Here is a 56,022-nt window from a genome sequence, read left to right on the forward strand (position 1 = left end):
GCCTCGTCGCAGAAGGTGGAGGAGATCACCGGCATCATCGAGGGCATTGCGTTCCAGACCAACATCCTCGCGCTCAATGCGGCGGTGGAGGCGGCGCGCGCGGGCGAGCAGGGCCGCGGCTTCGCGGTCGTGGCGAGCGAGGTGCGCAGCCTCGCGCAGCGCTCCGGCACGGCCGCCAAGGAGATCAAGGAGCTGATCGCGGCCTCGGCGGCGACCGTCGGCGCAGGCGCGCGCCTCGTGGAAGACGCGCGCCGTACCATGGACGAGGCGCGCAGTGCGGTGGCGCGCGTGAGCGGGATCATGAGCGAGATCGAGACCGCAACGCACGAACAGAGCGATGGCATCGAGCAGGTGAACCGCGCGATTGCGCAGATCGACGAGGTCACGCAGCGCAACGCGGCGCTCGTGGAGGAAGCGGCGGCGGCCGCGCAGTCGCTCGAATCGCAGGCCGATTTGCTGCGCGAGGCCGTGGCGGTGTTCAATCTGGGCGGCGCGGGACAGGCCGGTGCGCGAGCGGCGCATGCCGCTCCCGCGGACGCGCGCGCAGCCCGCGGGGGCGCGCCGGCGCTGGCCTGAGCCTGCCGTGACGGGTTGTCCTTGCCGTTGCAGGGACAACTTCCGGCCGTTTTAACCTGAGGTTGTCTCCCGCGCGCAATTCGCGGTTGAGTTCCCCATCGTTCCCGGCGAGACTGGCGGCATAGACAGCCAGGGTCCGGCCGTCAGCGAAAGAGAACAACGGAACGCCGAGTTTTCCGGACTGCGAACGAAAGGGCTGCGAGTGCTCGCCGATCTGATGGCGGAGCGCGAGTTGCCGATTAACGGCGACGCCTTTGCGCCGGGCCGCTGATCTGGTGTACCGATTTACCAGCGAGGCTTGACTGCAGCGTGCGGTGCCGAAGTCGTTGATCGCGTAGTGGCGTGTGGTGCGGTTGTGATTGGCACGCACCAAAAGACGCGCACCAAAAGAAAATGACGCAGACCCGCGAGGGAATGCGTCATTCACAGGATGCTGCAAGGTACAGCTTCTTTACTGCGTGTTCGCTTCTATGTTCTGCTTCTATGTTCGTTGGTAGGCTCGATTGGATTCGAACCAACGACCCCCACCATGTCAAGGTGGTGCTCTAACCAACTGAGCTACGAGCCTGTCGAGGCGCGAATTATAGAGACACTCGCGCGCGCATGCAAGCGCTTTTCTCGAATCGGGCGAAACGCCGTGTTTCCGGGCGTTCGTCTATGCGAACTCGCGCGCCAGGTTACGCAGGTTTTGCGCGGGATCGGCGAGCGTTTCGCGGGCGATGCGCGCGCGTTTGCCGATCAACGCCTTGGCGCTGCGCATGTCGCGCCCCTGATTCACGGTGATCGCGCCGACCAGCGCGCCTTCGCCGTCGAGGCCGAATAGCACGCAGGGCGGCGCTTCCAGCGAACCGCGTACGAGCCATTCAGGCGCAGCCATGTCGCCCGCGAACTGGATGTTGAGGCCGCATTGGTCGGTCCAGAACCAGGCCGCTTCCCAGGCTTCGGTTTCGACGCCGAGCATCGCGCGCGCGGCCGTCTGCGCCTGACGATTCGCGTTCTCCCACGTTTCGCGGCGCTGGTGGCGGCCGCTCGCTTCGTCCCACTGGCTCGCGGCGTCGCCGGCTGCGTAGATGTGCATGTGCGAGGTGCGGCACTGCGCGTCGATCGCGATGCCGTTGTCGACGCGCAGTCCCGCCGCCTGGGCGAGCGTGGTTTCCGGTTCGACGCCGATGCCGTAGATCACCGCATCGCCAGTAATGCGCGTGCCGTCTTCGAGCGTCAGTACGAGTTCGCTGTTTTCGCGAGCGGCCGACGCGAGCGGCGAGCCCAGATGCAGTCTCACGCCCCGCGCGCGATGCACGTTGCACAGATGCCCGGCGAGCAGCGGCGGAGCACAACGCGCCATCGCCCGCGGGGCCTGTTCGATCACGGTGACTTGCGCGCCGAGATCGACCGCACTCGAAGCCAGTTCGAGACCGATCACACCCGCGCCCACCAGCAATACGCGTTTGCTGGGTTCAAGCACAGGCAGAAGGCGTTGCGCGTCCTCTAGCGTGCGCAGCGTGTAGACACGCTCGCCCAGCGCGTCGAGCATCGGCAGGCGCCGCACGCGCGCGCCCGTGGCGAGCAGCAGTGCGTCGAAGGCGATCGATTCGCCGTTCGCGAGCACGACGACACGCGCCTGTGCGTCGAGCGCGGTCACGGCCACGCCGAGCTTCAACTCGATGTTGTGCTCCGCGTAGTAGCCTTCGCCGTGAATCGCGCAGCGCGCGGTTTGCGGTTGCAGCAGCAGGTCCTTCGAAAGCGGCGGCCGTTCATACGGCGCGTGCGTTTCCTCGCCGATCAGCACGACGCGGCCCGCATAGCCTTGCTGGCGCAATTCGGCGGCGGCGAGCGCGCCCGCCTGGCCCGCACCGACGATGACGATAGTCGAGGCGTTCATGATCCGTTTCCCCTCACAGATGCAGGCCGCCCGCCGCGTGACGGATGCCGCGAATGCCGAGGCCGGCGTCTGCATTGATCATCACGCCGCTGAGCACGCGGTTGTTCGCGCGTGAGGCGAGCATCACGTAAGGCCCGGTGAAATCCGCAGGCTGCGGGAAGAACTGTAGCGGCAGGATGCCGGCAATCGCTTCGGGCGAGCGCGAATCCATGATGCGCAGGTCTTGCTGGCCGAGCGAAGCGGGGCCGCGCAAATCGCTCGCCATGCCGCACGGGCCGACGCCGTTCACGCGCACCTTCGGTGCGAGTTCATAGGCCAGCTGGCGGATGATGCCCACGGCCGCGTGCTTGCTCGCCGTGTACAAGGGGCCGCCGCCACCCGGATAGAACGAGGCGTTCGAGAGCGTGAAGATCATGCTGCCTTCGCTCGCGACGAGCGCGCGCGCCGCCGCTTTCGCGCCGAGCAGATAGCCCTTCACGTTGATCGAGAAAAGCTCTTCATAACCGTTCTCGAGTTGTTCGGGCGAAAGATCGACGAGGCTCGAAGCGTGGTCCCAGATCGCCGCGTTGCCGATGAAGACGTCTAGCTTGCCGAACGCATCGACGGCGGCGCTCACGGCGCGCTCGTTGTCGGCGTACGAGGTGACGTCGCCGTGCACGGCAACGACACGATGCATGCCGCGTTGTGTGCCGAAGCGTTCGCGCAACGCCGCGACTTTACCGGCCGAGCGTTCGAGCACGGCCACGCGCGCGCCTTCGTCGAGAAAGCGTTCGACGAGCGCGAGGCCGAGTCCCGAGCCGCCGCCCGTAATCAACGCAACTTCGTTATCGAGCCAGCCCATTACGCGGCCTCCGGGACGTCGACAAACACCGCGCCGTCGACGAGCGTGACAGGGAACGTCTTGAGCGCTTCGGTCGCAGGCTGGCACAGCGCCGCCCCTGTCTTCAGGCAGAAACGTGCGGCATGCAGCGGACATTCGACGGTGCCATCGTCTTCGACGTACCCTTCGGACATCGAAGCGTTGCCGTGCGAGCAGCGGTCGTTCAGCGCGAAAAGCTCGCCGTTGACCTTGAATACGGCGATCGCGGCGGACGGGCCGTCCACCTTGATCGCTTCGCCGTCGGACAACGCGTTGTCCTGGCAGACAAAAATACGGGCCATGATCAGAAAAGCACACTCAGGTTATGGGAAGTGAGCACCGCCTGGTCCAGCGTGATCTCACGGTTACACACCTGCCAGCCTTGCGCGCCCTCCACGCGGCGCACGCGGTCGATGCGGCGGCCCACATAGAACGTCTCGTCGCGTTCCTTCTGCGAACGGTAGAGCGCGTAGTTCACCTGTGCTTCGTACTCGCCGGGCGTTTCGGTGGTGAACGCCCGCAGATTCGTCACGAGATGGCGCGTGCGCGAAGGCGGTTCTTCCGCCCACGCCATGCCGGTTTCGAGGCGCGCCACGCGGCGTTCGAGCTGGAAATGCGTGTCGTTGAAGATCCACGTGGTGGGTGGCTGCACGCCGCGCCGACGGTCGCGCGTTTGCGCGTTGACGGTCGTGCGCATGGTGTAGCGGATGTCCTTCGACATGAGGTCGAGCCATGCGCGAAAGCGCCAGCCGTCGAGCAGCGCCGCTTCGTCAAAGAGGAACTGCCCGATTTCGTGATGCAGTTCGAGACCCACGCGCGTGGGCGTGAAAACCGGTTCGGCGGCTTCGCTCATTTGAGCACCTCCGCTTCGTAGCGCGCGGTACGCTCGTTCACTTCGTCCCACGTTTCGGCAATCAGCAGGTCTGCCCAGCGTCGGTACATGCCGCGCGCAGCGGTCTCCGAGAAAATGTAGTTCGTCATGCCAGGTATGCCGTCTTCGCGCATGCGCTCGTTGCCGAGACCCATTTCGAGACAAAGTTTCGTTTTTCGCGCGCGGCTGCCGCGCAACACTTTCTGCACTTCGGCCCAGTTTTCCGAGTCGTCCTGTTCGAGAAATCCTGCGGGTCCGAACGCGCGCGTCGCGCTGCGCTCGAACGCGGCCTTGACCTCGTCGGAAGCGGCTTTGTCGGCGATACAGAACGCCCACACCTCCACCTGGTTCGGCCCGCGCGGATGCCAGACGCGCAGCGTGGCCGTGCCGTTGAGCCAGGAAAGCGTGGGGAACATGTTGTTGTGGCCCGCGAGACGCATCGCGCGCACCTTGCCGAGGCGCGCTTCGGCTTCGCCATAGGTGTCGCGGAAGTACTGCGAGACTTCGCCGTCCACCCACACGTTCGCGTCGGGCTGCTCCGTGAAGAAGAAGCCGCTGCCATGGCCCGCCTGGCCATACTGCAGCGCGCCCTTCGCGGTCTCCCATACAGGGCGCGCCGTTTGACCCGCGCCCAGCGCCTTGTCGGCTGTGCCTTCCTTCGCGCCGAGCACTTCGATGGCCGACGCGTGCGTGAAGAGCGCGTGATACTGATCGCTCGCGAACTGCTCCGCCGGGAATTTCCAGTTGCAGTCGATCACCCACTTGTGCACGCCGCCCACGATCTCGGTGCCGCCTTCGCGGCGGTCGAGCACGCCGTCCAGATACCAGGCGATGTCGCCCATATAGGCTTCGAGGTCGGGCGCGTTCGCGTCCCAGTTGCCGAACACGAGGCCCTTGTACACGGCCACGCGCGTGACTTCCTGCAAGCCCCATTGCTCCTTGCACAGGCCCTGCGGATAGGCGCGCGGTTCGAGCGGCACGTCGATGAGCGCGCCGTCCACGCCATACGACCAGCCGTGATACGGGCACGTGAACGCGCGCGTGTTGCCGCAATCGGCGTGGCTCACGCGCATCGAGCGATGGCGGCACTGGTTGAGGAAGGCCTTGATCGAGCCGTCCTTCTGGCGCACCACGACGATGGGGTCTTCGCCCATGTAGGTATTGAAAAAGTCGCCGGCTTTCGGTATTTGACTGACGTGAGCGAGAAAGAGCCAGCAGCGGCCGAAAATACGCTCGAGTTCGAGCGCGTAGATGTCGGGGTCGGTATAGATCGACGACGTGACGCGGCCATTCTGCGCGTCGACGAGTGCATCGATGTCGATGATTGCGGACATGCGAGTCTCCTCCGTGGGAGCATTCCCCTTTTGGCGGAGAACGCAGACGGATGATCGTTGCTCGCTTTGCCGTTGTGAAATATTTTGTTTGTTGCCACTAAGACTTCGAAACGATAATTCGAGCATGGAACTGAGACACCTGCGCTACTTCATTGCCGTTGCCGACGAGCTGAGCTTCACGCGCGCGGCGCAGCGCCTGCATACGGCGCAGCCATCGCTGAGCCAGCAGATCCGCAATCTCGAAGACGAAGTGGGCACGCCGCTCTTCGAGCGCACGCGCCGCAAGGTGGAATTGACCGACGCCGGCAAGGTGTTCCTCGCCGAGGCGCGCCTCGTGGTGGCCCAGGCCGATCGCGCGGTGGCGCGTGCACGCCAGGTGGGGCAGGGGCGCGCGACGGTGACGATCGGCTTCGTGCCTGCCGCGGAGATCCGGGTTTTCCCGATGATCTTGCCGCGTTTGCGTTTGCGCTTTCCCGAGGTGAATGTCGAGTTGCGCAGCCTGCCGACGGCCGAGCAGGAAGAGGCGCTGCTGCGCGGCGATATCGACGTGGCGTTCATGCGCCGGCCCGTCGTCTCGCCTGAATTGCGCAGCGAAGTCGTGCTCACCGAGCCGCTCGTGGTGGTGCTGCCGGGCACTCATCCGCTCGCGAAGCAAAAGCGCATCGCACCGGCGCAACTGAGCGGCGAGCCGTTCATCAGCACGCATCCGCAGTTCTCGGGGCAGGTGCACAGCGTCGTCGAGGCGTATTGCGAGGCGCACGGCATTCAGCGCAAGGTGGCGCAGGTCGCGACCAATATTCTGCTCAATCTGAATCTGGTGGGGATGGGGCTCGGCTACGCGCTCCTGCCCGCGTATGTCTCGTCGCTCACGAGCAGGGCGATCTGCACGCGCGCGCTCGAAGGCGAGCCGCCCACCATCGACTTGCTGATGGTGTCGCGCAAAGAGCCGCATTCAGCGGAGCTCGAAGCGTTGTTCGAACTCGTGCGCGAGAGCGAGGCTTAACGCTTGGTGTTTTCCTCCTGCGCCTCCAGCGCCGCCACCATTTCCTGCGCGGCGCGCTGCAACTCGGGCACGAAGCGGCGCACCGCCTCCGCCGGATGGATGGCCTGCTCCAGGTAGATCACGTTCAGGCTCGCGAGCACGCGCCCGTGGGCCTCGATGGCCGTTGCGAGCGCACCGATCTTGCGCTGGTCCGCCCAGTCGCCGTGGTTCGAGCCGAAGCCGTCTGCGCGGGTCTGGCGCACGAGATTGCGGATATAGGCCTTGTCGCCAGCCAGCTTTTGCTGCTGCTCGCCACCCGCCCCCGCGCGCAATAGTTCGAGGATGTCTTCGCGCTCCGCCTCGGGGCACATCGCGAAGTACACGCGGCCGGCCGCCGTGAGCAGGATCGGCAGGCGGCGGCCCACCATCGCGCGGTGAAACGAAAGCGGGCTGAAGCGGTGCGTGGTCTCGCGTATCACCATGGAGTCGCCATCGGGCGTCGTGAGGTCCGATGGCCATACGGTGCGCTGGAGCATTTGCGCCATGATCGGCGGCGCGATGGTCGCGATCAGCTCGTCGTCGGTGAAGCCTTCGCTCAGGCCGCGCACGTTCATCGTCAGACGAAAGCTGTCGTCGGAAGCGCTGCGGCGCACGAACTTCTCCTCGACCAGGGTTTCCAGCAGGCGCCTCACGGTCGTGCGGTGCAGACCCGTCGCCTCGCTCAGCTGCTGGCTCGTGGCGCGCCCGTTCTCCATGGCGTTGAGCGCCTGGAGCACCTGCAGGCCGCGCGCCAGCCCCCGCACGTTTGCATACTTCGTCATCAAAAACGCCTTAAAAATCAACTGTGTGCATTCTATGCACATTTCTCTAAAAATGTTGAGCGCGCATCGGGCGGAACCTAGACTCGCTTCCATTCACCGGACTGTGACAAAACGTCCAACCGGGTGATCCGTTTTCAGGCACCCCCTGTCAGCATCCGCAGCGGCTCCCTAAGCCGCGCGAGAAGGAGACACATGAACACCCCCCTCGCCCAGGTGGCGGATATCGTCCGCCCTCGCCAGATTGCCACCGACGTCGCCATCATCGGCGCGGGTCCGGTCGGCCTCATGATCGCCAACATTCTCGGCCTGCAGGGCGTGCGCGTCACGCTCGTCGAGAAGCTCGACCAGATCATCGACTATCCGCGCGCCATTGGTCTGGATGACGAAGCATTGCGGGTGTTTCAGTCGATCGGCCTTGCCGATGCGCTGCTGCCGCACACCACGCCCGACCACTGGATGCGTTTCGTCACGAAAGACGGCCATTGTTTCGCGTCGATCGAGCCGCGCACCGACGAATTCGGCTGGCCGCGCCGCAATGCCTTCATTCAGCCGCTCGCCGACCGCGTGCTGTATGAAGGGCTCGCGCGCTTCGAGCATGTGGACGTGCTGTTCGGCCACACGGTCGACGCATTCGAGCAGGACACGCAGGGCGTGACGATCGACGTGAGCGACGTGAACGGCGAGCGCCGCACGATCCGCGCAGCGTACCTGGTGGGCGCGGACGGCGGCAACAGCTTCGTGCGCCGCGCGCTGAACGTGCCGTTCGAAGGCCGCACGAAGCCGAATCAATGGATCGTGGTGGACGTGCGCAACGACCCCATCGGCTCGCCGCATATTTATATGCATTGCGATCATCAGCGCCCGTATGTGTCGGCTGCGCTGCCGCACGGTATTCGCCGCTTCGAATTCATGGTGATGCCGGGCGAAACGGAGGAAGAACTCTCGAAGCCCGGGAACATGGCCGCGCTCATCCGCAAGGTGGTGGCGGACCCCGACAAGGTCGACTACATCCGCAAGCGTGTGTACACGCACAACGCGCGCCTCGCCGAAACGTTCCGCGTGGACCGCGTGCTGCTCGCGGGCGACGCCGCGCACATCATGCCCGTGTGGCAGGGCCAGGGCTACAACAGCGGCATTCGCGACGCGAACAACCTGGGCTGGAAGCTCGCGATGGTCGCGAAGGGCGAGGCCGACGGCCGCCTGCTCGACAGCTATACCGTGGAGCGCCGCGCGCACGCGCGCTCGATGATCCACCTCTCCGAAGTGGCGGGCGATATTTTCGCGCCCACCACGCGCCTTGGCGCGCGCTTTCGCGACACGTTCGTGCGTTACATGAACGTGTTTCCCTCGGTCAAGCGTTACTTCGTGGAAATGCGCTTCAAGCCGATGCCGCGCTATGAAGCGGGCGTCGTGCTGCTGCCGCCGCCGCAAAAGACGGGCGGCTGGTTTGCCAGCCTGCTGGAACGCTCCGGCAACTCCGCGCCGGGCCGCCTGCTCGGCCTGATGAGCCAGAAGCGCGACTCGCTGATCGGCCGCCTCGCGTACGGCCGCGATCCGCTCGCCGCCTCGCCCGTGGGCCGCATGTTCATCCAGCCGCGCGTGCGGCTTGCCGATGGCCGCGTGGTGCGCCTCGACGACGCGATCGGCAACGGCTTCGCGGTACTGGCCTGGGGCGCGGACCCGACCTTCGGCCTCACGCCGCAAGCCCGCGCGCTGTGGGAGCGCCTTGGTGCGCGCTTCGTCTTCGCGAAGCCCGACGTGCAGCTCGAATACGCCGACGACGTGCCCGAGGGCGTGCTCGCGCTCGGCGACGTGCAGGGCCGCCTGAAGGAGTGGTTCAGCCGCCTGCCCGAATCCGTCGTGCTGCTGCGCCCGGACCGCTTCGTCGCGGGCGTGTGCACGCCGCAACAGGTATCGGACGCGATCGTCGAACTCGCGGGCAAGCTCGGCATGACCGAAGCCGCCTTGCATGGGGCGAGCGCCGCTGCCCCGCAAAACCGTCCCGTGCGCGGCGTGGCCGTTGCGCGTACCGCAGGAGCCTGAGCATGCCGATTCACCTCGAATGTCTGTCGCATACGCCATTGCATGGCTATTTCGATCCGCGGCCTGACGTGGTGGCGGAAGTCGAACGTATAGGCCGCGCCGCGCGCGAACGCGTGGAGGCTTTCAACCCCGACGTGATCGTCGCGTTCGCACCCGACCACTTCAACGGCTTCTTCTATGACGTGATGCCGCCGTTCTGCATCGGCGCGCGCGCGGAAGCGATCGGCGACTTCAAGAGCCTGGCCGGCACGCTGCCGGTTCCTGAAGCACTTGCGCACAGGCTCGCCGAAAACGTGCTCGACACCGATATCGACGTGGCGCTTTCGTACCGCATGCAGGTCGATCACGGCTGCGCGCAGGCGCTGGAAGTGCTCACGGGCGGTCTCGACCGTTACCCGGTGATTCCGGTGTTCATCAATTCCGTGGCGCCGCCCATGGCGACGCTGCGCCGCGCGCGTCTGCTCGGCGATGCCATCGGGCGCTTCTTCTCGCGCAGCGGCAAGCGCGTGCTCGTGGTGGGTTCGGGCGGTATTTCGCATGAGCCGCCGGTGCCGGAACTGGCCGGCGCGGCGCCCGAAGTGGCCGAACGCCTGATCGCGGGCCGCAACCCCACGCCCGATTCGCGCGCCGCGCGCCAGGCGCGCACCGTGGCCGCGGCGAAGTCGTTCACCGCGGGCGACAGTCCGTTGCATCCGCTCAATCCCGAATGGGACCGCGCGTTCCTCGCGCGCCTTGCGTCGGGCGAGCTGACTTCCGTGGACGGTATGACGAACGCGGCCATCACGCGCGACGGCGGCAAATCGGCCCACGAAATCCGCACATGGGTGGCGGCGTTCGGCGCGTTGGCTGCTTACGGCCCGTATTGCGCTTCGCTCGATTACTACCGCGAAATTCCCGAGTGGATTGCGGGTTTCGCCGCCATGCACGCCACGCCCGACGCGGCTTGATAGAACAGTACGGACTCCGGAGAATCCACATGTCAGATCCAAAACTCGTCGCGGCGCTGGCCGCGCGCCTGCGCGAAGCCGAAGCGTCGCGCAACGTGATCGAACCGGTGCGCGGCGAGATCGCTATTGACGATATCGCCACCGCTTACGCCGTTCAGCAAGCCAACGTCGATCTGCGCGTGGCGAAGGGCGAGCGCATCGTGGGCCGCAAGATCGGTCTCACGTCGCTTGCGGTGCAAAAGCAGCTGGGCGTCGACCAGCCCGACTTCGGCGCGCTGTTCGCCTCGATGGCCTGCGGCGACAGCGAGGCGATTGTGCTCTCGCAACTGATCCAGCCGAAGGTGGAAGCGGAAATCGCGCTCGTGCTGGAGCACGACCTCACGTTCGAAAAGCACACCTTCGTCGATATCCTGCGCGCGAGCGCCTATGCGCTCGCGGCGATCGAAGTGGTCGACAGCCGCATCCGGAACTGGGACATCCGCTTCGTCGACACCGTGGCCGACAACGCGTCGAGCGCGCGCTTCGTGGTGGGCAGCCGCCCGGTGCCGTTCTCGCAGATCGACTTGACCGCCTGCGCGATGGAACTCTCGCGTGACGGCGAAGTGCTCTCGCGCGGCAACGGCGCCGCTTGCCTCGGCAACCCGCTCAACGCCGCCGTGTGGCTTGCAGACCGCATGGTGCGGCTCGGCACGCCGCTGCGTGCGGGCGACGTGGTGCTCACGGGTGCGCTCGGGCCCATGGTCGCCGTGAAGGAACCCGGCACGTACACCGCGCAGATCGAAGGCCTCGGCAGCGTTCGCGCGACTTTTTCCGCCTGACACAGGAATTCATATGGCTTCCGAAAAACTCAAGGCCGCGATCATCGGCTCCGGCAACATAGGCACGGATCTGATGATCAAGATCATGCGCAACAGCAAGCATCTGGAAATGGCGGCGATGGTCGGCATCGACCCGAATTCCGATGGCCTCGCGCGCGCCGCGCGCCTCGGCGTCGCGACCACGCACGAAGGCGTGGTTGGTCTCACGCGCCTGCCCGTGTTCAACGATATCGACTTCGTGTTCGATGCGACTTCCGCTGGCGCTCACGTGAAGAACGATGCGCTGCTGCGCACGTTCAAGCCGTCGATCCGCGTGATCGACCTCACGCCCGCCGCGATCGGTCCGTACTGCGTGCCGGTCGTGAACCTCGACGCCCACATCCAGGCGCCTAACGTCAACATGGTGACGTGCGGCGGCCAGGCCACCATACCGATGGTCGCGGCTGTGTCGCGCGTCGCGAAGGTCCACTACGCGGAAATCGTCGCGTCGATCAGCAGCAAGTCGGCAGGTCCGGGCACGCGCGCCAACATCGACGAGTTCACCGAAACGACTTCGAAGGCCATCGAAGTGGTGGGCGGCGCGGCGAAAGGCAAAGCCATCATCGTGCTGAATCCGGCTGAGCCGCCGGTCATGATGCGCGACACGGTGTATACGCTTTCTGAGGCGGCCGACCGCGTGAAGGTCGAGCAGTCCATCGAAGAGATGGTCGCGAAGGTGCACGCCTACGTGCCGGGCTATCGCCTGAAGCAAAAGGTGCAGTTCGACGAGATTCCGGCCAGTGCCCCCCAGAATATCCCGGGCCTCGGCAAGTTCAGCGGCCTGAAGACCTCGGTGTTCCTCGAAGTGGAAGGCGCCGCGCACTATCTGCCCGCTTACGCAGGCAATCTCGACATCATGACTTCCGCTGCGCTCGCCACCGCCGAACGCATGGCGCAGACGCTTCTGAGCGTGCAGGGAGCTTAAGACCATGAGCAAGAAACTCTACATTTCCGACGTGACGCTGCGCGACGGCAGCCACGCCATCCGCCACCAATACTCGATCCAGAACGTGCAGGACATCGCCCGTGCGCTGGACAAGGCAAAAGTCGACAGCATCGAGGTCGCTCACGGCGACGGCCTGCAGGGCTCGAGCTTCAACTACGGCTTCGGCGCGCACAGCGACCTCGAATGGATCGAAGCCGTGGCCGACGTGGTTACGCATGCGCAGATCGCCACGCTGCTCCTGCCCGGCATCGGCACGATTCACGACCTGAAGGCCGCGTACAACGCCGGCGCACGTGTGGTGCGTATCGCCACGCATTGCACCGAAGCCGACATTTCGAAGCAGCACATCGAATACGCACGCGAACTGGGCATGGACACGGTGGGCTTCCTGATGATGAGCCACATGACCACGCCGGAAAATCTCGCCATCGAAGCGAAGAAGATGGAAAGCTACGGCGCGACCTGCATTTATGTGGTCGATTCGGGCGGCGCACTGACGATGAACGACGTGCGCGACCGCTTCCGTGCCGTCAAACAGGTGCTCAAGCCCGAAACGCAAACGGGCATGCACGCGCACCACAATCTCTCGCTGGGCGTGGCGAATTCGATCGTGGCGGTGGAAGAAGGGTGCGACCGCATCGATGCGTCGCTCGCGGGCATGGGTGCGGGCGCGGGCAATGCGCCGCTCGAAGTATTCATCGGCGCGGCGGAACGCATGGGCTGGAACCATGGCGCCGACCTCTACACGCTGATGGACGCCGCCGACGACATCGTGCGCCCGTTGCAGGACAGGCCGGTTCGCGTGGACCGCGAAACGCTCGCGCTCGGCTATGCGGGCGTGTACTCGAGCTTCCTGCGCCACTCGGAAGTGGCCGCGAAGAAGTACGGCCTCAAGACGGTGGACATTCTCGTCGAACTGGGCAAGCGCCGGATGGTGGGCGGCCAGGAAGACATGATCGTCGACGTGGCGCTCGATCTGAAAAAGCGCCAGCAAGCATTGCAATCCTGATCAAGTGCGCCGCGCATCGCCTTTGGGCGGTGCGCGGCGTTGCTGCATATAGCCGCCGGAAAGAGCGGCTCGCAAATACACATGGAGACTTTTTATGACGTCGCGAAACAGTAGTGCTGGAGGAGGTGGAACGAGCAGCAAGGCAACCATCGCCCTGTGTCTGGCGATTGCGCTGCTCGAAGGGCTGGACCTGCAATCGGCGGGCGTAGCGGGGCCGCGCATGGCGAAGGAGTTTCATCTTGCCGTCGCGCAAATGGGCTGGGCGTTCAGCGCCGGCGCAATCGGCCTGTTGCCGGGCGCGGCACTGGGCGGCCGGCTTGCCGACCGCTTCGGCCGCAAACGCGTGCTCATGTGGTCGGTGGCGCTGTTCGGGCTGTTTTCGCTTGCCACGACCATGGTGTGGAATTTCGAAAGCCTGCTCGTCGCGCGTCTGCTTACGGGTCTCGGCCTTGGCGCGGCCATGCCGAACCTGATCGCGCTGTGCTCGGAGGCAGCGGGTGAGCAGCAGCGCAGCACGGCCGTCGGAGCGATGTACTGCGGCATGCCGTTCGGCGCGGCGATTGCCGCCGTCATCGGCATGCTCGGCACGGGGGAGCCAAGCTGGCGCCACGTGTTCTACGTCGGCGGTCTCGGCCCGATCGTGATGGTGCCGCTGCTTGGCCTGTTCCTGCGCGAGTCGCAGCAGTTCGTCGCCGCGCAGGCTTCGAAGGCCGCGAAGGAAGGCGCGCCAACTGTGACGCAGGCGCTCTGGCGAGCGGGCCGAGCGCGTACCACGATTGCGCTGTGGATCAGCTACCTCGGCACCTTGATCGTGCTGTACTTCCTGATGAACTGGCTGCCCTCGATGGTGCTCGCACGCGGCCTCACGCGCGTGCAGTCGAACCTCGTGCTGATGCTGTTCAACATCGGCGGCGGCATCGGTGCCGTTGCGATCGCAACGATCATGGATCGCTTTGGCCGCCGCGGCACGGTGATCGGCATGTACGTGGGCATCGTGGCGGCGCTCACCGTGCTCGCAAGCGCGGGCGGCGCAAGCTCGACGGCCGTGGGCGGCCTGCTGTGCGGCTTCTTTATCGTGGGCGGCCAGTCCGTGCTTTACGCACTCGCGGGCCATGCGTACCCCACGGAAGTGCGCGGCACGGGGGTGGGCGCGGCAGTGGCCGTGGGGCGTCTGGGTTCGATTCTCGGGCCGCTCGTGGCGGGCCAGCTGTTCGCGCTCGGCCAAAGCCCGTCGATGCTGGTGGGCTCGAGCATTCCGCTCGTCGTGATCGCGGCGCTCGCCGCGCTCAGCGTGGTGGGTGCATTCAGGCAGCGCCGCACGTTGGGCGCACAGGGCGCATGAATGTAAAGGGGAGAAGGCATGCGCCTTCTCCGGCATGGGTTATTACGTTTTAAAGGATGATAATCATGACGGGTACGGCACAGGCAATCACCGAAGCCTCGACGAGCAAATTCGCACGCGTGAAGGACGGCGAGGTCGAGTTCCAGATTCACTACAACGACGCAGGCGCCGGCGCCGAAACCGTCGTGATGCTGCACGGCTCGGGTCCGGGCGCGAGCGGCTGGGCCAACTTCAACCGCAACGTCGAACCGCTCGTCGCGGCGGGCTACCGGGTGATCCTGATGGACTGCCCGGGCTGGAGCAAGAGCGACCCGGTCGTCTGCACGAGCTCGCGCTCGGACCTGAACGGCCGCGTGCTCAAGGGCCTGCTCGATGTGCTCGACATCGAGCGCGTGCATATTCTCGGCAATTCGATGGGCGGTCATAGCGCCGTCGCGTTCGCACTGGCGAATCCGCAACGCGTGGGCAAGCTCGTGCTGATGGGCGGCGGCACCGGCGGCCCGAGCAGTTTCGTGCCGATGCCCACCGAAGGCATCAAGCTGCTGCAAGGTCTCTATCGCGATCCGACCATCGAGAACCTCAAGCGCATGATGAACGTGTTCGTGTACGACGCGAGCGCGCTCACCGACGAGCTGATGCAAACGCGGCTCGACAACATGCTCGCGCGCCGCGACCACCTGGAAAACTTCGTGAAGAGCCTCGCTGCCTTCCCGAAGCAGTTCAGCGACTATGGTCCGCGACTTGGCGAAATCGCCGCGCCCACGCTCGTGATCTGGGGCCGCGACGACCGCTTCGTGCCGATGGATGTCGGCCTGCGTCTGCTGGCCGGCATGCAGAACGCGCAACTGCACGTGTTCAACCGATGCGGCCACTGGGCGCAATGGGAGCATGCGGAAGCCTTTAACCGCATGGTGATCGACTTCCTGACGCACTAAGACACGAAAGCCCTTGCGGTAACGAAGCGGCGCACCTCGCGGTGTGCCGCTTTTTTATTTGGGCGAGCGCATGGCGTCGGCATTTGTGTGACGAAACCATGAGCCGATGCACCGTCGACCGGACCACCTAAAGACAAACCCGTATTAGCGTAAGGCGAAATGATTCGCCATTGACAAATCAAACCTGCCGCACCTATGATCGGCGTCACTGCCTGGACAGACGCGCGAACCGCACGCGCCCAGGCGAGCCGCGCAAGGCGCGCAAGACGCCGCGCATCGACGGTCTGCCTGGGCCCGCCCGGGTGTACCGGAGTCATGTTTGGAGACAGGCAGATGCCCCAATCGATCGCCCCGGACCGCCGGTCCGAAGCCGCGCGCGCGTACGCTGCGTCCGCGCAGAATCCCTCGCAGCAAGACGATGCGCTCTATCGGAAAGTTTCCGCGCGCGTCATTCCGTTCCTGTTCGTTTGCTACGTCGTCTCGTTTCTCGACCGCATCAACATCGGCTTCGCGCAGTTGCAGATGAAGCACGACCTGGGCTTCAGCGACGCGATGTACGGCCTCGGCGCCGCCGTGTTCTACGTGGGCTACGTGCTGTGCGAAGTGCCGAGCAACATGCTGCTGGCGCGCTTCGGCGCGCGCCGCACGTTCATGCGCATCATGCTGCTGTGGGGCATTGCCTCGACCTGCATGATGTTCGTGTCGAGCCCCACGCAGTTCTATGCGCTGCGCTTTTTGCTGGGCGTATTCGAGGCGGGTTTCTTTCCGGGTATCGTGCTCTATCTCACGTACTGGTATCCGGCACGGCGCCGCGCAGCCGTGTTCTCGATCTTCTTCGCGGGCGTGGCGGTGGCGGGCGTGCTCGGCGGCCTCATCTCGGGCTGGATCATGCGCGACATGGCCGGCGTGGCGGGACTCGCCGGCTGGCGCTGGATGTTCCTGATCGAAGGGCTGCCGGCCGTGCTGCTCGGCCTCATGGCCGCGTTCTGGCTCGTGGACGGCCCCGAGAAGGCGCGCTGGCTGACCGATGCGGAAAAGGCCCACCTCCTCGCGCAACGCGACGGCGAAGGCGATCACCCGCATTCCACGCGTTCGTTTGGGGCGGCGCTGCGCAACCCGCGCGTCTATCTGTTCGCGTTCATCTACTTCTCGCTGACCTGTGCGTCGCTCACGCTGAACTTCTGGATGCCGCTCATGATCCGCGACTTCGGCGTGCATGACGTGCTGGCGATCAGCCTCTACACCGTCATTCCGAATGCGGTGGGCGCGGTGGGCCTGATGTGGATCGCGCGCCGCTCGGACCGGCGAGGCGAACGGCGCTGGCATTTCGCCGCGTGCACGATAGGCGGCGGCGTTGCATTGGCGCTGCTCACGCTGCATCTCGCGAGCTTCGCCGCGATGATGGCGATTCTTTCGATCGCAGCGGTGCTGATCTTCGCCGCGTTGCCGATCTTCTGGGCGGTGCCTTCGGCGTATCTCTCGGGCAAGGCCGCCGCTGCGGGCATCGCGCTCATCAGCAGTATCGGCATCACGAGCGGCATTGTGAGCCCGTGGGCAATCGGGATCATCAAGACGCATACGGGCAGCATGGATAACGCGCTGTATCTGCTCGCGGCGTTGCTGGTGGCGAGCGGTGCGGCGTTGGTGGCGGGCGTGCCGGCCGCGAAGGCCGCGAAGGCCGTGAAAGCCGGCCGCTGAGCGCACCTCGCACACGCTCGACGTCACGGCTGCGCCGCAAGCTCCTTCAGCAGCCAGTCACGAAACGCCACCAGCACGGGATGGCGCTGAACCCGCTGCGGGTAGACGAGGTAATACGAACGCGAGCTCGGTACCGCTTCGAACGGGCTGAGAAGCCGGCTTTCCTTCAATTCGTCTTCCACCAGCATGCGCGGCACGAGGCCGATGCCGATACCGGCCACGACTGCCTGAATCAAATGCGAAGTCAGTTCGAAACTCGGGCCAGGCCGCAGCGCGTCGTGAGGCAAGCCGAAATGCGCGCACCATTCGCGCCATGCGTCGGGAAAGCTGCGCACGCGCAGCAGCGTGAGCCCTTCGAGGGATTCGATGGTCGGCGCAGCGGCCCTGCGCCTCGCTTTTCGCGCGAGCGGTAACGCGGCAGGGTTGCCGACCAGCACCAGCTCTTCCGCGTAGAGCCGGTGTGCCGTCACCCCCGGCCAGCGGCCGTCGCCCACCACGATGGCCGCGTCGAGGGCCTGGGTCGCAAAATCGGCGGCCTCGATGCGCGAGTCGAGATCGATCTGCAGATCCGGGTGCGCCTGATAGAAGCGGTGCAGGCGCGGCAGCAGCCACTTGGCGCCGAACGTCGGCAGGGTCGCGACGCGCAACTGCGTTTTCGGCGCGTTGGACGTGAGTGCCTGCAGCGTCGCGCTGCGGATCAGCGTGAGCGCGTGCGAGATCTCGGCCATGTAGGCGCGGCCGATATCCGTCGGGATGATGCGCTTGCCTTCGCGCGTGAAGAGCGCAAGCTCGAGCATCGCTTCGAGCGCCTGCACCTGGCGGCTCACGGCGCTCTGCGTGAGCGACAGCTCCTCGGCGGCACGCGTGAAGCTCTCATGCCGCGCGGACGCTTCGAACGCGAGCAGCAGCGACATGGAAGGCGTGAGCTTGCGGAAATTCATTCATAAACCTCATGATCGACCCAACGAATATACGTTTGCCCGGTGTCGGACGGAAAAGCGACAATCGTTTCCCAGAAAGGGAATAGTGCGCCCCTGGCGAGACTCCGAGAACGTTATGACCATTGCCCCGCTTACCATCGGCGAATTCAGCAACCCGCTGATCCGTCAATTTTTGCATGAATTGGCGGCGTCGGGCTTCGAAGGCGAGGTGGATGCGACTCACGCGACGCGCACGGTGCTGGCCACGGACAATTCGATCTACCAGCGCTATCCGCAAGCGGCGGTGTTTCCGCGTCATGCGCACGACGTCGCCCGCCTCGCGCGCCTGCTCGGGCGCGAGACGTTTCGCGGCGTGGCGGTCGCGGCGCGCGGCGGCGGCACGGGCACGAACGGGCAGTCGCTGACCGAAGGCATCGTGGTCGACATGTCGCGCCATATGAACCGGATTCTCGAAATCGATCCCGTTGCCCGCACGGCCAGAGTGGAGGCCGGTGTCGTCAAGGATCAGCTCAATGCCGAACTGAAGCGGCACGGACTCTTCTTCGCGCCGGAACTGTCGACTTCGAATCGCGCGACCATCGGCGGCATGATCAGCACGGATGCGAGCGGGCAGGGCAGTTGCACCTATGGGAAAACGCGCGACCACGTGCTCGCGCTGGAAACGGTCCTGGTCGGCGGTGAGCGGCTGTCGGGCGCACCGGTCGAAGATGACGCGCTCATGGCGCTCTGTGCGCGCGAGGACAAGGTCGGCGCAGTGTTTCGCACCGCGCGCGACATCGGCGAGCGCGAAGCCGGTCTGATACGCGAGCGCTTTCCCGCGCTGAACCGCTGTTTGACGGGTTACGACCTCGCTCATCTGCGCGACGGCGAGGGGCGCTTCGACATCAATAGCGTGCTGTGCGGCTCGGAAGGCACGCTCGGCTTTATTGTCGAGGCGACGCTGAACGTGCTGCCGGTTCCGAAGCACGCCGCGCTCGTCAATATCCGCTACGAGAGTTTCATGGATGCCCTGCGCGATGCGCGCGCATTGATGGCTCATCGTCCTCTCTCGATTGAAACCGTGGACTCCACGGTGCTGCGGCTCGCGCGCGAGGACAGCGTCTGGCAAAGCGTGGCGGAATATTTCCCCGACGACGAAGGCGTCGAAGGCGGTGCGAGCGGCATCAACATGGTCGAATTCAGCGGCGATGACGCGCACGAACTGCGTGCGCGCGTGGCGGCGTTTGCCGGGCATCTCGGCGCCGACGCGAGCGTCAGGCGCCTGGGACATACGATCGCCGACGGCGAGGCGGCGATCCATCGCGTCTACGCGATGCGCAAGCGTGCGGTGGGCCTGCTGGGCAACGCACGCGGCGCGAGCCGCCCGCAGCCCTTCGTGGAAGACACGGCCGTGCCGCCCGAAAATCTCGCCGACTATATTGCGGAGTTCCGGGCGCTGCTCGATGGTTTCGGTCTGCGCTACGGGATGTTCGGCCATGTCGATGCCGGCGTGCTGCACGTGCGCCCCGCGCTCGACATGCGCAATCCCGACGAGGCCGCACTCGTGCGCCCCATTTCGGACGCCGTGACCGCCTTGACGATGAAGTATGGCGGCCTGCTGTGGGGAGAGCATGGCAAGGGCGTGCGCTCGGAGTACGTGCCCGCGTATTTCGGGCCTTTGTATCCCGCGCTGCAGCGGCTCAAGGCGGCATTCGATCCGCACAACCAGCTCAATCCCGGCAAGATCGCCACGCCGGCGGGGGCGAGTGCGGCGCTGTTGAAGATCGACGCGACGACGCTGCGCGGCGAACTGGACCGACGCATGGACGAGCGCGTCTGGCAGGCCAATGCCGACGCCGTTCACTGCAACGGCAACGGCGCCTGCTACAACTTCGACCCGAACGACGCCATGTGTCCGTCGTGGAAAGCCACGCGCGAGCGCGTGCATTCGCCGAAGGGCCGGGCTTCGCTGATGCGCGAATGGTTGCGCAGGCAACAGGATGCCGGTGCGGATCTCACGGCTGCGCCAGCCGCGGCGGCGTTGCCGGTGCGCATGTTCAACAGCATGCGCAAACGCCAGGGCGAACAAGACTTCTCGCATGAGGTGTATGACGCCATGGCGGGTTGCCTGTCGTGCAAGTCATGCGTGGGGCAGTGCCCCGTGAAGGTGAGCGTGCCCGAGTTTCGCGCACGTTTTCTGGAGTGGTATCACACGCGCTATTTGCGGCCGCTGCGCGACTATTTGATCGGCGCGCTCGAATTCACGGTACCGCGCGTCGCCGCGGTGCCTGGCGCGGGAAGCGTGTACAACGCAGTGATGGGCGCGGGTCCCGTCAAGTCGTTGCTTGCGCGCTATGCAGGACTTGTCGATTGCCCGTTGTTGAGCCGTGAGTCATGGCGTGACATACTGCGCCGCTCGGGAGCGCAGGCCGCAACGCCCGAACGCCTCTCGATGCTCAGCGTTGCCGAGCGCCGGCAAAGCGTGATCGTGGTGCAGGACGCGTTCACGCGCTATTTTGAAACGCCGGTGGCCGCCGCGTTTCTGGAACTCGCCGCGCGGCTTGGGTTCCAGGTATTCGTCGCGCCTTATCTGCCGAACGGCAAGCCGCTGCACGTGCAGGGGTTTCTGCCGCAGTTTCGCCGGGCCGCGCGGCGCAATGCGGCACAACTGGCTGCGCTTGCCAGATCGGGTGTGCCGCTCGTCGGCATCGATCCGGCCATGACGCTCGTGTACCGCCAGGAGTACCGCAAGGTGGAAGGCGTCGAAACCGTGCCCGACATTCAGTTGCCGCAGGAATGGCTGATCGGCGCACTGCGCACGCGCGCATCGTCGTCGCGCGCGTCCGGCTCGTTCAGACTGCTGCCGCATTGCACCGAGCGCACCAACGCGAACGCCGCCACGCTCTTGTGGAAAGACGTCTTCGCGGCGGCGGGCCTCACGCTCGCGACGCCGGCCAGCGGCTGCTGCGGCATGTCGGGCACCTACGGCCACGAGGCGCGCAATCGCGCGACCTCGGAGACGATCTTCGAGCAATCGTGGGCGCGACATGTCGATGCGGCATCGACGTCGACGCGGGGGGCGGACGAACTGCTCGCCACGGGCTATTCATGCCGCTGCCAGGTGAAGCGCTTGCGCGGGCGCCACTTGCGCCACCCCGTTCAAGCGCTGCTGGACGCCCTGCGCTGACCGGGATCAGTAGTCCCAACGGCCCTGGTCGTGCCATTCGCGTTCGCGCCACTGCCGCTCGCGCCATTCATGCTCACGACGTTCGTGCTCGCGCCATTCGTGTTCCCGCCAGCGCCGCGCGCGCCAGTCGTCGTCGCCTCTCCAGTCGGTCTGGACGGGAACCGGCGCATAGGCCGCGCCTGGCACGCCAACGCCCACGGCCACATCCACGTGGGCCAATGCGGCGGTCGAAGCCGCCAACGCCGTTGCGGCCAGGACCAGGCCGAGAATCGTCCTCTTCATCTCGCAACTCCTTCGCACGCTGTGTGCGTTCTCGATAAGCACGGTTCCGAGTGTAGGCGCCGCCCCCGGACACAGGTGCAACGGTGCTGCGAGATTGGTAACAACGCGTTAAGTACGCGCCGCGCTGCGCCGTGAAAATCCCATTGCGATTTGATCAGTAGACCGATTTATTCGGCATGCATGGAGCATGCTGAACTTCGACCCCTGGGGTGAGGTGGAGCGCTGGTGATTGACATTGGCGGAATCCGGGTACACTTGAAGGCGAACCGCGGTTCGGGTTCTGCCTGTGTCGTGCCCGCTCTCCAGCCAGCTTTTTGTGCCCGATGCCAAAACGAATCCTGCTAGTCGACGACAACCGGGACATCGCAGATGCGCTCGCGGCGCTCGTCGAGTTCGAAGGTCATCAAGCCCGATGCGCCGCCGATGGACAAGAGGCCCTGCTCGTCGCCGGGTCGTTCCTTCCCGAGCTTGCCTTTGTGGACTGGACGCTGCCGGACATGAGCGGCGGCGATCTGGTGGGCCAGCTTCGGCTCAACCCCGCTCTGTCGAGTACCCGGTACGTTCTGCTATCGGGGCACATCGACCCGGATATCACGGCCAGGGCGGCAGCCGCCGGTTTCGACAAATGTCTGATGAAGCCGGTGCGGCTCGAAGACCTGCTGGCCTGCCTGTGACGCCGCTCCGACCGGCTGCCGCTTCGGTGCCGGTTGCCCTGAGCGGCGATCCAGGCGGCACCTGCCCCAATGCGGAACAAAAATTGCGCGCTCCGTTTCGCTCGTGTGCAGCCGTGCAGCCACCCGTCTCCACGAACAGGGTCGTACCGATATCCAGCAGCGTCTCCCTCGGAGCAAAGCCGCCTCATGAACAAGGAAGTTCCACCGCCGATCGAGCACCCCTCGACCCGCTGGCCGGGCGAAATGGCGGAGCGCATCGCCGCATTCGACTGGAGCGACACGGCGCTCGGCCCGCGCGAATCGTGGTCGGCGAGCCTCGTCGCCGCGATCAATATGCTCCTCGCCTCGCCTTCTCCGCTCGCCATGCTTTGGGGCCGCGAAGGCACGATGGTCTACAACGACGCCTACGCGGTTTTCGCGGGCGGCCGGCATCCGTTCCTGTTGGGCAAACCGGTCGAAACCGGCTGGCCAGAGGTGGCGGCGTTCAACCGCAAGGTCGTCGACACGTGCCTTGCGGGCGGAACGCTGGCCTTTCAGGACAAGCATCTCGTGCTGTATCGCGAAGGTCACGCCGAAGACGTCTGGATGGATCTGAGCTACAGCCCGGTTTTCGAAGGCGACGAGCGGCCGGCGGGCGTCCTCGCCATCGTGTTCGAAACGACCGCGAAGATACTGGCGGAAAAGCAGCGCAAGGTGGCCGAAGACGCGCTGCTGCAACTGACCCAGACACTGGAGCAGCGCGTCGCCGAGGAAGTGGGGGCGCGCGTGGCGATGGAGGAGCGGCTGCGTCAGGCGCAAAAGCTGGAGGCGATCGGCAGTCTTACGGGCGGCGTGGCGCACGACTTCAACAACGTTTTGCAGGTCATCTCCGCCAACCTGCAGCTCATCGAGCTTTCGACGAAAGGCAACGCCGCGCTCGAGCGGCACGTGGCTGCGGTCAGCAACGCAGTGTCGCGCGGCGCGAAACTCGCCTCGCAACTGCTGGCCTTTGCACGAAGGCAACCGCTCGCGCCGGCCGTTCTGAATCCATTCCGGCTGGTCGAAGGCATAGCCGAGATGCTTCATCGCACGTTGCCGGAGACGATCGAACTCGCCATCGTGCCGGCGCAGGAGACCTGGAATATCTGTGCAGACCGAAGTCAGCTGGAAAGCGCGCTGTTGAATCTGGTCATCAACTCGCGCGACGCGATAAACGGACCCGGACGCATCCACGTGTGTCTTGCGAACATCGATGCAGGCAACGACGAACTGGCGCGCCGCGATGGCGTGCCAGCGGGCGAATATGTGCGCCTGCAGGTTTCGGACTCGGGCAGCGGCATGCCCGACCACGTGAAAGCGCGCGTGTTCGAACCGTTCTTCACCACCAAGGCCGAGGGCCAGGGAACGGGACTGGGCCTGAGCATGGTGCACGGGTTCGTTGCGCAGAGTTCGGGCCACGTTTTCATTGAAAGCGCACAAGGCCAGGGCACGACCGTCAGCCTCTATTTCCCGCGCAGCCTCGAGGCGGAATACGACGCTTACAAGCCGACCGTCGCACGACAGGAGCGAGGCGGCGAGACCATTCTCGTTGTCGAAGACGATGCCGACGTTCGCATTGCCGCGATCGAAATGCTGGCCCAGCTCGGCTACAAGGTGCTCTCCGCGCAAGACGGCGAAGGCGCGCTCAAGCTGATCCAGAGCGGCCAGCGTTTCGACCTTCTGTTCACGGATGTCGTGACGCCGGGCACGGTGAGAAGCAGCGAACTGGCTCGTATCGCGAGCGGAGCGCCCTACTATGCCCAGGTCCTCTTCGCCTCCGGTTATACGCGCGACGTCATTTTCCACGACGGCAAGCTCGACGAAGGCGTCGCGCTCATCAGCAAGCCTTATCGATACGACGACCTTGCCGTTGCGGTGCGTAATGCCCTCAACAAGACCGGCTGACGCAGCAATCGATGCGTCAGGTCTTCAGCCCGATTTGTGCGCGTCCGAGCGCGGTCAGGTCGTCTGCCGTTGCGCGCCCGACGAAATCGACTTCGAAATGATCCGTGGGGAAATCCGGCGGACTCTTGCCTGCGAGGAAGTCCGGTAGTTGCCGCGCGAGATACGCCTCGTTCCTGGCGCAGGACGGCGCCGAAGCGATGTACATCACGTTGCTGTAGCCCTTGCCGCGATGCGCGTCCTCCACGGCATGAATGACGTCGCTATGCCAGAAGACGGTGTCGCCCGGCTGCATCAGGGGAATCGACGAAAGCGCGTGGAAAAGTGGCGCGTGGTACTCCGGCCTGATCGAGAGCGCGCGGCCCGGCATCGCGCCGCACAGGTCGTCGTCTGCCATGTCGTCCTGCAGCGCCCGCAACAGGATGTAGACCATCGCGTTCGCGATGGGCACGAGTTGCAGCGTGCCGTCGCCGGGGCCTTGCTGCGTGAGCGCGGTCCAGCCCTGAAACGTGCGGAACATCGAGCAGACGGCCGGTGACGGAATCTCTTCGACCTCGGTGCGCCATGCCGCATCGAACGCATCGTAGTCGCGCCAGTTTCCGGAGAAGACGTGGCGGTAGACCTTGCGGAAGTTCGCCTCGATCCAGCGCTCGACCGAACCGCCGTCGCAATGCGCGGAAAGACCCAGCGATTCGGAGCCGGGCGGCCGGCGGCGCAGCCGGTCTGCATAAACCGGCACGTGATTCGGGTCGAAATGCACGCGGCCTTCGCTCTCGCTGCGCCACAGGCGGTTCAGAAACACGCGTGCCTGCGTGAGTTCCGGCGACTGGCGCGCCAGCACTTGCGGCTTCGACCAGTAGACACCGTAGATCTGCGGCTTGTTAGAGGCCAGCTGGCCGAAGTATTCGTCTTCGGCGCGATGAAGCAGCTTGCGCTCGAGATCGTTGCGCTCGACATAGTCCGCGATGTCGTTGTCCCACTGCTCTACGCGCGAGCGGTCGAATACCTTGCGGATGACACAGGCGCCGCGCGCCTTCACGAGCGCGATCTGCTCGGCGCTCACCCGGTTGCCGACGATGTCCGCGAAGGCGATTTCGGGGATGACCGGCTCACCCCGGTCGCGAAGCCGGGCAATGCGGTGCGCCTCTTCGTGCATGGCCGCTTCGACCTCGGCGAACACGGCCCGGTAGTTGGGCAAGTTCTCCCGCAGTTCCCGTTTCGCCTTGCGGATAGCCGCGGGCAGGTCGTCGATATGCAAAGCCATGTCGTTGTCTCCACCTGGTGATTTCGAATGATGCGAGCGTACGCCGGCGCAGCCTTCGCCAGTGATACTATCGGGCCAATCTTTTTGTAGTTTCGGCCATGAAAGCAGCGTACGCGCACGTCGACTTCGGCAGCAGTTGTTCGGTGCGGGTTTACCACCGGCGCTTGCCGCGCATTCCGTTCGAGTGGCATCACCACCCGGAATACGAACTCACGCTGACGATGAACAGCCAGGGCAAGCGTTATATCGGCGACTCAGTCACCGTTTATGGCGCCGACGATCTCGTCCTCGTGCCGCCGGACATGCCGCACACCTGGTCGTCCAATCGCTCGATCGACCCGGCGGACTCGCAGGTTGCCATCGTCGTCTGGTTCGAAGGCAACTGGGTGCAGCGTCTCGCCGACGTTTGTCCGGAGTATGCGAACCTGCGCAACCTGCTGCGCCGCGCGGCCTGCGGCCTGGTCTTCGAGGAAGGCGCCGGCATGCAGATGCGCGGCTATCTGGATCGTCTTTTGGCGGCCGACCCGCGTGCGCGCCTCGCTGCCGTGCTGGAGATCCTCGCCTGGCTGACCGATTGGCCGGCCACCCAGCTGGCGACGCCCAGCGCATTCGAGGGGCGCGTGGGTGCATCGTCGGGCTATGAGCCCGAGCAGCTGAACCGGGTGCTTGCGCTGATCGAAACGCAGTTCTCGCAGCCCTTGCGGCTTTCGACGCTAGCCAAAGCCGCGGGTCTGTCTGAACGCACGCTGACGAGACATTTCGTGCAGCACACGGGCGAAAGCGCGGGGCAGTACATTGCGCGGGTTCGGATCGGCCATGCCTGCCGGCTGTTGACCGGCACGCCGATGCCCATCTCCGTGATCGCCGCCCGCTCGGGGTTCCCCAATACCGCGAATTTCAACCGGCAGTTCAAGGCTGCAAAAGCGTTGACGCCCGTGGCCTACCGGCAGCAATTCAAGGGCGCAAAGCTTGACGAGGACCATGCTGCGCCGTCCCTTACCGAGCGCTCGCCTTCTCTCGAGCCGGCGCGGCGGATGGCGGGCGGCAAGCCCCGGCTGCGGCGAGCCTGAGGTCCTGAACGCGGGATTGCGTCCTCGCGCACGGACCCAGGCTGACCGTAAGCCAGTTGCAATGACCCGCCATGCCTCACCGCCTCAGCGATTTCCCTGGAGTGCTGTCATTGGCGCCAGGAATGTGTTGATATAGCGAAAAATCGCACGGTCGGACTGAAAATTCACGCTCGATAAGCAATGCCCAAACAAAGGAGACAGTCCATGAGGATGTTGCGCTCGTTGCTGGCTGGTGCAGTTGTATCGTCGGCGTTGGCAGGCGGGGCCGCGCAAGCGCAGACGGTCAAGATCGCCTTCATCGATCCGCTGTCCGGCTTGATGGCGTCGCTCGGAACGAATCAGCTGCACAGCTGGCAATACACGGCCGAATATGCCAACGAGCATAACTGGGCAAACGGCACGAAGTTCGAGGTGGTCGGATTCGACAACAAGCTGTTGCCGCAGGAAAGCCTGACCCTGCTGAACCAGGCCGCCGACCAGGGCATTCGCTATATCGTGCAGGGCAACGGCTCGTCGGTCGGCCTCGCGCTGGAAGACGCGGTCGCCAGGTACAACTCGCGCAACCCGGGCAAGGAAATCGTCTACCTGAACTACGCCGCGGTGGACCCGGCCATGACCAACGCCCGGTGCGACTACTGGCACTTCCGCTTCGACGCCAACGCCGACATGAAGATGGATGCGCTCACCACGTTCCTCGCGCGCGACAAGGACATCAGGAAGGTCTACCTCATCAATCAGGACTACTCGTTTGGCCATGACGTTTCGCGCGTGGCGCGCGAGGACCTGAAGAGCAAGCGCCCGGATATCGTGATCGTCGGCGACGATTTTCATCCGCTCGCGCGCGTGAAGGACTTTTCGCCTTACGCCACCAAGATCAAGGCGTCCGGCGCCGACACGGTGATCACGGGCAACTGGGGCAGCGACCTCGCCTTGCTCGTGAAGGCGAGCAAGGACGCGGGCGTGACGGCCAACTTCTACACCTATTACGCGGGCACGACCGGCGTGCCGACGGCCATGGGCGCGTCCGGCGCCGACCATGTGAAGTATGTGGGCGTGTTCGGCCCGAACACGGCGAACAACCCGCCGGTGGTTGGGCAGATCATCGAGGGCTACAAGAAGAAGTACAACGACGACTATTATCTGGCGACGGCCTATGCCGCCATCGCAATGCTCAGCCGTGCGATGAACGCGGCGAAGTCGACCGATCCCGTCAAGGTGGCGAGGGCCATGGAAGGCATGACGGTCGACGGCATGAACGGTCCGGTGACGATGCGCGCTGCCGATCACCAGGCCCAGCAGTCGCTCGTGATCGCGACATGGACCCGGGCGGACGGCAAAACGGTAAAGTACGACCAGGAGAACACCGGCTATGGCTGGCGCACCGACGTCCAGCTTGGGCCGACCGCGGCAACGCAGCCGACCACTTGCCAGATGAAGCGCCCGGGCTGAACGTGCTCTCGCTGCGACACTTCACAAGGATCATCGGGCAGTGGAATTCCTGACCATCTCTCTGTTGAACGGCATCGGCTACGGACTGCTGCTGTTCATGCTTTCCTCGGGCCTCACCTTGATTTTCAGCATGATGGGCGTGCTCAATTTCGCGCACGCCAGCTTTTACATGCTCGGGGCCTACTTCGCCTACACCATCGCCAGCAAGATCGGCTTCTGGCCGGCGCTCGTGGCGGCGCCGGTGCTCGTGGCGTGTGTCGGCGCGCTCGTCGAGCGTTTCGGCTTGCGTACCGTGCACAGGTTCGGGCATGTGGCGGAATTGCTGTTCACCTTCGGCCTCTCGTATCTGATCGTGGAGGGCGTCAAGCTGGTCTGGGGTCTGGCCGCGGTGCCTTACGCGATTCCGCCCGAACTGAACGGGGCGCTGTTCAAGGTGTACACCTCGGAATTTCCGAAGTATCGCGCCTTCATGATGCTCATCTCGATCGCCATGCTCGCCGCGCTGTATCTGGTGCTGACGCGCACGCGCATCGGCCTTGTCATTCAGGCGTCGCTCACGCACCCGGAAATGGTCGAGGCGCTCGGGCACAACGTGCAGCGCGTGTTCATGCTGGTGTTCGGCGGCGGCGCCGCGCTGGCGGGCCTCGCTGGCGTGATTGGCGGCAATGCGTTCGTCACGTCGCCTTCGATGGCCGAGTCGGTGGGCACCATCGTGTTCGTGATCGCCGTGGTGGGCGGCATGGGCTCGCTGCCGGGCGCATTCATCGCGTCGCTGCTGATCGGCGTCATGCAGACCTTCGCCGTCACGATCGATGCCTCGCTCTCCGATCTGTTCTCACTCGTCGGCGTGCGGGTCACGGACACTACGGCGCTCTCTTCGCTGTGGCGCATGCCCGTCTCGCAGGTCGCGCCGATTCTGCCTTATCTGCTCATGGTGCTCATGATGATCCTGCGGCCGCGCGGATTGCTCGGCAAGCGGGAGGGCTGAACGATGAAACCGCTCATTCAGGCCAATGCCGGTTCGGCCATGCAGCGCCACGGATGGCTGCAGTCCACGCATGCGCTGCGCTGGATCGTCTGGGGCGCCACGGGGCTCGTGATGCTGGTGCTGCCGCTCGTGTTTTCCAGCGGCTTCGCGATCGCGCTGCTTTCGCAGATGGGCATCATGATCATTTTCGCGCTCTCGTACAACATGCTGCTCGGCCAGACCGGCATGCTCTCGTTCGGGCACGCGGTGTACTCCGGGCTCGGCGCATTCGTGGCGGCTCATGTGCTCAACCGGATCGGCGCGGGCCATTTCCCGCTGCCCGTTTCGCTGCTGCCGCTGGTGGGCGGGCTAGGCGGCATGCTGTTCGGCGTGCTGTTCGGCTACGTGACCACGCGCAAGTCGGGCACCACCTTCGCGATGATCACGCTCGGCATCGGCGAAATGGTGGCGGCGAGTTCGCTGATGTTTCCCGGCTTTTTCGGCGGCGAAGGCGGGGTGCCGACCAATCGTACGGTCGGCCATGCGGTGCTTGGCATCACTTACGGCCCGGCGATCCAGGTGTACTACCTGATCGCCGTGTGGTGCCTCGTGTCGATGATCGCCATGTACGCGTGGACGCAGACCCCGCTCGGCCGCATCGCCAATGCCGTGCGCGACAATCCCGAGCGCGCGGAATTCGTCGGGTACAACACGCAGCGCGTGCGCTTTTTCGTGATGGTCCTCGCGGCGTTCTTCGCCGGCATTGCGGGCGGCCTCTCTGTGATCGACTTCGAGATCGTGACCGCGGAGAACGTCGGCGCCGCGCAGTCCGGCGGCGTGCTGCTCGCGACGTTCATCGGCGGCGGGGCGTTCTTCTTCGGGCCGGTCATCGGTTCGATCCTGTTCGTGCTGTTCGCGGTCGCGTTGTCCAATCTCACGCCGGCATGGTTGCTGTACCTCGGCCTGTTCTTCGTGCTCGTGGTGATGTACGTGCCGGGCGGCGTGTCGAGCCTGCTGATGAAGCAGGTCCCGCTCATCGCGGCGCGCAAGCTGCACCGCATGTTGCCTTCCTATGCGGCGGCGCTGGGCGCCGCGCTGATCTTGCTTGCAGCGCTCGTGCTGACGGTCGAACTCGTCTACAAGGTGCAGATCGATAGTGACAATGGCACGGCCATGGCGTTCTTCGGCCTGAACTTCGATGCCGCGTCGTGGAAGCCCTGGGCCGTCGCCGCCGTGCTGTGGGGGCTGGGCGCGCAGGCGGGACGCCTCGCCGCCGCGCGCTTGCGCGCGGCCTGGGACGGCGTGCAACGGGAAATCGCAGGGAGCAACGCATGACGGCCGCACTGGAGTTGCGTGACGTGCGCAAGCATTTCGGGCGCACGGAGATCATTCGCGGTGTCGACCTGACGATCGCGAAGGGCGAACGTCACGCGCTGATCGGTCCTAACGGCGCGGGCAAATCGACCACGTTCAACCTGATTTCGGGGCGCATGGCGCCCAGTTCAGGCACGGTCAAACTCGACGGCGTCGAGATCGGCGGGCTGCCGCCGTACAAGATCAACCGCATGGGGCTCTCGCGCAGCTTTCAGGTGACGAACATTTTTCATCGCCTTTCGGTGTTCGAGAATTTGCGCTGCTCCGTGTTGTGGTCGCTCGGCTACCGCTATTCGTTCTGGCATCGTCTCGAGCAGTTGCGCGACGCTCGCGCACGCGCCGAAGAAGTGCTCGAACTGATCGGCCTGCAGGGCCGCCACGACACGCTTGCAGGTCTGCTGACTTACGCCGAGCAGCGCGCGCTCGAAATCGGCATCACGATCGCGGGCGGCGCCGAAGTGATCCTGCTCGACGAACCCACGGCGGGCATGAGCCGCCCGGAGTCGGATCGCGCGGTGGAACTGATTCGCCGCGTCACCGCCGGCAAGACGCTGGTGATGGTCGAGCACGACATGAGCGTCGTGTTCGGCCTCGCCGACCGCATCTCGGTGCTCGTGTACGGCGAGGTGATCGCCACGGACACGCCGCAAGCCATCCGTAACAACCGCCGCGTGAAGGAAGCCTATCTGGGCACCACGCTGGACGAACCCGCAGGTGCACACTGATGGCGACCGCCAATCCCATGCTCGAGGTGCGCGATCTGCACGCGTACTACGGCAAGAGCCATATCCTGCACGGCGTCGAGATGCAGGTGGGCGAAGGCGAGATCGTCGCCTTGCTCGGGCGCAACGGCGTGGGCCGCTCGACGCTCGCCAAAGCCATCATGGGGCTCGTGCGGTGCGAGGGGCAGATTCTGCTGCGCGGCGAGGAGGTGCGCGGCCTGCGCACGTTCGAGGTCGCGCACCGGGGCATCGGTTACGTGCCGGAGAACCGCGATATCTTCCCGACGCTCACCGTGCGGCAGAACCTGATGCTCGGCGAAAAGCGCAAGCGGTTGGGCGACAAGCCGCGCCAGAACGCGCGCTGGCAGTTCGACGACATGTACCGCATGTTCCCGCGCCTGAAGGAGCGCGAGGAGACGCCGGCGGGCCTGCTGTCGGGCGGCGAGCAGCAGATGCTGACGCTGTGCCGCACGCTCATGGGCGACCCCGACCTCATCGTCATCGACGAGCCGACCGAAGGGCTCGCGCCGCTTGTCGTCGCGCAGGTGGGCGAGTACCTGAAGACGCTGAAGGCGCGCGGCATTTCGGTGTTGCTCGTCGAGCAGAAGCAGGCCATCGCGCTCGATATCTCGCAGCGCGTGTACGTCATGGGGCACGGCCAGATCGTGTTCGAGGGGACGCCGCAGCAGTTGAAGGCCGATGCGCGCGTCCGCCGGGAATGGCTGGAAGTGTAGGGCGCACTTCGAACGTTCGCTCCCCTCGGGAGACATGCCGCCTGGCGTGCGGGCAGGTTACCCGGCGAGTAGTCGGGCTGCTGGCCGGCAGCCCCGAAAAGATCTTCGGGTTGACCGTTCATACGCTGACGTATGTTGTCGTTAGCACGGGCGGCCGATTTATCTCGTTATTGCGAGCGTGGCCGCGCGGTCCTATCGTTGCGCAGAAGAGTGAGCCGGCGAGGTGGCAGTCGATGAGTGCAATCGATGATGAGTGCGGGCAAAGCGCCCGGCGCGCGCGGGCGGCGCAGACAGCACGGCTTGCGGCGGCGCTTGTTTGCGTGGGCGTTTTCGCGGGCTTTTGGGCGGCTGCCGCGCCCGCGCAATCGCAAACCGGCGCCTCTGCGCCCGCCTCGAAGGCCGGGAACGCTGCGGATGTCGAGCGCAAGAACTGGTACAACGACCCGTTCTTCGCGTTGTCGAACGCGATTGGCGCCTGCCCGCCGCCGCTCGGCCCGCGGATGACGAAAACCGAAGCCGACGACGACGCGCATTATCGCGTGGAGCGAGGCACGACCTGCTGGCTCGCGCACAAGTGCTCGAGGCCGAACTCGTATCTTTACGATGCGGACATTGCAGCGGCGATTCGCCAGCAACTGCAAGGCGATGCCCTGTTTGCGGGCACGAGCATCTGGATCACGGTGCAGCGGCGTTTCGTCTACGCGGAAGGGTGCGTGGGGCCAGGCTTCGACAGTGCGGCGCTCGAGCGCAGACTCGCCGCGATTCCCGACGTCGAGCAGGTCTTCGTACGCGTGAGCTCGGACCCGCAAGGCGCGCTGCCGTACAAGACGCTCTCGACCGCGCCCTGAGCACGCGCACGCAACGCTCGCAGCGATGCATCGCACATGGCTCGCGGCATGGCACAATCGCAACGTCGAAAAACTAGAAGCCCGTAGGGGTGCTCCAAATGACTCGTCCTGGTTCGCCGTTGTTCCGTTTGCGCAGGCTGCCGTTCGCGGCGTGCGCGTTGACCTTGATCGCTGGCCTTGCTGCGTGCAGTAGCGGGCCGCCGCTGTTCCTGTCGGACGGCCGTCCGACGATCCAGGTGCAATGCCCGGCCTCGGGCGATCGCGATTCCTGCGCCCAGCAGGCGCGCGCCCGTTGCGCCGGCGCGGGTTACGACACTGTCGCGACATCGACCGAAAGCGGCAACTACACGCTCGTGTTCGCCTGCCGCAAGGCCCAATAAGTCTGTCGCGCGCCGCTCAGCCTTCGGCTGCGGCGCCCGTGCCGCGCGCCGGCAGATTCAGCAAAAGGCGCAGCAGGTCGGGCTGGCGGCGCGTCGCCGTCTTCTGAAAGATCGATTGCAATTGCTTGCGCACGGTGTCGTGCTGCACGCCGACGTGCGCGGCGATTTCCTTTTGCGTGAGACCTTCCGCGAGCAGCAGCGCAATGCGGCATTCGGCCGGCGAGAGATCGAAGGCCGTGGCGAGCACCCGCTCGTCGACCAGCGGCGCGGAGCGCGGGTGATAGAAGGTCAGCGCCGCGAAGGCGTGCAATTCCGAAGCCGAGGCGTCGTCGGCCGTCACCACGTTGTAGAACGCGTAGAGCACCTCCTGCTGGCTCGCCGGAGCCTGCGCGCGGGCCCGCCCGCCAAGGGTCCGGCCGTGCGGGTCCGTTGCGGCGGCCGCGTCGGGTGCGCGGAGCGCGGGCGTGCCGTCGGCGGCGCCTACGATACGCAACGCGCGAAAGCGCGCTGCCGCCGCCCGCGCGCCGCTCATGCGGTTGCGCAGGCGCACCTCGCTCACGGCGATGTCCTCGAGCAGGCGCGCGTGATGGGGCGCAGCGAGCGTGATCCGCCGTCCGCGCACCCGCACGAGCGAGGTCGCCTTCAGGAGCCGCTGTGCGGCCTCGTTGCTATGGAGCACTTCGCCCAGCGCACTCACGAGCATGGCTGGCGGACGTGAGCGGTTTGCAAGCGTGTCGGCGTTCAAGGCAAAGCGGCGCAGGTACAGGCGCACCGCGCGCACGAGGTGCGGCGTGAGCCGTTCGAGCAGTGCGCGGTGTTCGCCCGGGAGCGGCCCGTCCTCGGCGTGGGTGCGGCACGCAAGCATGACGGCGAGCCCGTTCTGTTCGATCAGCTTGCACAGCGCCGCGCAGCGATGGCCTTCCTCGAACGGGCAGAGTTCGAAGCCGGCTGCGCAGTCGGGTTCGGCGCCGCAATGCAGCCACTTGCCCGGCGGGTAAGCGCGCAGCCATGCCAGGCGCGTATCGTCGCGGTACAGCGGCCGAATGCGCTCCAGCGGTTCCGCGCCGGCAAGCGCGAAACCGTCGCTCCAGGAAAACAGATCGCGCTGCCGGTCAAAGGCATACAGATGAATCGACGCCACTCCAGTCGCTTCGCGTAATAGCGCGCAAAAATCCTTCCAGGCGCAAGGATTATCGAGTGTGTCGTAAACAAGATGCAGCAGGCGATCATATTGTGATTCGTTTGTTTTCACGCCATTCTCGTTGTTCGTATTGTGAAAAACCGTCGGCGGCAAAATGCGCGCCGCATAGCGTTCCACAATTGAGGAATATACAGACGCAATAGCCCCCGTTAATCTGCCTTCCGATATGGATGTGGATACAACCGTCAGCGTGGAGGAGCGGCCGTTGAAATTCCGTGCGGTATCCAACGGATAGCCGGCCGCGCTGGCCTTATTCTGGTCTGACAGTACGAACAAAACCAGTCGATCCGCTGCGGCGCGCATTTAGCACGGTCAGCCGGTGCGATTACCAGACTGACCGATTATCCGCAGCATGCGGAAAATCGGCGATGCGACGAAAGTGAGTGCGCGCTATTTGTGCGCGCTCGATAAAACTTGTCATTACCGGGGACAGCGATGAATCATCACCAACTCGAAAAGGACATTGAGCATCTCGAGCACATCATCGGGCGGCTCTCGGGGCGCGACCGTATTCCGCTTTCTTATTGGCGCGGCCGGCTCGAATCGGTTTCCAGCGAGAACCTCGTGCCTTCGCAGGTGCAGCGCGTGAAGCGGCTCAACGAAGCGCTGCGTGCGCTCGAAAGCCGTCTGTCGCACGAATCGCTGCAGCAGCGCGAACGGTAACGCCAACGTTTGCGCCAGCATAGTAAAAAAGCGCGCCTTCATCGTCGCACGGGCTCCAAACCGGTCACAATGAGACTCTCTTGACCGAACTGGAGATGACGTTTCATGCCGAGCTACAAGCAACTGACCGCCCAGCTGGAGAAGCTTCACAAGGAAGTGGCTGCGGCGCGTGAAAAGGAAATTGACCAGGCGATCGCCGAGATCAGGGAAAAGATCGCGGAGTACGACATCACTGCGGAAGAACTGGGCTTCACGACCCGACGCGCAGGCCCCGCGCGCAAGAAGGCGCTGCCGGCCCGCTACATGAACCCGAAAACCGGCGAGACCTGGAGCGGCCGTGGCCGCACGCCGGGCTGGCTGGCGGGCAAGAATCGCGAACGCTTCCTCATCAAGGAATAACGGGCCAATTCCCCCCAGGCCGTTGCAGCGGGGGCGCGCAGCACCCGACGTGACGGCCGGCCGCTTCGCTTCAAGTCTCCCGGAAAAGCTCACCTCACGCCCTGCGCGGCGCGCACCAGCATGCCGCGACGAGCAGGACCAGGGCGCTCACGGAGCGGGGCCACGCCTGTGACGAAAGGACATTGCCGCGAAAACGGGGGGCATCGCGAGCGCGCGGCGGGGGCATGACGGCGTCGGCGGTGCGCTCGCATCGAGGTCCCGTAAAAGCTCACCTTTGCCAAAGCGGCGCCAGCCCGCACGTCCAACCCGTTCGAACCCCATCAAACCTTTAGTCGGCGGGACGAATGCCGTGTATCATTCGGTCCCGGCGCCTTTTCGCTTTTTTGCGCGGACATCCGCGGGACATTCCCGATCGTTCGTGCTATTTGCCGTGCGCCGCGGTCCGCGCGCTGCCGCCGCACGCACCGTAAGCGTTGCCCGAAAACGCGCCCGCCAGCGCCGCCGCGCTCGCCGCAACCTCCGCTGCGCGGCCCGGTTGCCCGAATTCATCCGTGATACCCGCTCTATCCATGTCAGTAGCCGAACTCAGACGCCGCCGCACGTTCGCGGTCATTTCTCACCCGGACGCGGGCAAGACCACGCTCACCGAAAAACTGCTGCTGTTTTCGGGCGCGATCCAGATCGCCGGTACCGTGAAGGGCAAGAAGAGCGGCCGCTTCGCGACCTCCGACTGGATGGAGATCGAAAAGCAGCGCGGCATTTCGGTCGCCAGCTCGGTCATGCAGTTCGAGTACGGCGACGCCGTCATCAACCTGCTCGACACGCCGGGTCACGAGGACTTCTCGGAAGACACCTACCGCGTGCTCACGGCAGTCGACGCGGCCGTGATGGTGATCGACGGCGCGAACGGCGTGGAAGCGCAAACGCTCAAGCTGCTCGAAGTCTGCCGCAGCCGCAAGACGCCCATTCTCACGTTCATCAACAAGCTCGACCGCGAAGTGCGCGAGCCGCTCGACCTGCTCGACGAAATCGAGCAGCACCTGGGTGTGGCCGCCGTGCCGTTCACCTGGCCCATCGGCATGGGCAAGGAGTTCCAGGGCGTGTACGACATCCAGCGCGACCAGGTGCGCGTGTTCCGCGCGGGCCAGGAGTCGCTTGGCGGTGCGGTGGAAACGCTGCAGAACATCAGCGAAGAAGAAGGCGAAGCCCGCTTCGGCTATCACTGGAAGCGCACCAAGGAAGAAGTCGAGCTGATCACGGGCGCGACGCCCACGTTCGATCGCGACGCCTTCCTCGCGGGCGAGCAGTCGCCGGTGCTGTTCGGCTCGGCGATCAACAACTTCGGCGTGAAGGAAATTCTCGACGCGCTGGTCGATCTCGCGCCGCCGCCGTCGCCGCGCATGGCCGTGCAGCGTCCGGTCTCGCCTGAAGAAAGCAAGTTCACGGGCGTCGTATTCAAGGTGCAGGCCAACATGGACCTCGCGCACCGCGACCGCGTGGCGTTCATCCGCGTGTGCTCGGGCCATTTCGAGCGCGGCATGCAGTTGAAGGTCACGCGCAACAACAAGACCTTCCGCGCGAACAACGTGGTGAGCTTCCTGTCGCAGCGCCGCGAGACCGTGGCCGAGGCGTACCCGGGCGACATCATCGGTATTCCTAACCACGGTACGCTGAGCCTCGGCGACACGCTCACCGAAGGCGAAGACCTGCAATTCACGGGTCTGCCGTTCTTCGCGCCGGAAATCTTCCAGACCGTCGAAGTGGTCGATCCGATGCGCGCGAAGCAATTGGGCGAAGCGCTCAAGCAGCTCGGCGAAGAGGGCGCGATCCAGGTGTTCCGCCCGATCCACGGCGGCGCGACGATTCTGGGCGCGGTCGGTCAGCTGCAGTTCGAAGTGGTGTCGCACCGCCTCGCCGCCGAGTACAAGGTTGCCGTGCGCCTGATGCCGGCGCGCTATCGCCTGTCGCGCTGGGTGACCTGCGACGATCCCGCCGAGCTGCGCCGCTTCACCGATTCGTACGAGGCCCGCATGGCCTACGACGCGTCGAACGCGCCGACCTATCTCGCCTCGCACGTCTCCGAAATCGAAGTCGCGCAAAAGGCCTGGCCGAAGATCGTGTTCAACGAGCTGCGCGAGCATTCTGGCGCGCCGTTCCGCAAGTCGATGTAACACGCGGCGTTCACGAACCAGGCGACGTTCCTTCTCGCGCATCGTGGCGCCGCACGCCCAGGGCGGCGTGCGGCGCCATGCCGCCGCGTCCGCGTCCGCCCGCGCCGGGCGAAATACGCGCAGCGCCTGCGCGCTTGCCCTATCCTCTTCTCGTAACGGTAAAAGACGACAAACCGGCGTTCGCATCTACGGCAAGCGCCTGTCCGACCGACGAGGAGTGCCTGTGACCGTACGCAATCTCGATGCAGTGTTCCAGCCGAAATCCGTGGCCGTGATCGGCGCTTCGCAGCGTCCCGGCAGCATCGGCAGCATGGTGTGGCGGCGGCTGATCGAAGGCGGCTTCACGAGCCCGCTGTGGGCCGTCAACCCGCGTCATGCGGGCGACTTCGAAGCCTTCGACGGCCGGCCCGTGCTCGCCGACGCGGGCGATCTGCCCGAAGCGCCCGGCGTCGCGATCATCTGCACGCGGCCCGCCACGTGGCCCGCGCTCGTGCATCGCCTCGGCGGCATGGGCACGCGCGCGGCGATCATCGTCGGCGAGGTGCGCGACGAGGCCGATCAGGCCGACCTGCGCCATGCGCTCGCGGCGGCGCGCCCGCATCTGCTGCGCATCGTCGGCCCCGGCAGTCTCGGCGCGCTCACGCCCGCGCTCAACGCGCAGCTCGGCGCGGCGGCGTCGATTGCGCGCAAGGGCGGCGTGGCCTGGGTGTCGCAGTCCAACGCGCTCACCAACGCGGTGCTGCGCTGGGCCGCGCCGCGCGGCCTCGGCTTCTCGCACGTGATCGCGCTCGGCGACGAAGCCGACGTCGACGTGGGCGACGTGCTCGACTATCTCGCGAGCGACCCCGGCACGCGGGCCATCCTGCTCGAAGTGGACACGATCCGCGCGGCGCGCAAGTTCATGTCGGCGGCGCGCGCGGCGGCGCGCAACAAGCCCGTGCTCGCGTTGCGCAGCGGCCGCGACGACAAGGGCGACGCGCTCTACACGGCGGCGTTCCGGCGCGCGGGCCTCGTGCGCGTCGACACGCTCGACGACCTGCTCGACGAAATCGAAACGCTCGGCGTGGGCCGCGTGGCTGCGAGCGACAGCGCCACGCTCATCACGAGCGACCGCGGCGTGGCAACGCTTGCGCGCGACGCCTTCATGAAAGCCGGCGACACGCTCGCACGCTGGAACGACGAAGCGATTGCGGCCGTCCAGGCCGCGCTGCCGCACGCGCAGGCCGGCAATCCGCTCGTGCTCGGCGACACCGCCAGGCCCGAGCACTTCGGCCTCGCGCTGCAAACGCTGGCCACGCATCGCTCGAGCGGCACGGCGTTCGTCGTGCACGCGCCCACCCACAGTGCGCCGGTCGATGCGGTGGCGCGCACGCTGATCGAGCAACAGCGTTTCGCGTATCGCGGCATGCTCGCGTGCTTCTTCGGCGGCGTGGACGAAACCATGCGCGACGAACTGCACGCGCATGGCATTCCGGTGCACACCACGCCGCGGCGGCTCGCGCGCGCGTTTGCCCGTCTCGTCGATTACCGGCTGGGCCGCGAGCTGTTGATGCAGACGCCGGAGACCATGCCCGCCCAGGGCCCGGCCGCGATCGAGGCCGCGCAGGGCGAAGCGCGCGCGGCGCTGGCGGCCGGACGCACGGAACTGAAAGGGGAGGAGGCGGGCAGATTGCTGGCCTTGTTCGGGCTCGCCACGCAGGCGCAGGACGAACCAGGCGTCAAGCCGGTGGTGGACGTGTCGGTCGAGTTTCGCGACGACGACAACTTCGGCCCGGTGTTCCGTTTCGCCGCGCCTTCGCCGGACGATTTTTCGCCGCCGCTGCGCGTGTACAGCCTGCCGCCGCTGAACCCGGTGCTCTCGCGCGACATCGTTGCGCACTCGCCCTATGCGCGCTACACGGCGCCCGAGCCGACGCTGGCCGCGCTCACCGAGCTGTCGCAGTTCGTGTGCGAGGTGCGGGAAATCGTGGGCTTGCGGCTGACGCTGCGCGTGCTGCCCGAGGCGGTCGTGGTCGTCGCGCCCTGTCTGCAGCTCGCGGAAAAGCGCAGCCGCTTCGCGATCATGCCGTATCCGCGGCGGCTGGAGGAGACCATCGACTGGCACGGCGAGCGCCTCACGATCCGACCGATCCGTCCCGAAGACGAGGCCATGCACCGCACGTTCGTCGAGTCGATGACGCCCGACGACCTGCGCCTGCGCTTCTTCTCTGCGGTGCGCAGCTTCGATCACACGCAGCTCGCGCGCATGACGCAAATCGACTACGACCGCGAGATGGCGCTGATCGCGGTCGTGCAGGACGGGGACGGCCAGCCGCGCACGCTCGGTGTGGTGCGAGCCGTGGCCGACCCGGACAACGAGACCGCCGAGTTCGCGGTCGCGATTCTGTCGAATCTCAAACGCGGCGGCCTTGGCCGCCTGCTGATGTCGCGCATCATCGAGTACGCGCGCTCGCGCGGCACGCACTGGCTGCTCGGCGAGGCGCTGCGCGAGAATGCGCCGATGATCGGCCTCGCGCGCGCCTGCGGCTTCACCGTCACGCCCACGGAAGACCCGGGCGTGGTCGGTTTTCGCATGCCGCTCGACTGAGCCGGCGCGCCTGGCTGCTTACGCGGCCAGCTTCGCGAGCGCGTCGTCGATCTGGCCGCGCGTGAGAGCGAGTTCTTCGAGCCACGCCTCGCCGTACTGCGCGCCGGTTTCCTTCTCCAGCCGGGCGATGGTCGCGGCGCAGCGCGCGGCGTCCTTGGGCGTGGCGATGAACGCCTTCACCGACTGACCGCCCCGGAACGCCTCGAATAGCGGCGTGCGGATTTCCTCGGGCAGCGCGCGCGTGGTCCACTGGTGCGTCTTGCCGTTGAAGGTGAGCGAAGGCGGCAGCACGCGCTCCTTGCGCGTGGCCGGAATCAGGCCGAAATTGCGCGCGGCTTCGGCAATCTGTTCGGCCGTGAAAAGCTCCTCGGGAGCGATCTCGAATTGCGCGATGGCGGTTTCGACGGTCTTCATCGCGTCGGCGCGGTCGTCGCGCTTTTTCTGCGCGCGGGCGACGATGTCGCGCAGCTCGTCGGCTTCGTCGGCCGTGATCGTGAAGCTCGCCTGTTTCTGCTGAAGCTCGGAAAAGCGCTGGAATTCTTGATCGGTCAGGAGTTTCGCCATGGGTTTCGAATGCGCGTGAGCCGCTCGCCCGCCGTTTCGCGGCAGTGCGCGGCGCACTGGTTTTTTTTGAGAGGGCCGTCATTCTAACCGTTTTGCGTGGCCGGCCTCAGGCCGCGCTGTCCTCGCGAAACATCGACAAGGCCTGCACGGTCGCGCGCAGCATTTGCGTCGCCTCGTCGAGCGAGGGCGCGACATAGTCGTCGATGCGCTTGAGAAACGGGCAGGTGAGCGCCGCGATCGCCTGGCCCGAAGGCCCAAGCACCGGAAACGTCACGTCCGTCACGCCGAAAATCTGCTGACTGTCCTTGCGCGAGAAGCCCGCCTCGCGCACCTGCTCGCACGCGGCTTCCAGCGCCGCATGGTCGATCGCCACCTCGCCCTTCACTTTCGTATGCTCCGCGAGCATGTGCGCGCGCTGTTCCGGCGTTTGCCAGGCGAGGAGCGTGCGGCCCGAACTCGTATCGACGAGGCCCACGCGCGAACCGAGCCGCACCGCGATGCCCCATGTGCCCGGCCCGTCCACCTGGGCGATCACGAGCAGGTTGCCGCGGTCGTACACGGCGAGATGGCAGGACTGCTCGGCTTCGTCGGCGAAGCGCTGCATGAGCGGCAGCGCTTCCGAGATCAGGCGCTCCATGGGCGGGTGGCGGTGGGCGAGCGCGAACAGCTTGAGGCTCAGCGCATAGCGGTCGCCGCCTTCCGAACGGATGACGTACTGGCGCGCCACCAGCCGCTCGAGCATGCGGTAAATCTCGCTCGCATTGCGCCCCAGCGCTTTCGTGATCTCGGCGCGCGTGAGGCCGGCGCGCTGCTCCGCAAGCAGTTCGAGGATGTCGAGCCCCTTGTCCAGCGCGGGCGCGCGATAGCGGTCGGCGTCGTCTTTCTCTTCGGCTTCTTCGGGCACGTTGTCCATCCGGCTCTTTTTCGCGTTCTTTTCCATTCGATCGCCCCCAGGGAAATCACGGACCCATGCTGCACTGCACATTGCTTGACCTCGCAATGTGCGTATATGAATAATACGTTCACTGGTGAATATACGCCAGCGTCGTCAGGCAAGGAAAGGCAGCAGCAACGGGTCGCCGGCGCTTCGGGCATGCCACGTGGGCGCGGCAAACACATGCGGTTCATCAACGACAGAATCGGCGTGCGAGGCGCGTCGACAGGAGACAGACATGGCGTTCGCATCCGGGCTCTCGAAGGCCCGCCGCTCCACCGGAATTCAACCAGCGCGCGGCGCCTTCGCGCGCGCCGCCACCAGGACGCTGTGCGTCGCCGCGGCCTGTGCTGCGGCATTCGGCGCGTCGGCTGCCGCTGGCGCAGCCGAACCCGGCAAGGTCGGCCTTGGCCTGCCGCTCCTCACTTCGCCGTTCTGGCAGTCGTACAACAACTACCTCGGCGCTTATGCGAAGCAGGACGGCATCGACATCCTCGCGCCCGTGAACTCGAACAACGACCCCGCCCAGCAGATCACGGACATGAACAACATGATCAATCTGGGGGCAAAGGGCATCGTGGTCGGGCCGATCGATTCGGCGGCGATCAGCCGCGCGCTCGGCAACGCGGCGCAGAAAGACGTGAAGGTCGTGGCCGTGGACGTCGCGCCCACGCAGGGTAACGTGGCGATGGTCGTGCGTGCCGACAATCGCGCGTACGGCGAGCAGGCCTGCAAATACATCGGCGAGCACGTGAAGTCGGGCAAGGTCGTGCAGATCATGGGCGACCTCGCCTCGGTGAACGGCCGCGACCGTTCGGAAGCGTTCCGTGCGTGCCTGAAGCAGTATCCGAATCTGTCGCTGCTCGAAATTCCGGCTGGCTGGAAGGGCGACGTCGCCGCGAGCGCGCTGGACAGCCTGCTCACCGCGAACCCCGACGTGAAGGCCATCTACATGCAGGCGGGCGGCGTGTATCTCTCGCCCACGCTGCAAACGCTGCGCCGCAAGCAGTTGCTCTTTCCCGCAGGCGATCCGAAGCACATCGTAATCGTTTCCAATGACGGCATTCCGCAGGAGTTCGAAGCGATTCGCAAGGGCGAGATCGATGCGACGGTATCGCAGCCTGCCGACCTCTATGCGAAGTACGGCCTCTACTACATCAAGGCCGCGCTGGAGGGCAAGACGTTCAAGCCGGGCAAGACCGATCACGACAGCACCATCATCCAGCTGCAGTCCGGCATGCTCGAAGACCAGTTGCCGGCGCCGCTCGTGACGAAGCAGAACGTCGACGACAAGAACCTGTGGGGCAACACCGTCAAATGAACGATCGAACCAGCGGTCGGGCCGTGGCGGACAGCGCGCCGCCATGGGGCGCGCTATCGGTGGGCAGCCGCGAGGCGGCCGTGCGAGCCCGCTTGCCGGTGGTCGAGGCGAGCGGCGTGACGAAGCGCTATGGCTCCACCGCGGCGCTCGCCGACGTGAGCCTGCGCGTCATGGCCGGCGAATCGCACGCACTGGTGGGCCGCAACGGCGCGGGCAAGTCCACGCTCGTTTCGATCCTCACCGGCTTGCGCAAGCCCGACGAAGGCAGCGTGCGCTTCAATGGCGAGCGTGCGCCCGCGCTCGCCGACCGCGACGCCTGGCGCGAGCGCGTGGCCTGCGTGTATCAGCATTCGACCATCATTCGCGATCTCACGGTCGCAGAGAACCTCTTCATCAATCGCCAGCCAGGCAGGCGCGGGGTGATCGACTGGTCAACCATGCGCCGCGACGCGCGTGCGCTGCTCGCTCACTGGCGCATCGACGTGCGCGAGGACGCGCGCGCCGGCGACCTCACCGTCGAGGCGCGCCAGCTCGTGGAGATCGCACGGGCGCTTTCGTACGGCGCGCGTTTCATCATCCTCGACGAACCGACTGCGCAGCTCGACGGCGAGGAAATCAAGCGCCTTTTCCGCCGTATCGACGAATTGCAGCGCGAAGGCGTGACGTTCCTGTTCATCTCGCACCATTTGCAGGAGGTATACGAGATTTGCCAGGCCGTCACGGTGCTGCGCGACGCGCGGCACATCGTGAGCGCAAGCGTGGCCGAATTGCCGCGCGAGCGGCTCATCGAAGCCATGACGGGCGAGCGCGGCGGCCTGCACGTCGCCGATGCGGCGGCGCGCGCGGCGCTGCCCGCCAGCGCGCCGCGCGCGCTCGAAGTGCGCGGCCTCACGGGGCGTGACTATCGCGACGTGTCGTTCACGCTCAAGCGCGGCGAAGTGGTCGGCCTTACGGGCGCGACGAGCAGCGGCCGCACGAGCGTAGGCGAGGCAATTGCGGGACTCACGGCGCAGCGTTCGGGCGAGATTCGCGTGAAAGGCGCGCCGCTCAAGCCCGGCGACGTGCCAGCGGCGCTCGCGAGCGGCGTGGGCTGCGTGCCGAAGGACCGCCATCACGAGGGGCTCGTTCTCACGCAGTCGGTGGCCGAGAACGCTTCCATGACGATCGCGGGCTTGCTGGGGCGCTTCGGTTTTGCGCCGCCGGCGAAGAAGCAGGCATTCGGCAAGCGCATGATCGAGACGCTCGGCATCGTCGCGCAAGGTCCGGATCATGTCGTTTCGGGGCTTTCGGGCGGCAACCAGCAAAAGGTGGTGATGGCCCGCGCGTTGGCAAGCAATCCTGACGTTCTCGTGCTGATCGACCCCACGGCGGGCGTGGACGTGAAGTCGAAAGAAGCGCTGCTCTCGGTCGTGGACCGCGTGCGCGACGAAGGCAAGGCCGTGCTCGTGGTGTCGAGCGAACTCGACGACTTGCGCACCTGCGACCGCGTGCTCGTGATGTTTCGCGGCGAGGTGGTCGCCGAAATGGCGGCCGGATGGCAGGACCAGGAGCTGATCGCATCGATTGAAGGAGTCGATCTCCATGAAGAATAGTGTTTCGACGCCCGCGTTCGCGGCGGCGCAGGCCGATGCGGCCGCGAGCGCCCGCCGGGCGCGTCCGCGCATCCAGCTGGCGCGCCTGCGCGATTTCGCGCTGCTGCCCGCGCTGGTGCTGCTGCTCGTGATCGGCGGTTTCGTGAGCCCGAGCTTTCTCACGCGCGCGAATCTCATCAGCGTGCTCGGGGCTTCCGCTGCGCTCGCGCTCGTGGTGCTCGCCGAATCGCTCATCGTCCTCACCGGCAAGTTCGATCTTTCGCTCGAATCGACCGTGGGCATTGCGCCCGCCGTTGGCGCGATGCTCGTCATGCCGGCCGCTTCGGCGGGCTTCGGCCTGCAATGGCCTGCTTTTGCAGGGCTCGCCGCCATCGTGGCGGCGGGCGCGCTGATCGGCTTCATCAACGGTTTTCTGGTCGTGCGGCTGCGCCTGAACGCCTTCATCGTCACGCTGGCCATGCTGATCGTGCTGCGCGGCATGCTCGTGGGCGCAACCAAGGGCGGCACGCTCTTCGACATGCCGTCGTCGTTCTTCGCGCTCGCCACCACCATCGTGCTCGGGCTGCCGGTTTCCGTATGGCTTGCCGCTGCGGCGTTCGCGATTGCCGCGTTCATGCTGCGCTATCACCGCGTGGGCCGCGCGCTCTATGCGATCGGCGGCAATCCCGACGCGGCGCGCGCCGCGGGCATCCGGGTGGAGCGCATTACCTGGGGCGTGTTCGTGCTCGGCAGCGTGCTCGCGGCGATTGGCGGCTTGATCGTCACCGGCTACGTGGGCGCGATCAACGCGAATCAGGGCAACGGCATGATCTTCACGGTGTTCGCGGCGGCCGTGATCGGCGGCATTTCGCTCGATGGCGGCAAGGGCACGATGCTCGGCGCGCTCTCGGGCGTGCTGCTGCTCGGCGTGGTGCAGAACCTGCTCACGCTCGCACAGGTGCCGTCGTTCTGGATTCAGGCGATTTACGGCGCGATCATCCTCGGCTCGCTGATGGTGGCGCGGCTCACCGGCGGCGAGGCACAGAACTAAACGCGGAGACTATCTGTGAACGGCAACGCCCCCCATACCGACGCCCGCCTCATCCTGCTCGCGCCCGAGGACAACTGCCTGATCGCGGCGGCGCGTCTGGCAGCAGGCGACACGGTGGAGATAGAAGGCGAGCGCGTGACGCTCGCAAAGACGATCGAACTCGGCCACAAAGTAGCGCGTCACGCGCTCGCGCAAGACGAGAAGGTGCTGCGCTATGGCGCGCGCATCGGCCACGTGAACGAGCCGGTGGCGCGCGGCGAGCATCTGCACACGCACAACCTCGAAAGCGATTACTTGCCGACCTATACGCACGACGCGGGGCACGAGTTCGTGCCGCACGCGTAACGCCACCATGATGCGGCATGCGCCGCGAGCAGGATTCAAGTTATGAGCGATAGCAACGTCACCCCTTCACACGCCGCCGCGCCGATGCTCGAAGGCTGGCTGCGCAACGACGGCCGCAAGGGCATACGCAACGTGGTTGCGGTGGCTTATCTCGTGGAATGCGCGCACCACGTGGCGCGGGAAATCGTCGCGCAGTTCCGCGAGCCGTTTGGCGCGTTCGACGATCCGCACGCGCTGCAGCAGGCAAAAGAGCCGCCGGTGCATCTGATCGGCTTTCCGGGCTGCTTCCCGAACAGCTACGCCGAGAAGATGATGAAGCAACTGACCACGCATCCGAACGTGGGCGCGGTGCTGTTCGTTTCGCTCGGCTGCGAGAGCATGAACAAGCACTATCTCGTCGAGCAGGTGCGTGCCAGCGGCCGCCCGGTAGACGTCCTGACGATTCAGGAAAAGGGCGGCACGCGCAGCACGATCCAGTACGGTCTCGACTGGGTGCGCGAAGCGCGTGCGCAACTTGCCGCGCAGCAGAAGGTGCCGATGCGCCTCGACGAACTCGTGGTCGGCACGATTTGCGGCGGCTCGGACGGCACGAGCGGCATCACTGCCAACCCGGCTGTGGGCCGCGCCTTCGATCAGCTGATCGCAGCGGGTTCGGCCTGCCTGTTCGAGGAAACCGGCGAGCTGGTGGGCTGCGAATTCCACATGAAGAGCCGGGCGGCCCGGCCCGGGCTGGGCGAGGAAATCGTTGCGTGCGTGGCCAAGGCGGCGCGCTATTACTCGATACTCGGCCACGGTTCGTTCGCGGTCGGCAACGCGGACGGCGGCCTCACCACGCTGGAAGAGAAGTCGCTCGGTGCGTATGCAAAAAGCGGCGCCTCGCCGATCGTCGGCATTGTGAAGCCGGGCGACGTGCCGCCCACGGGCGGTCTCTATCTGCTCGACGTGGTGCCCGATGGCGAGCCGCGCTTTGGCTTTCCGAATATCAGCGACAATGCGGAAATCGCCGAGCTGATCGCATGCGGCGCGCACGTGATCCTGTTCACGACGGGGCGCGGGTCGGTGGTGGGCTCGGCGCTTGCGCCGGTCATCAAGGTGTGCGCGAACCCGCTGACCTACCGCAACCTCGCCGGCGACATGGACGTGGACGCCGGCCGCATTCTCGAAGGGCGCGCGACGCTCGACGAAGTGGGGCGCGAAGTGTTCGAGCGCACGCTGGCGGTGGCCGCCGGCGAGCGTTCGAAGTCGGAAATGCTGGGGCACCAGGAGTTTATCCTCACATACAAGCGCTTCGAGCCAGTCGGCCCCGCATGCCTGCCCGCCAGTGCGCGCGTGCCGATCGTCGAAGCTGCGAGCTGAAACACGCAGTCGCACGATTTCGTTGTGGGAACAACCATCTCCAGGAGGGGACGAACCATGGCGCAAGAACAGCATCCCAAGGTGGCGCACAGGCGCCGTATCGGCCGCACGGCGCTCGAAGTCAGCGCATTGGGTCTAGGCACCGCGCCGCTCGGCGGCCTGTATCGCGACCTGTCCGAAGAAGAGGCGCAGGCGACCGTCGACGCCGCGTGGGAAGCCGGCATCCGCTTTTTCGATACCGCGCCGCACTACGGCCACACCAAGGCCGAGCACCGGCTGGGTGCCGCGCTGCGGCGCTATCCGCGCAACGAGTACGTGCTTTCGACGAAGGTGGGCCGCCATTTCGTGCCGCGCACACACGCGTACGACGGCAGCGAGGGCTGGCAAAACCCGCTGCCCTTCGAAGCGGTCTTCGACTACACACGCGACGGCATCCTGCGCTCGTTCGAGGACAGCCAGCAGCGGCTCGGCCTCGTCGAGATCGATATCCTGCTCGTGCACGACATCGGCCGCTACACGCACGGCGAGCGCAACGAGCACTACTGGCGGCAACTGCGCGACAGCGGTTTCAAGGCGCTCGACGAATTGCGCAGGGCGGGCGCGATCAAGGCGGTCGGCTTCGGCGTGAACGAGCGCGAAGTGATACGCGAGGCGATGCAGGAATTCGACATCGATTGCGCGCTGCTGGCGGGCCGCTATACGCTGCTCGAACAGGCGCCGCTCGACGACCTGCTGCCCGAGTGCGAGAAGAAGGGCGTGAGCATTCTGCTGGGCGGCGCGTTCAACTCGGGCATTCTCGCGCACGGACTGCTCGGCGAACTCAAGTTCAACTACGCCGATGCCCCGCAGGACGTGGTCGAACGCGTGGCGCGGCTCGATACGATCTGCCGGACCTATGACGCGCCGCTCGCGGCGGCGGCGCTGCAGTTTCCCTACGCGCACCCGGCCGTGGCGACGGTGCTCAACGGCGCACGCAGCCCGCAGGAGGTGCGCGAGAACGTCGCCTCGTTCGAGACGAATTTGCCCCGCGAGCTGTGGCTCGCGCTGCGCGACAAGGGTCTCCTCGATCCGCGCGCGCCGCTTCCGCAGGCTTGAGCCATGGCTACGCTAGAGGCAATCGACGCCCATCAGCACTATTGGGACCCCGCGCGCGGCGATTACGGCTGGCTCACGCCTGCGACGACCGTGCTTTATCGCACGTTTGGACCTGCCGATCTCGCGCCGCTGCGCGCCTCGTGCGGCGTGGCGCGCACGGTGGTCGTGCAGGCCGCGCCGACTGTCGAAGAAACGCGCTGGCTGCTCGATCTTGCGCGCAACGAGCCCTCGATTGCGGGCGTGGTGGGCTGGGTGCCGCTGGACGACCCCCACGTCGCCACGCTGATCGCCGAACTCGCGCGCGAGCCGAAGCTGCGCGGCGTGCGCCCCATGCTGCAGGATTTGCCCGACGACGACTGGATCGTGAAAGCCGATACCGCGCGCGGCGTGCAAGCGCTCATCGCGCACGATCTCGCTTTCGACGCGCTCGTGTTCACGCGTCATGCGGATGCGCTGGCGACGTTTCTCGCGCGGCATCCGACGCTGCGCGTGGTCGTCGATCACGGCGCGAAGCCGCCGATCGCGGCGGGCGGCGAGAGCGGTTTTGCGGCGTGGGCGCAGGCCATCACGCGCTTCGCGCAGTTTGCGCAGGTGCACTGCAAGCTGTCGGGGCTCGCTACCGAAGCCGCGCCCGGCTGGGACGACGCCACGCTGGCGCCATGGGTCGCGCATCTGCTTGCCGCGTTCGGGCCGCAACGCCTCATGTGGGGTAGCGACTGGCCGGTGCTGAACCTCAATGGCGACTACGCGCGTTGGCACGCGAGCGCGCAAGAGCTGACCCAGACACTTTCCGCAGACGAGCGCGCCGCCGTATTCGGCGGCAACGCTGCGGCTTTTTATCGGCTCAAGACCGGGCTCAAGACCGGGCCCGGAGGCCATCCAGCCGGTTAGAAAACGTCAGCCGAACGCCACGAGGCGCACCTGCGTCGCCATAATGGCCGTTGGCGTCATCCCAACTTCTTCCCGCGATTTCATCGCTCGATCGCGGCATGGGGGCCTGCTGCAATACGGGGTATCGCCGTGCCGCGCTTCCAACCGCGCTTCCAACCGCGCTTCCAACCGGAGTGGCAGATGGTACAAAGACTGGCCGGCAAGACGGCCTTGATCACCGCGGCGGGCCAGGGCATCGGCTACGCGGCCGCCGAACTGTTCGCGCGCGAGGGCGCACGCGTGATCGCCACGGACCTGCGCATCGACGCGCTTGCCGCGCTGCCGGTCGAGGCACGCCAGCTCGACGTGCTCGACGGCGCGGCCATCACGGCGCTCGCGCAGGAACTGGGCGCGCTCGACGTGCTGTTCAACTGCGCGGGCTTCGTGCACGCGGGCTCGATCCTGGAAGCGAGCGAAGAAGACTGGGACTTCGCGTTCGATCTGAACGCGAAGGCGATGTACCGGACCATCCGCGCCTTCCTGCCGGCCATGCTGGCGAAGGGCGGCGGGTCGATCATCAACATGTCGTCGGCGGCGTCGAGCGTGAAGGGCGTGCCCAACCGCTTCGTGTACGGCGCCTCGAAGGCCGCTGTGATAGGGTTGACGAAGGCCGTGGCTGCGGACTTCGTGACGCGCGGCATCCGCTGCAACGCGATCTGCCCGGGCACGGTGTCGTCGCCGTCGCTGGAGCAGCGCATCGCCGCGCAGGCGGCGGCGCAGGGCACGAGCGTGGACGCGGCGCGCGCCGCGTTCGTCGCGCGCCAGCCGATGGGGCGCGTGGGCAAGCCCGAGGAAATCGCGGCGCTCGCGCTCTACCTTGCCAGCGATGAATCCGGGTTCACGACCGGCCAGGCGCATGTGATCGACGGCGGATGGTCTAACTAGTTAGCCCCCAGGCGATTCCGACCGACTGCAACGCACAGACACACGAGGAACACAGACGATGAAACTGCTTCGCTATGGCCCGAAGGGCCACGAGAAACCGGGCCTGCTCGACGCCGAAGGCCGCATTCGCGCGCTTTCGGGCAACGTGGCCGACATCGCGGGCGACGTGCTCTCGGACGCCGGACTCGCGCAACTGCGCACGATCGATCCGGAAACGCTGCCGCTCGTCGAAGGCAATCCGCGTATCGGGCCCTGCGTGGGCCATATCGGCAAGATGGTCTGCATCGGCCTGAACTATGCCGATCACGCCGCCGAGTCGGGCATGCCGGTGCCGGGCGAGCCGGTCGTCTTCAACAAGTGGACGAGCGCCATCGTTGGCCCGAACGACGATATCGAGATCCCGCGCGGCTCGAAGAAGACCGACTGGGAAGTGGAACTGGGTGTCGTGATCGGCAAGCACGCGAAGAACGTGAGCGAGGCGGACGCGCTCGACTACGTGGCGGGCTACTGCGTGGTCAACGACGTGTCCGAGCGCGAATGGCAGATCGAGCGCGGCGGCCAGTGGGACAAGGGCAAGGGTTTCGACACCTTCGGCCCGACCGGCCCGTGGCTCGTCACGCGCGACGAAGTGGCCGATCCGCAGAACCTCTCCATGTGGCTCGAAGTGGACGGCCATCGCTACCAGAACGGCAGCACGCGCACGATGATCTTCCCGGTCGCGAAGCTCGTTTCGTATCTGTCGGAGTGCATGAGCCTGCAGCCGGGCGACGTGATCTCCACCGGCACGCCGCCGGGCGTGGGCATGGGCGTGAAGCCGAATCCCGTGTTCCTGAAGGCGGGGCAAACGGTGCGCCTTGGCATCGAGGGCCTCGGCGAACAGCAGCAGAAAACGCGCGCGGCCGAGTAAGCGCGCCGCAAGTACAAAAAAGCGCGCGAGGGGAGGCGGGACAGACCCGCTTCGCCTCGCGCGCCTTGTTTTGTGACACAGGCCTTTCAGTTCTTCGGACTTTTCTCTTCCGGCCCGCTGCCTTCTGCAAGCCGGTTCACCGTCCCCTGTGCGAGCGCGACGAGCTTTTCGTCGCCGTTTTCCATTACGTACACGCTGCACTGGCAGGTGGCCTGGTGGCGCCCCGCGTGCACCACACGGGCCCGCGCCATCAGCGTGCCCTTGAGCGCGGGGCGCAGATAGTTGATCTTGTATTCCCCCGTCACCACGCGCGGCCCGAGCGCGAGCGCGCCGGCGAAAGTCAGCGCGTTGTCGGCGAGATAGCTGATCACGCCGCCATGCACGTAACCGTGCTGCTGCTTGAGGTCGTCGCGTACGGGCAGGCGCAGGGTCAGCTCGTCGGTTCCCACGTGTGTCAGTTCGGTTCCGAGCAGCACGCTGAATGGTTGGGCGTGCAAAGCGCCGCGTGCGCGGTCCACAAGATCGGTCATCGTCGCATTCCCTGGGTCTATCCCCGAGTGGTTTCCTAACCACTCTAGGAAGCCTCAGCGTCGAGTCAAGGTGAATCGAATCGAGTTGGTCATTCTATTGTTGCGAGAAATGCAGACAATGGCCGTTCAACCATTGCCGAAATGATTCGTTGCGCATTTTGGGGCGTTTTTTCACGGTTTAGGGCTCAAAAACAGGGGTTGCGTGGCCGTAAACGCAGTGCGGGCCCGGGCGATCACATGCTCGCGCCTCACTCATTCACTGCCATCCCCAGGTGTCCCCGATGTTCAGCAAGATCAAGGTCGCATCCGGCCTGTTGTGTGTCCTCGTCGCGTTCTGTGTACTGCAGCTCGTGACCGCAGGACTGGGTTACTGGTCGCTCACGCGCACGCACGACGACGTGGCCGACCTCTCGAAAGTGGCGTTGCGGCAGGCGAGCGCCGCCAACGTCATCACCCAGCAGTTGATGGACGCCCGTATCAATCTCTCGCGTGCGGGCACGCGCATGGTGCGCGGCGGCACGGTGCCGACCGACATGGTCAATCACGCGCGCGACCAGCTGGCCGCCGCCGATACCACCTTCGCGGCGCTCATGGCCGTGCCGCCGATCAACGACGACAACCGCGCGCGCGTCGCCGCGCTCGGCGAGCGCTACCAGGTGTACCGCAAGGCGCTCGGCGAGCTGATCGACGACCTCAACGGCAACAATCTGCAGGCCTTCCTCGACCAGCCGACGCAGTCGTACCAGGACGCCTATCTCGCTGAACTGCACGCCTTCGTGCAGTTCAGCGCTGCGGCGAGCCGCGCTTCGCTCGATTCGATCGACTCGCGCCTCGCGCTGTTCCAGGGCGTGGGCATCTTCATCCTGGTCCTGCTGATCGCGCTCGCGACCGGCGTGCACTTCGCGCTGCGCCGCGGCGTGGTGGAGCCGCTCGAGGAAGCGGGTCGCCATTTCGAGCGCATCGCGCGCGGGCGCCTCGACGAGCGCATCGCCGCGCGCGGCGAGAACGAGATCGGCCGGCTGTTCGAGGGCCTCGCGCTGATGCAGGCGAGCCTCGCGCGCACGGTCCACACCGTGCGCGAAACGGCGGGCTCGATCCACGTGGGCGCCGACGAGATCGCCACCGGCAACGCCGATCTTTCGGCGCGCACCGAATCGCAGGCGGCGTCGCTGGAGCAAACGGCGGCGAGCATGGAGGAACTGACGGGCACGGTGCGCAACACGGCCGAAAACGCGCGCGAGGCCAACGTGCTGGCGGAGGCGGCGCTCGACGCGACCGCGCGCGGCGGCGCCGTGGTGGGCGAGGTGGTCGAGCGCATGCGCGGCATTGCGCAAAGCTCGGACAAGATCGCCGAGATCATCGGCGTGATCGACGGCATCGCGTTCCAGACCAATATTCTCGCGCTCAACGCGGCCGTGGAAGCGGCGCGCGCGGGCGAGCAGGGCCGCGGTTTCGCGGTCGTGGCGGGCGAGGTGCGCGCTCTCGCGCAGCGCAGCGCGCAGTCGGCCAAGGAGATCAAGACGCTGATCAGCGAGTCGGTTGCGCAGATCCGCGGCGGCTCGGAGCTGGTGGAGCGCGCAGGCGAGTCGATGCGCGAGGTGTCGAACTCGATCTCGCGGGCCACGCAGATGATGGCGGGTATCAGCGCCTCGTCGCTCGAGCAGAGCACGGGCATTGATCAGGTGAATCAGGCCGTCTCGCAGATGGATCAGATGACCCAGCAGAACGCGGCGCTCGTCGAGGAGGCCGCGGCTGCTGCGGCTTCGCTGCATCAGCAGACGCGCCAGCTTTCCGAGGCCGTGGCCGCGTTCGAGATTTCGCCGGCCGTGCTGGCGGCCTGAGCGGCTTGAGCGGTCCGGGCGCCGCGGCGGCGCGCTTTCGCCCGCCTGCGGCGGCGTTTTGGGTGGTCGCGGCTCAGACGCCCATGCCCTGGTAGGCGGTCAAGAGGTGATACGGCGTCGTGGACGGCATGTCCGCGCGCGCCACGTCGCCGTTTGCGCGGCGGCATTCCACCCAGCCCTGCGGCGTGAGAAAGCGCGGCGCGAAGCGCCCGGTCTGCGGCGCGAGCGCGGCGCGCACCGCGGCGTCGCCGTGCGTGGCGAGCGCGCGCAGGTATTCCGTTTGCGCCCAGATGCGCTGCGTCGCATCGATCACCCGGCCCTGCTCGTCGAGCGCGGCCGCCACGGCGCCCGTTTCCGGGTCCACGCCGTGCTGCTGCGCAAAGACGAACGCGCGCGCGAGCGCTTCGTCCAGACCCGATGCGCCCAACCGGGCGCCCGCGCGCGATGCCAGCCAGAACCATTCGAACTGATGTCCGGGCTCGAGGCGGTTGTCCGCCGCGCCGACCGGCAATTCGGCGATACAACCCGTCGGCGCGTGCAGGAAGCCGCGCGCGAGGGCCTCGACGAGCCCCGTGATCGCCGTGTCGAACGCGCTGTCGCCGGTCGCCTCGCTCGCCGCGAGCCAGGCTTCGGTGAGGTGCATGAGCGGATTCTGCAGCGGACCGCCGGCGACGCTTGCAAAGGAAGCATCGAGCGCCGCGTTGAGCAGGCCGTCGCGGGCAGCGAAGCGGTCGACGATCAGCGAGGACGTTTCGCGCGCGACGTCGAGCGCCTCGGCCGCGCCGAAGCGCTGGCCGTAGGCCGCGGTTGCGAACACCACGAAGGCGTGCGTGTAGAGGTCCTTGGTGGTGTCGAGCGGCGCGCCGGCTGCGTCGACGCTAAAGAACCATCCGCCGTGCTTCGGGTCCTGATACGTGCGGCGCAGGGATTCGAAGAGCGTTTGCGCGTGCGCGGCGTCGCCGGCCTCGGAGAAGACGAAAAGCTGGCGGGCGCACGCCATCGCGCGGTAGCGCGTGACGGGCAGCGGCTGCACGCCGGCCGCATCGAGCGCCTCGTAGGGCAGGTGCAGTTCGGCGTTGAAGCCCGGGCCGCGCCACATCGGCAGGACGACGCGGTCGAAATGCTCGCGCAGGCTGGCTGCGCTCGTAGGTGTGTTCATGGCGAAAAGGTGCGGCGAAGCGCGTCACATCAAAAGAACAATGCCGGCGATTGTACGCATTCGAGAATGGCGCGGACATTCCAGGCCGCGCGTTCTGGCATGCGACAATGCGCGTTCGAACCAGAACACGAGGACGTCGCCAAGCGGCCGTGACCGGCCGGCGCGCGACGCGAACCGCATCGCTGACCCATGGCCGATTACGCAGATACCGCATCCTTGAGCTCTTCGCCTCCCGAACGCAACGCGCCGTGGCAGCCCCGCGCGACGTCTGCGTCGTCCGACGTTACTGAATCCCCGCTTGCTGTCGAATCCGATGCGCCACACGCGCCTGTCGGCGAGGGACTCGCCGCCGTTGCCGAAGCGGATGCCGCCGTGCGCCAGGGCACGCTGAGCGGCTTTGAGAGCCCCGAGCCGGCTCAAGCGGTAGCCGCGCCCGTCGACGAGGCCGGCGCGGCCAGCCCCGTTGCGGGTGCAACGACTGCGCGCCGCGCGCCGCGGGCGAAACGTGCCGCGGCGCCTGCCGCCGCCGAAGCGGCGGAGCCGGGCGTCGGGGCGGTGCATGAGGTGCAGGAGCCGGGTGCCGCCGCCTTTGCCGCCGAGCCGTCGTTTGCCGCCGGTCCTGCCGAGCGCGTGGAACCCACCGGGTTCGCGTCCGAAGTGGCACAGGCAGCCTCCGAACCGGACGCGCTCACGCAGCGCCTCGACGCGCTCCAGGGCGCGCTCGCCGAGCAGCGCCGCGTGGCGCTCGCCTCGTCGCGGCATCAGAAGTGGGGGCTTGCCGCCGCGTCGGCGGCGGTGCTCGCATCGGTCGGCTTCGGGATCGCGCAGTCGGTGCGGCTCGACAGCCTCGCAAACGAATCCCGCGCCGACGAGGCGCGCCTCGAGCAGTTCATCCTGAAGCAGCAGTCCACGCTCGACGACCTGTCCCAGCGCGTTGCCGCGCAAACCGCAGCGGCCTCCGCGGCGGCTGCGGCTGCGGCCGCTGCCGCGGAAACCTCGGCGGCGGCCCCCGCACGCGTGTCGTCCAGGGCGGCGCCCGCCAAAGCATCGCCCGCCCCCGCGCACCGTGCGGCGGCGCATGCCACGCGTGCGGCTCACGCGAAAAGCACCCAGAAAGCCACGCGCTGACCGGCCTCGCTCAGCGATCCCGCCCCTGTATCCGAAATCTCGATGCGTTGTTTTGTTGCAACGCATCGAATGCGTGCGACCCCGTGCGACGGCACGTCGCAGTTTTTTTGCTGCGCTGCACTAGCGCTGTCCTAGGGAAAACCCTATAATTCGTTCTGTCTTAGGGAAAACCCTGAACTGCAGCCTAACTGGGAGTCGCCATGAGCTTCATCTTTGCCCTGTTCCAAAAGGTCAGCGATCTCTTCGCGTCGCCGTATCTGCCGATGGATTCGGAATATTCGTACGAAGCGCGTCACCGCGAAGCCGAGCGCGTTCGCCGCTCGCACTACATGCCGTTTGGCATGCCGCGTGACTGATCGAAGCTGAAGCGCTTCGGGCGGCGCGCGCCGCCCAACGCGTTTCTCCGGTCGGACCGCCAGGTCTTCAAGCAAGGCCGGCTCTCGCAAGAGAGCCGGCCTTGCTGCGTCATGGGGCTGCTGCACGCCGAAGTC

General features: G+C 66.1%; 51 protein-coding genes and 1 tRNA gene (1 of these 52 running past the window's edge). 37 read left to right on the plus strand and 15 right to left on the minus strand.

What is annotated here, in order from left to right:
• Positions 1 to 576: the end of a methyl-accepting chemotaxis protein gene (locus tag C7411_RS27385; RefSeq protein ID WP_110387147.1), read on the plus strand. It extends 1,056 nt beyond the left edge of the window; the window shows 576 of its 1,632 coding nt (coding positions 1,057-1,632); its start codon lies off the left edge, out of view; its stop codon occupies positions 574 to 576.
• Positions 577 to 1,067: 491 nt separating this feature from the next.
• Here C7411_RS27385 and C7411_RS27390 read toward each other — a convergent pair.
• The 6 genes from C7411_RS27390 to hcaE form a co-directional block, all read right to left on the minus strand.
• Positions 1,068 to 1,144 (minus strand) — tRNA-Val (locus C7411_RS27390).
• A gap of 87 nt (positions 1,145 to 1,231) precedes the next feature.
• Entirely contained in the window at positions 1,232 to 2,458 is a 1,227-nt protein-coding gene (gene hcaD, locus C7411_RS27395) for a 3-phenylpropionate/cinnamic acid dioxygenase ferredoxin--NAD(+) reductase subunit (protein ID WP_181431383.1), read from the minus strand.
• A 13-nt stretch (positions 2,459 to 2,471) separates the two neighbouring features.
• Positions 2,472 to 3,299 (minus strand): 3-phenylpropionate-dihydrodiol/cinnamic acid-dihydrodiol dehydrogenase, encoded by an 828-nt coding sequence (gene hcaB, locus C7411_RS27400; RefSeq protein WP_110387148.1) that lies wholly within the window; start codon positions 3,297 to 3,299, stop codon positions 2,472 to 2,474.
• Entirely contained in the window at positions 3,299 to 3,619 is a 321-nt protein-coding gene (gene hcaC, locus C7411_RS27405) for a 3-phenylpropionate/cinnamic acid dioxygenase ferredoxin subunit (RefSeq protein ID WP_110387149.1), read from the minus strand. Before hcaC ends, hcaB begins: the two co-directional genes overlap by 1 nt.
• 2 nt (positions 3,620 to 3,621) lie before the next feature.
• Positions 3,622 to 4,170 (minus strand): 3-phenylpropionate/cinnamic acid dioxygenase subunit beta, encoded by a 549-nt coding sequence (gene hcaF, locus C7411_RS27410; protein WP_110387150.1) that lies wholly within the window; start codon positions 4,168 to 4,170, stop codon positions 3,622 to 3,624.
• A complete protein-coding gene (gene hcaE / locus C7411_RS27415) occupies positions 4,167 to 5,522 on the minus strand; it encodes a 3-phenylpropionate/cinnamic acid dioxygenase subunit alpha (protein ID WP_110387151.1) in 1,356 nt (451 codons plus the stop codon). The genes hcaF and hcaE overlap by 4 nt, the downstream gene beginning before the upstream one ends.
• Positions 5,523 to 5,646: 124 nt before the next feature.
• Between hcaE and hcaR the strand changes: the two genes are divergently transcribed.
• Positions 5,647 to 6,525 carry a DNA-binding transcriptional regulator HcaR gene (gene hcaR, locus C7411_RS27420; RefSeq protein ID WP_110387152.1) on the plus strand — a complete coding sequence of 293 codons (879 nt, stop codon included), beginning with the start codon at positions 5,647 to 5,649 and terminating at the stop codon, positions 6,523 to 6,525.
• On the opposite strand, the gene C7411_RS27425 is transcribed toward hcaR, so the two are convergent.
• On the minus strand, positions 6,522 to 7,325 hold the full coding sequence (locus tag C7411_RS27425; RefSeq protein ID WP_110387153.1) for a DNA-binding transcriptional regulator: 804 nt from the start codon (positions 7,323 to 7,325) through the stop codon (positions 6,522 to 6,524). The two genes, hcaR and C7411_RS27425, sit on opposite strands and share 4 nt — an antisense overlap.
• Before the next feature lie 192 nt (positions 7,326 to 7,517).
• Between C7411_RS27425 and C7411_RS27430 the strand changes: the two genes are divergently transcribed.
• The 8 genes from C7411_RS27430 to C7411_RS27465 all read left to right on the plus strand — a co-directional run bounded on the left by C7411_RS27430 (position 7,518) and on the right by C7411_RS27465 (position 17,102).
• Positions 7,518 to 9,368, plus strand: coding sequence for a bifunctional 3-(3-hydroxy-phenyl)propionate/3-hydroxycinnamic acid hydroxylase (locus tag C7411_RS27430; protein WP_110387154.1), 1,851 nt, complete (start codon positions 7,518 to 7,520; stop codon positions 9,366 to 9,368).
• A 2-nt stretch (positions 9,369 to 9,370) separates the two neighbouring features.
• Complete coding sequence (locus C7411_RS27435; protein ID WP_110387155.1) at positions 9,371 to 10,315, plus strand: 3-carboxyethylcatechol 2,3-dioxygenase; 945 nt, start codon at positions 9,371 to 9,373, stop codon at positions 10,313 to 10,315.
• 29 nt (positions 10,316 to 10,344) lie between these two features.
• Positions 10,345 to 11,133, plus strand: a complete 789-nt coding sequence (gene mhpD / locus C7411_RS27440; protein WP_110387156.1) for a 2-keto-4-pentenoate hydratase — start codon at positions 10,345 to 10,347, stop codon at positions 11,131 to 11,133.
• 13 nt (positions 11,134 to 11,146) lie between these two features.
• Entirely contained in the window at positions 11,147 to 12,097 is a 951-nt protein-coding gene (locus C7411_RS27445) for an acetaldehyde dehydrogenase (acetylating) (RefSeq protein WP_110387157.1), read from the plus strand.
• A 4-nt stretch (positions 12,098 to 12,101) separates the two neighbouring features.
• On the plus strand, positions 12,102 to 13,127 hold the full coding sequence (gene dmpG, locus C7411_RS27450) for a 4-hydroxy-2-oxovalerate aldolase (protein ID WP_110387158.1): 1,026 nt from the start codon (positions 12,102 to 12,104) through the stop codon (positions 13,125 to 13,127).
• 94 nt (positions 13,128 to 13,221) lie between these two features.
• A complete protein-coding gene (gene mhpT / locus C7411_RS27455) occupies positions 13,222 to 14,469 on the plus strand; it encodes a 3-(3-hydroxy-phenyl)propionate transporter MhpT (protein WP_110387159.1) in 1,248 nt (415 codons plus the stop codon).
• Between the two features lie 65 nt (positions 14,470 to 14,534).
• A complete protein-coding gene (locus C7411_RS27460) occupies positions 14,535 to 15,404 on the plus strand; it encodes an alpha/beta fold hydrolase (RefSeq protein WP_110387160.1) in 870 nt (289 codons plus the stop codon).
• Between the two features lie 333 nt (positions 15,405 to 15,737).
• Complete coding sequence (locus tag C7411_RS27465; protein WP_110387161.1) at positions 15,738 to 17,102, plus strand: MFS transporter; 1,365 nt, start codon at positions 15,738 to 15,740, stop codon at positions 17,100 to 17,102.
• 23 nt (positions 17,103 to 17,125) lie between these two features.
• Here the strand turns inward: C7411_RS27465 and C7411_RS27470 are convergent, their stop codons facing one another.
• The gene (locus tag C7411_RS27470) at positions 17,126 to 18,043 is read right to left on the minus strand and encodes a LysR substrate-binding domain-containing protein (RefSeq protein WP_110387162.1); all 918 of its coding nucleotides are present in this window, start codon (positions 18,041 to 18,043) and stop codon (positions 17,126 to 17,128) included.
• 115 nt (positions 18,044 to 18,158) lie between these two features.
• On the opposite strand from C7411_RS27470, the gene ydiJ reads away from it, so the two are divergent.
• A complete protein-coding gene (ydiJ, locus tag C7411_RS27475) occupies positions 18,159 to 21,209 on the plus strand; it encodes a D-2-hydroxyglutarate dehydrogenase YdiJ (RefSeq protein WP_110387163.1) in 3,051 nt (1,016 codons plus the stop codon).
• Between the two features lie 6 nt (positions 21,210 to 21,215).
• Here ydiJ and C7411_RS27480 read toward each other — a convergent pair whose 3' ends face one another.
• Positions 21,216 to 21,491 (minus strand): hypothetical protein, encoded by a 276-nt coding sequence (locus tag C7411_RS27480; protein WP_110387164.1) that lies wholly within the window; start codon positions 21,489 to 21,491, stop codon positions 21,216 to 21,218.
• A 323-nt stretch (positions 21,492 to 21,814) separates the two neighbouring features.
• On the opposite strand from C7411_RS27480, the gene C7411_RS27485 reads away from it, so the two are divergent.
• On the plus strand, positions 21,815 to 22,165 hold the full coding sequence (locus C7411_RS27485) for a response regulator (protein WP_110387165.1): 351 nt from the start codon (positions 21,815 to 21,817) through the stop codon (positions 22,163 to 22,165).
• A gap of 186 nt (positions 22,166 to 22,351) precedes the next feature.
• Entirely contained in the window at positions 22,352 to 24,088 is a 1,737-nt protein-coding gene (locus tag C7411_RS27490; RefSeq protein ID WP_243413370.1) for an ATP-binding protein, read from the plus strand.
• A gap of 16 nt (positions 24,089 to 24,104) precedes the next feature.
• On the opposite strand, the gene C7411_RS27495 is transcribed toward C7411_RS27490, so the two are convergent.
• Positions 24,105 to 25,349, minus strand: a complete 1,245-nt coding sequence (locus tag C7411_RS27495) for a DUF1479 domain-containing protein (RefSeq protein ID WP_110387166.1) — start codon at positions 25,347 to 25,349, stop codon at positions 24,105 to 24,107.
• A 98-nt stretch (positions 25,350 to 25,447) separates the two neighbouring features.
• On the opposite strand from C7411_RS27495, the gene C7411_RS27500 reads away from it, so the two are divergent.
• The 8 genes from C7411_RS27500 to C7411_RS27535 all read left to right on the plus strand — a co-directional run bounded on the left by C7411_RS27500 (position 25,448) and on the right by C7411_RS27535 (position 32,893).
• Positions 25,448 to 26,419 carry a helix-turn-helix domain-containing protein gene (locus C7411_RS27500; RefSeq protein ID WP_110387167.1) on the plus strand — a complete coding sequence of 324 codons (972 nt, stop codon included), beginning with the start codon at positions 25,448 to 25,450 and terminating at the stop codon, positions 26,417 to 26,419.
• Positions 26,420 to 26,623: 204 nt separating this feature from the next.
• Positions 26,624 to 27,868: a branched-chain amino acid ABC transporter substrate-binding protein gene (locus tag C7411_RS27505; protein ID WP_110387168.1), complete on the plus strand. Its 1,245-nt coding sequence runs from the start codon at positions 26,624 to 26,626 to the stop codon at positions 27,866 to 27,868.
• Between the two features lie 40 nt (positions 27,869 to 27,908).
• A complete protein-coding gene (locus C7411_RS27510; RefSeq protein WP_110387169.1) occupies positions 27,909 to 28,856 on the plus strand; it encodes a branched-chain amino acid ABC transporter permease in 948 nt (315 codons plus the stop codon).
• Between the two features lie 39 nt (positions 28,857 to 28,895).
• Positions 28,896 to 30,170, plus strand: coding sequence for a branched-chain amino acid ABC transporter permease (locus C7411_RS27515; protein ID WP_243413373.1), 1,275 nt, complete (start codon positions 28,896 to 28,898; stop codon positions 30,168 to 30,170).
• Positions 30,167 to 30,934: an ABC transporter ATP-binding protein gene (locus C7411_RS27520; RefSeq protein WP_110387171.1), complete on the plus strand. Its 768-nt coding sequence runs from the start codon at positions 30,167 to 30,169 to the stop codon at positions 30,932 to 30,934. Before C7411_RS27515 ends, C7411_RS27520 begins: the two co-directional genes overlap by 4 nt.
• Positions 30,934 to 31,665 carry an ABC transporter ATP-binding protein gene (locus C7411_RS27525; RefSeq protein WP_110387172.1) on the plus strand — a complete coding sequence of 244 codons (732 nt, stop codon included), beginning with the start codon at positions 30,934 to 30,936 and terminating at the stop codon, positions 31,663 to 31,665. The genes C7411_RS27520 and C7411_RS27525 overlap by 1 nt, the downstream gene beginning before the upstream one ends.
• Before the next feature lie 233 nt (positions 31,666 to 31,898).
• Positions 31,899 to 32,513, plus strand: a complete 615-nt coding sequence (locus C7411_RS27530) for a BON domain-containing protein (protein WP_243413371.1) — start codon at positions 31,899 to 31,901, stop codon at positions 32,511 to 32,513.
• Positions 32,514 to 32,611: 98 nt separating this feature from the next.
• Positions 32,612 to 32,893: a hypothetical protein gene (locus C7411_RS27535; RefSeq protein WP_110387174.1), complete on the plus strand. Its 282-nt coding sequence runs from the start codon at positions 32,612 to 32,614 to the stop codon at positions 32,891 to 32,893.
• 16 nt (positions 32,894 to 32,909) lie between these two features.
• Here C7411_RS27535 and C7411_RS27540 read toward each other — a convergent pair whose 3' ends face one another.
• The gene (locus tag C7411_RS27540) at positions 32,910 to 34,034 is read right to left on the minus strand and encodes a helix-turn-helix transcriptional regulator (RefSeq protein ID WP_165822902.1); all 1,125 of its coding nucleotides are present in this window, start codon (positions 34,032 to 34,034) and stop codon (positions 32,910 to 32,912) included.
• A gap of 495 nt (positions 34,035 to 34,529) precedes the next feature.
• Between C7411_RS27540 and C7411_RS27545 the strand changes: the two genes are divergently transcribed.
• The 4 genes from C7411_RS27545 to C7411_RS27560 all read left to right on the plus strand — a co-directional run bounded on the left by C7411_RS27545 (position 34,530) and on the right by C7411_RS27560 (position 39,914).
• Complete coding sequence (locus C7411_RS27545; protein WP_042268171.1) at positions 34,530 to 34,757, plus strand: hypothetical protein; 228 nt, start codon at positions 34,530 to 34,532, stop codon at positions 34,755 to 34,757.
• Between the two features lie 105 nt (positions 34,758 to 34,862).
• Positions 34,863 to 35,156 (plus strand): H-NS histone family protein, encoded by a 294-nt coding sequence (locus C7411_RS27550; protein WP_110387176.1) that lies wholly within the window; start codon positions 34,863 to 34,865, stop codon positions 35,154 to 35,156.
• A gap of 569 nt (positions 35,157 to 35,725) precedes the next feature.
• On the plus strand, positions 35,726 to 37,327 hold the full coding sequence (locus tag C7411_RS27555; protein ID WP_110387177.1) for a peptide chain release factor 3: 1,602 nt from the start codon (positions 35,726 to 35,728) through the stop codon (positions 37,325 to 37,327).
• A gap of 223 nt (positions 37,328 to 37,550) precedes the next feature.
• Positions 37,551 to 39,914 carry a bifunctional acetate--CoA ligase family protein/GNAT family N-acetyltransferase gene (locus C7411_RS27560; RefSeq protein WP_110387178.1) on the plus strand — a complete coding sequence of 788 codons (2,364 nt, stop codon included), beginning with the start codon at positions 37,551 to 37,553 and terminating at the stop codon, positions 39,912 to 39,914.
• Between the two features lie 18 nt (positions 39,915 to 39,932).
• Here the strand turns inward: C7411_RS27560 and C7411_RS27565 are convergent, their stop codons facing one another.
• Positions 39,933 to 40,478 (minus strand): hypothetical protein, encoded by a 546-nt coding sequence (locus C7411_RS27565; RefSeq protein ID WP_110387179.1) that lies wholly within the window; start codon positions 40,476 to 40,478, stop codon positions 39,933 to 39,935.
• Positions 40,479 to 40,584: 106 nt separating this feature from the next.
• Positions 40,585 to 41,418 (minus strand): IclR family transcriptional regulator, encoded by an 834-nt coding sequence (locus C7411_RS27570; RefSeq protein WP_243413372.1) that lies wholly within the window; start codon positions 41,416 to 41,418, stop codon positions 40,585 to 40,587.
• Between the two features lie 232 nt (positions 41,419 to 41,650).
• On the opposite strand from C7411_RS27570, the gene C7411_RS27575 reads away from it, so the two are divergent.
• From C7411_RS27575 to C7411_RS27615, 9 genes are all read left to right on the plus strand, one after another.
• Positions 41,651 to 42,733 (plus strand): sugar ABC transporter substrate-binding protein, encoded by a 1,083-nt coding sequence (locus C7411_RS27575; RefSeq protein WP_110387181.1) that lies wholly within the window; start codon positions 41,651 to 41,653, stop codon positions 42,731 to 42,733.
• On the plus strand, positions 42,730 to 44,325 hold the full coding sequence (locus C7411_RS27580) for a sugar ABC transporter ATP-binding protein (RefSeq protein ID WP_110387182.1): 1,596 nt from the start codon (positions 42,730 to 42,732) through the stop codon (positions 44,323 to 44,325). Before C7411_RS27575 ends, C7411_RS27580 begins: the two co-directional genes overlap by 4 nt.
• Positions 44,315 to 45,355 (plus strand): ABC transporter permease, encoded by a 1,041-nt coding sequence (locus C7411_RS27585; RefSeq protein ID WP_110387183.1) that lies wholly within the window; start codon positions 44,315 to 44,317, stop codon positions 45,353 to 45,355. The genes C7411_RS27580 and C7411_RS27585 overlap by 11 nt, the downstream gene beginning before the upstream one ends.
• A gap of 15 nt (positions 45,356 to 45,370) precedes the next feature.
• The gene (locus C7411_RS27590; RefSeq protein WP_110387184.1) at positions 45,371 to 45,700 is read left to right on the plus strand and encodes a UxaA family hydrolase; all 330 of its coding nucleotides are present in this window, start codon (positions 45,371 to 45,373) and stop codon (positions 45,698 to 45,700) included.
• A gap of 42 nt (positions 45,701 to 45,742) precedes the next feature.
• On the plus strand, positions 45,743 to 47,056 hold the full coding sequence (locus C7411_RS27595) for a UxaA family hydrolase (RefSeq protein WP_110387185.1): 1,314 nt from the start codon (positions 45,743 to 45,745) through the stop codon (positions 47,054 to 47,056).
• A gap of 57 nt (positions 47,057 to 47,113) precedes the next feature.
• Positions 47,114 to 48,151 carry an aldo/keto reductase gene (locus C7411_RS27600; protein WP_110387186.1) on the plus strand — a complete coding sequence of 346 codons (1,038 nt, stop codon included), beginning with the start codon at positions 47,114 to 47,116 and terminating at the stop codon, positions 48,149 to 48,151.
• Positions 48,152 to 48,154: 3 nt separating this feature from the next.
• Entirely contained in the window at positions 48,155 to 49,042 is an 888-nt protein-coding gene (locus C7411_RS27605) for an amidohydrolase family protein (protein WP_110387187.1), read from the plus strand.
• 180 nt (positions 49,043 to 49,222) lie between these two features.
• The gene (locus C7411_RS27610) at positions 49,223 to 49,966 is read left to right on the plus strand and encodes an SDR family oxidoreductase (protein WP_110387188.1); all 744 of its coding nucleotides are present in this window, start codon (positions 49,223 to 49,225) and stop codon (positions 49,964 to 49,966) included.
• Positions 49,967 to 50,024: 58 nt separating this feature from the next.
• Positions 50,025 to 50,873, plus strand: a complete 849-nt coding sequence (locus C7411_RS27615) for an ureidoglycolate lyase (RefSeq protein WP_110387189.1) — start codon at positions 50,025 to 50,027, stop codon at positions 50,871 to 50,873.
• Between the two features lie 86 nt (positions 50,874 to 50,959).
• On the opposite strand, the gene C7411_RS27620 is transcribed toward C7411_RS27615, so the two are convergent.
• Complete coding sequence (locus tag C7411_RS27620) at positions 50,960 to 51,403, minus strand: PaaI family thioesterase (protein WP_110387190.1); 444 nt, start codon at positions 51,401 to 51,403, stop codon at positions 50,960 to 50,962.
• A 281-nt stretch (positions 51,404 to 51,684) separates the two neighbouring features.
• Between C7411_RS27620 and C7411_RS27625 the strand changes: the two genes are divergently transcribed.
• Positions 51,685 to 53,244 carry a methyl-accepting chemotaxis protein gene (locus C7411_RS27625; RefSeq protein WP_110387191.1) on the plus strand — a complete coding sequence of 520 codons (1,560 nt, stop codon included), beginning with the start codon at positions 51,685 to 51,687 and terminating at the stop codon, positions 53,242 to 53,244.
• A 73-nt stretch (positions 53,245 to 53,317) separates the two neighbouring features.
• Here the strand turns inward: C7411_RS27625 and C7411_RS27630 are convergent, their stop codons facing one another.
• Positions 53,318 to 54,403 (minus strand): AGE family epimerase/isomerase, encoded by a 1,086-nt coding sequence (locus tag C7411_RS27630; RefSeq protein ID WP_110387192.1) that lies wholly within the window; start codon positions 54,401 to 54,403, stop codon positions 53,318 to 53,320.
• A gap of 216 nt (positions 54,404 to 54,619) precedes the next feature.
• Between C7411_RS27630 and C7411_RS27635 the strand changes: the two genes are divergently transcribed.
• Positions 54,620 to 55,531, plus strand: a complete 912-nt coding sequence (locus tag C7411_RS27635; protein WP_133253710.1) for a hypothetical protein — start codon at positions 54,620 to 54,622, stop codon at positions 55,529 to 55,531.
• Positions 55,532 to 55,731: 200 nt separating this feature from the next.
• Positions 55,732 to 55,887 carry a hypothetical protein gene (locus C7411_RS37655; protein ID WP_165822904.1) on the plus strand — a complete coding sequence of 52 codons (156 nt, stop codon included), beginning with the start codon at positions 55,732 to 55,734 and terminating at the stop codon, positions 55,885 to 55,887.
• The last annotated feature ends 135 nt before the right edge of the window (positions 55,888 to 56,022 follow it).

The sequence above is a fragment of the Paraburkholderia silvatlantica genome (assembly GCF_003096715.1).
GTDB lineage: Bacteria > Pseudomonadota > Gammaproteobacteria > Burkholderiales > Burkholderiaceae > Paraburkholderia > Paraburkholderia silvatlantica.

What these genes read in the sequence shown, in the direction of transcription:
- C7411_RS27465 (WP_110387161.1), top strand. Translation starts at nt 15,738, where the DNA reads ATGCCCCAATCGATCGCCCCGGACCGCCGGTCCGAAGCCGCGCGCGCG.
- C7411_RS27425 (WP_110387153.1), bottom strand. Translation starts at nt 7,325, where the DNA reads ATGACGAAGTATGCAAACGTGCGGGGGCTGGCGCGCGGCCTGCAGGTG.
- C7411_RS27505 (WP_110387168.1), top strand. Translation starts at nt 26,624, where the DNA reads ATGAGGATGTTGCGCTCGTTGCTGGCTGGTGCAGTTGTATCGTCGGCG.
- C7411_RS27520 (WP_110387171.1), top strand. Translation starts at nt 30,167, where the DNA reads ATGACGGCCGCACTGGAGTTGCGTGACGTGCGCAAGCATTTCGGGCGC.
- C7411_RS27460 (WP_110387160.1), top strand. Translation starts at nt 14,535, where the DNA reads ATGACGGGTACGGCACAGGCAATCACCGAAGCCTCGACGAGCAAATTC.
- C7411_RS27535 (WP_110387174.1), top strand. Translation starts at nt 32,612, where the DNA reads ATGACTCGTCCTGGTTCGCCGTTGTTCCGTTTGCGCAGGCTGCCGTTC.
- hcaR (WP_110387152.1), top strand. Translation starts at nt 5,647, where the DNA reads ATGGAACTGAGACACCTGCGCTACTTCATTGCCGTTGCCGACGAGCTG.
- mhpT (WP_110387159.1), top strand. Translation starts at nt 13,222, where the DNA reads ATGACGTCGCGAAACAGTAGTGCTGGAGGAGGTGGAACGAGCAGCAAG.
- C7411_RS27575 (WP_110387181.1), top strand. Translation starts at nt 41,651, where the DNA reads ATGGCGTTCGCATCCGGGCTCTCGAAGGCCCGCCGCTCCACCGGAATT.
- C7411_RS37655 (WP_165822904.1), top strand. Translation starts at nt 55,732, where the DNA reads ATGAGCTTCATCTTTGCCCTGTTCCAAAAGGTCAGCGATCTCTTCGCG.
- C7411_RS27495 (WP_110387166.1), bottom strand. Translation starts at nt 25,349, where the DNA reads ATGGCTTTGCATATCGACGACCTGCCCGCGGCTATCCGCAAGGCGAAA.
- C7411_RS27550 (WP_110387176.1), top strand. Translation starts at nt 34,863, where the DNA reads ATGCCGAGCTACAAGCAACTGACCGCCCAGCTGGAGAAGCTTCACAAG.
- C7411_RS27565 (WP_110387179.1), bottom strand. Translation starts at nt 40,478, where the DNA reads ATGGCGAAACTCCTGACCGATCAAGAATTCCAGCGCTTTTCCGAGCTT.
- dmpG (WP_110387158.1), top strand. Translation starts at nt 12,102, where the DNA reads ATGAGCAAGAAACTCTACATTTCCGACGTGACGCTGCGCGACGGCAGC.
- C7411_RS27435 (WP_110387155.1), top strand. Translation starts at nt 9,371, where the DNA reads ATGCCGATTCACCTCGAATGTCTGTCGCATACGCCATTGCATGGCTAT.
- C7411_RS27580 (WP_110387182.1), top strand. Translation starts at nt 42,730, where the DNA reads ATGAACGATCGAACCAGCGGTCGGGCCGTGGCGGACAGCGCGCCGCCA.
- C7411_RS27445 (WP_110387157.1), top strand. Translation starts at nt 11,147, where the DNA reads ATGGCTTCCGAAAAACTCAAGGCCGCGATCATCGGCTCCGGCAACATA.
- C7411_RS27490 (WP_243413370.1), top strand. Translation starts at nt 22,352, where the DNA reads ATGAACAAGGAAGTTCCACCGCCGATCGAGCACCCCTCGACCCGCTGG.
- C7411_RS27525 (WP_110387172.1), top strand. Translation starts at nt 30,934, where the DNA reads ATGGCGACCGCCAATCCCATGCTCGAGGTGCGCGATCTGCACGCGTAC.
- C7411_RS27485 (WP_110387165.1), top strand. Translation starts at nt 21,815, where the DNA reads ATGCCAAAACGAATCCTGCTAGTCGACGACAACCGGGACATCGCAGAT.
- C7411_RS27530 (WP_243413371.1), top strand. Translation starts at nt 31,899, where the DNA reads ATGAGTGCAATCGATGATGAGTGCGGGCAAAGCGCCCGGCGCGCGCGG.
- C7411_RS27480 (WP_110387164.1), bottom strand. Translation starts at nt 21,491, where the DNA reads ATGAAGAGGACGATTCTCGGCCTGGTCCTGGCCGCAACGGCGTTGGCG.
- hcaF (WP_110387150.1), bottom strand. Translation starts at nt 4,170, where the DNA reads ATGAGCGAAGCCGCCGAACCGGTTTTCACGCCCACGCGCGTGGGTCTC.
- hcaE (WP_110387151.1), bottom strand. Translation starts at nt 5,522, where the DNA reads ATGTCCGCAATCATCGACATCGATGCACTCGTCGACGCGCAGAATGGC.
- hcaD (WP_181431383.1), bottom strand. Translation starts at nt 2,458, where the DNA reads ATGAACGCCTCGACTATCGTCATCGTCGGTGCGGGCCAGGCGGGCGCG.
- C7411_RS27515 (WP_243413373.1), top strand. Translation starts at nt 28,896, where the DNA reads ATGCAGCGCCACGGATGGCTGCAGTCCACGCATGCGCTGCGCTGGATC.
- ydiJ (WP_110387163.1), top strand. Translation starts at nt 18,159, where the DNA reads ATGACCATTGCCCCGCTTACCATCGGCGAATTCAGCAACCCGCTGATC.
- C7411_RS27620 (WP_110387190.1), bottom strand. Translation starts at nt 51,403, where the DNA reads ATGACCGATCTTGTGGACCGCGCACGCGGCGCTTTGCACGCCCAACCA.
- mhpD (WP_110387156.1), top strand. Translation starts at nt 10,345, where the DNA reads ATGTCAGATCCAAAACTCGTCGCGGCGCTGGCCGCGCGCCTGCGCGAA.
- hcaC (WP_110387149.1), bottom strand. Translation starts at nt 3,619, where the DNA reads ATGGCCCGTATTTTTGTCTGCCAGGACAACGCGTTGTCCGACGGCGAA.
- C7411_RS27500 (WP_110387167.1), top strand. Translation starts at nt 25,448, where the DNA reads ATGAAAGCAGCGTACGCGCACGTCGACTTCGGCAGCAGTTGTTCGGTG.
- C7411_RS27585 (WP_110387183.1), top strand. Translation starts at nt 44,315, where the DNA reads ATGAAGAATAGTGTTTCGACGCCCGCGTTCGCGGCGGCGCAGGCCGAT.
- C7411_RS27430 (WP_110387154.1), top strand. Translation starts at nt 7,518, where the DNA reads ATGAACACCCCCCTCGCCCAGGTGGCGGATATCGTCCGCCCTCGCCAG.
- hcaB (WP_110387148.1), bottom strand. Translation starts at nt 3,299, where the DNA reads ATGGGCTGGCTCGATAACGAAGTTGCGTTGATTACGGGCGGCGGCTCG.
- C7411_RS27605 (WP_110387187.1), top strand. Translation starts at nt 48,155, where the DNA reads ATGGCTACGCTAGAGGCAATCGACGCCCATCAGCACTATTGGGACCCC.
- C7411_RS27595 (WP_110387185.1), top strand. Translation starts at nt 45,743, where the DNA reads ATGAGCGATAGCAACGTCACCCCTTCACACGCCGCCGCGCCGATGCTC.
- C7411_RS27610 (WP_110387188.1), top strand. Translation starts at nt 49,223, where the DNA reads ATGGTACAAAGACTGGCCGGCAAGACGGCCTTGATCACCGCGGCGGGC.
- C7411_RS27600 (WP_110387186.1), top strand. Translation starts at nt 47,114, where the DNA reads ATGGCGCAAGAACAGCATCCCAAGGTGGCGCACAGGCGCCGTATCGGC.
- C7411_RS27570 (WP_243413372.1), bottom strand. Translation starts at nt 41,418, where the DNA reads ATGGAAAAGAACGCGAAAAAGAGCCGGATGGACAACGTGCCCGAAGAA.
- C7411_RS27470 (WP_110387162.1), bottom strand. Translation starts at nt 18,043, where the DNA reads ATGAATTTCCGCAAGCTCACGCCTTCCATGTCGCTGCTGCTCGCGTTC.
- C7411_RS27630 (WP_110387192.1), bottom strand. Translation starts at nt 54,403, where the DNA reads ATGAACACACCTACGAGCGCAGCCAGCCTGCGCGAGCATTTCGACCGC.
- C7411_RS27545 (WP_042268171.1), top strand. Translation starts at nt 34,530, where the DNA reads ATGAATCATCACCAACTCGAAAAGGACATTGAGCATCTCGAGCACATC.
- C7411_RS27615 (WP_110387189.1), top strand. Translation starts at nt 50,025, where the DNA reads ATGAAACTGCTTCGCTATGGCCCGAAGGGCCACGAGAAACCGGGCCTG.
- C7411_RS27625 (WP_110387191.1), top strand. Translation starts at nt 51,685, where the DNA reads ATGTTCAGCAAGATCAAGGTCGCATCCGGCCTGTTGTGTGTCCTCGTC.
- C7411_RS27555 (WP_110387177.1), top strand. Translation starts at nt 35,726, where the DNA reads ATGTCAGTAGCCGAACTCAGACGCCGCCGCACGTTCGCGGTCATTTCT.